Genomic DNA, 55,263 nt, shown 5'->3' with positions numbered 1-55,263 from the left:
CAGCAGCGACTGGCCCTTGGTGCCTTCGGTCGCCGCAGCCACCGCCTGGTCGATGCATTCGAGCATGCGGGAGCGATTGAACAGGCCGGTGACCGGATCGCGCTGCAACTGCTCGATGACGCTGGCGTCGACCTGCTGGCGGCGGAACACCACCTGCAGGCAGGGCTCGCCCTCGAACGTCGCGTGGGCGAATTCCACGCTGGCCTTGAAGCTGGTGGCGTCGGCGCGACGGGCCTGCAGCTCGATCGGCCCGGTGGGCTTCTCGCCGCGTGACAGCCCCTTCAAGGTGTTCTTGAACTCGTCGGCGTCGGTCGGGCCGATCATGTCCAGCACGGGAAGGCCGAGCAGGTCGTCGAATTCGGTGTAGCCGAAGGTGTCCAGGTAGGCCTGGTTCGCGCGCACGTGCATGCCTTCGTGCACATAGGCGATGGCGTCGGTGGAGGAATCGAGCAACGCGTCGCAGCGGCGCTCGGACTCGCGCAGTGCCGTTTCCAGGCGGCGCAGCTGGCGGCGCGTATTCAGCGCATCGAATTCGCGCTGGATCACCGCCATCAGCTGCCGGGGCTGCGAGCGCAGCGCCACGCTGCGGGCGCCATTGACGAACAGCTCGGTCACGACGGTGTTGTCCACTTGGCCGACCAGGGCGACCAGCGACAGGTCGCGGCCGTGGGCGTCGAGCATGCGCGACACCTCGCGCAGCTCCAGCGTGCCCACGGCGGGGTCGAACAGCACGATGTCCGGGCCCAGTTCGTCGAGCGCGGCGGTCACCTGATCGGCGGTGGTCGCCCGTGCCGGGCGAACGGCGATGCCGTTGTTGCGCAGCAGGCTGATGATCTGTTCCGCGTCTTCGACTGACTTTTCGATGAAAAGGATCTTGATGACCTGGTCAGTTTTCATGGGCACGTCGAGCTATCCATTGTTCGCCGCTGCTGTGGAACCTGCCGGGACAGCAGGGCGCGGGCCATTCGTGGTTTTAGCGGATTCCGCGAGTCACGGCTAGCGGAAATATTCCTGAAGTGACCTTGCCCACACTGCGGGTCGCGCACGGGCCGAGCGCATCACAGCGGGCGCTTGGACGCCTCGCCGCCTATTTCGCGCACCAGTTTGGGCACGAGGTAGCCGGGCAGGCGATGGCGGACGGCTTCGACCAGGGCGAGGGCGCGGGCGTCGTCCACTTCGAAATGGGCCGCTCCCTGCACCCGGTCAAGCTGGTGCAGGTAGTAGGGCAGCACGCCAGCGGCGAACAAGCGCTCGGACAGCGCGGCCAGCGCGTCGGCCTCGTCATTGACGCCGCGTAGCAGTACCGACTGGTTGAGCAGCGTGACGCCGGCCTCACGCAAGCGGGCGCAGGCGGCATCGACGGACGCATCGAACTCGTTGGCGTGATTGGCGTGCAGCACGACCACCTTCTGCAGTGGCAGCCTGGCGAGCCAGTCGATCAGGGCATCGTCGATACGCTCGGGGAGCACCACCGGCAGGCGGGTATGGATGCGCAGGCGTGTGACATGGGGAATGGCCTCCAGTCCGCGGCTCAGCTCCTCCAGCTTGGCGGTGGTCAACGACAAGGGATCGCCGCCGGAGAGGATCAGCTCGCTGATCGAGGCGTCCTGTTGCACATGGTCCAGCGCCTTGCGCCACTGGCCCGCGGCGGCCATCTCGTCGCCGTAGGGGAAGTGGCGGCGGAAGCAGTAGCGACAGTTGATGGCGCAGCTGCCGCTGGCGATCAGCAGCGCGCGACCTTCGTACTTGTGCAGCACGCCCTGGGCCGAGCGGGCGGCCATGTCGCCCACCGCGTCGGTGCTGAAGCCCGAGGCGAGCAGGGTTTCGGCCAACTGGGGCAGCACCTGCAGCAACAGGGGGTCATGGGCATCGCCCTGCCGCATGCGGGCCACGAAGCCGCGCGGAACGCGCACGCTGAAGCCGGCGTCGCCCGCGGGCAGCCTATCGGCCAGGTGTTCCAGGCCCACCAGCGTCAGCAGGTCACGGGGATCCGTGACGGCCTCGCGCCATAGCGTGCGCCAGTCGGAACCGGGCGGAGATAGGCGGGCGGCGTGGCTTGCGGTTATCATAGTGGGTCTTGAAGCGGGCCGCTGGCCCCGGAAACCCCCTATTCTAGCCGCCTGTGGGCGGCGCTACATCTGGAGCAGAGCGCATGGCCACCGCCGGTCTTAACGACGTCAAGAAGGGTATGAAGATCCTTCACAACAATGACCCCTGGGTCATTACCGACGCCGACTTCATCAAGCCGGGCAAGGGTCAGGCGTTCACCCGCATCTTCATCCGCAATCTGAAGAACGGCCGCACCACCGAGCAGACCATGAAGTCCAGCGACAGCTTCGAAGTCGCCGACGTCGTGGATACCGACATGCAGTACCTGTATTCGGACGGCGAGTTCTGGCACTTCATGCACCAGGAGAGCTTCGAGCAGCACCAGGCCGGCAAGGCTGGCATGGGCGATGCCGTGAAGTGGCTCAAGGGTGAGGAAGAGTGCGTGGTCACGCTGTTCAACGGCGAGATCATCGCCGTGCAGGCGCCGAACTTCGTCGAGCTGAAGATCACCGAGACCGACCCCGGCCTGCGTGGTGACACCTCCGGCGGCGGCGGCAAGCCGGCCACGCTGGAAACCGGTGCCGTGGTGCGCGTGCCGCTGTTCGTGACCACCGACGAAGTGATCAAGGTCGACACCCGCACGGGCGAATACGTCAGCCGCGTCGGCAAGTGACGCTTTGGCCCGCGCGCTTGCGCGCGGTCTGCCAATGCGTCATCCCGGCGCAGCCGGACGAGCGCGCAGCGCGAAGAACGTCCGTAGGACGGCCCCGAAGGGGCGAGCGTAGCGAGTCATCCAGTGAAATATGTGGTGCGAAGCACGCATTTCTCTCTTCGCACGATCCAACGCAAAGTCACTGGATTCCTGCCTGCGCAGGAATGACGAGCGAAAAGCGTCATGCCGTTAGGCAACCATGGGGCGGCCACCGCAAGGTGATCCGCCCCATGTCGTATCCACCATCGATAAAGCGAGCCTAAGGATGAGCCAGACCACCCCGCAATCCATCGACCTGTTGATCGAGGCCCGCTGGGTCGTGCCCGTGGAACCCCATGGCGTCGTACTGGAGCATCACGCCGTTGCGGTGGACAAGGGTGTCATCGTGGCGTTGCTGCCAATCAACGATGCACGCACCGCCTATGCACCTCGCGAACGTGCCGAACTGGGTGAGCATGTGCTGATTCCCGGCCTGGTCAACACGCACACGCACAACCCGATGACCTTGCTACGCGGCCTGGCGGATGACCTGCCGCTGATGGTGTGGCTGCAGAAGCACATCTGGCCGGTGGAAGGCCAGGTGATCGGCCACGAGTTCGTGCGCGATGGCGTGGAACTGGCAGTGGCCGAGATGATCCGTGGCGGCACCACCTGCGCCAACGAAAACTATTTCTTCCCCGATGTCATCGGTGCCACCTACAAGCGCATGGGTTTTCGCGCGGTGGTCGGTCTGCCGGTGATCGAATTCCCCACCGCGTGGGCGAAGACGCAGGACGAGTATTTCGACCGTGCCATCGAAGTGCACGACAGCTTCCTCGGCGACGCGCTGATCGGCACCTCGTTCGCGCCGCACGCGCCGTACACGGTGTCGGACGAAAGTTTCGAGCGCATCCGCGTGCTTTCCGACCAGCTCGACATCCAGGTGCACCTGCATACGCATGAAACCGCACACGAGGTGGAAGAGGAAAAGGCCAAGAGCGGCCTGCGTCCGTTCCAGCGCCTGCAGAAGCTCGGCATCGTCAACGATCGCCTGATCGCCGTGCACATGACGCAGATGACCGACGCGGAAATTGCGGCCTGCGCGGAAGCGGGCGTGTCGGTCGTGCATTGCCCCGAATCCAACCTCAAGCTTGCTTCCGGTTTCTGTCCGGCGGAAAAGCTGCGCCAGGCCGGCGTGAACGTCGCTATCGGCACCGATGGCTGCGCGTCCAATAATGACCTGGACATGTTTGGCGAGATGCGCACGGCGGCGCTGCTGGCCAAGGCAGTGGCGAACGACGCCGCGGCCTTCGATGCCGCGTATGCCCTGCGTGCAGCGACGCTCAACGGCGCGCGTGCCATGGGCCTGGACGACAGGATCGGTTCCATCGAAGCCGGCAAGCAGGCCGACGTCGCGGCCATCCGGCTTTCCGATCTCGAAACGCAGCCCTTGTTCCACATCGCATCGCAGCTGGCCTATGCGACGGGGCGTCATCAGGTCACCGACGTGTGGATCCATGGCGTGCGCAAGCTCGCGGGGCGGGTGCTCACCGACATCGACACCGACGCCGTGCTGGCGAAGACGCATGCGTGGCGCGAGCGCATCGCGGCAATCGACGCGGGCTGAGGTGGCGACATGAACCGTTACCTCGTGATGGCGATGCGCCGCGCGAACTTCGATCCGGCGATGGTGCAGCCGCATCTGGATTTCCTGCAGGGGCTGCGTACGGGCGGCGTGCTGGAACTGTCGGGCGGCTTCAGCGACAAGTCCGGTGGTGCCTACCTCATGCGTGCGCAAAGCATGGACGAAGCGCTTTCGATCGCCCACCAGGACCCCGCATACACCAGCGGCGGCTGGGAAATCACGGTCTACGAATGGCAGGCGCGCTAAGCTCCGCCACCAGCCTTTGAGGATGCAACCGATGCAAGCAGCTGCGAATGTCAGCCCCGAGGAAATCGCCCGTTTCGGCAAGCTCGCCGCGCGCTGGTGGGATCCGGATGGCGAGTCCCGTCCGTTGCATGATCTCAACCCCGTGCGCGCTGCCTACGTGGCGGCACGCGTGAACTTGCCGGGTGCGCGCGTGGCCGACGTGGGCTGCGGCGGCGGACTGCTCAGCGAAGCGCTGGCGAAGGCGGGCGCGCATGTGACTGGCATCGACATGGGCGAGAAGGTGATCGAGATCGCGCAGCTGCATCTGCACGAAACCCGGCTGGAAACGCCGGACCTCCGCATCGATTATCGCGTGCAATCGTCGGCCGAGCTCGCATCTTCCGAACCGGAGAGCTTCGATGCCGTGTGCTGCATGGAACTCATCGAGCACGTGCCCGATCCCGAGGCGCTGGTCAACGACCTGGCGCGCATGGTGAAACCAGGTGGCGTAGTGGTGATGTCCACGCTCAACCGCACGCCGGCCGCGTTTGGCGCGGCCATCCTTGGTGCCGAATACCTCATGCGCATGCTGCCGCGCGGCACGCATCACTATGCGCAGTTCCTCAAGCCCTCCGAACTGGGGCGCCTGATGCGCCACGCCGGGCTCGAAGTCGAAGACGTTTCCGGTCTGGGCTACAACCCGATCAACCGCAAGGCGTGGATCAGCCGCTTCACGTCGGTGAACTATCTGATCAGCGCCCGTCCCGCAGGGACTCCCTTCGACCGCAAACCCGCATGAAGCCGTTTCCCCAAGACATCCAGGGCGTGCTGTTCGATCTCGATGGCACGTTGCTCGACAGCGCTACTGACCTCTACATCGCACTGAAAATGCAGTGCGAGGAAATGCAGGTGCCGGCGCCGCCCTTTGAAAGGGTGCGTGAAGTCGTGTCCCGTGGCTCGCGCGCCATCCTGCGTTGTGCGTTTCCCGACTTCGACGACGAAGCGCTCCTTCCGCTGCTGCCCCGCTACCTGGAGCTTTACCAGGCGGTGATGGCCGAGCACACGCACCCGTTCGACGGTGTCGATGAACTGCTCACCGTTTTGGAGGCCCAGGGCATCGCATGGGGCATCGTCACCAACAAGCCGGGCTTTCTTACCGACGACCTGGTGACGCGCATCGGGTGGGCCGATCGCGCGGTCGCCGTGGTATCCGGCGATACCTTGCCGGTGAAGAAGCCCGACCCCGCACCGGTGCTGCTCGCCTGCGAGCGTGCTGGCCTCGATCCCGCGCGCTGCCTGTTCGTCGGCGATGATCGCCGCGACGTCTTGGCTGGCGGCGCGGCTGGCGCCTATACCGTTGCGGTGCGTTGGGGTTATCTCGATGGCGGCGACCCGGCACAGTGGGGCGCCGACCTCGTAATCGATCATCCGGCTGACCTGACCGCGCGCTTGCGGGTGACGGCGTGAGCGATACCGCTCTGCAGAGCTACATTGACAAGTGGTTGGCGGTGCAGCCTCAGCAGCGCGTCGCGTTGGCTTTCGTTGATCCGAAAACCTATCCCGGCCACATTGCGTTGGCGGCACTCGAGCAGGAGTGGCTGGCGGCGGCGTATGGCATCCGCGAGCCGCACGTGGCGGCGACCAAGTTGAACTGGTGGGCCGAAGAGCTCTCCGGTGCGGCGGCCAGCGGTGGGCGGCATCCGCTGACCCAGGTGCTGTTCGACGATGATCGTGCCCACGCCCTGCCGAACGAGCGCTGGCTGGCTCCGGTGCTGGCGGCGATGGCGCAGTTGGAAGAGGGCACCGCCGCCGATTTCCAGGCGCAGGTGGCCGCGAGTTCCCTGCTGCATGGTGCGATCGCCGAACTGGAAACCGCGTGGTGGTTCGGTGAGGGTGCATCTTCGGCACGCGCCGCCCGTATCGCCACCTTGTCCCATTTGTTGTTCTCGTTGTTGCGCCTGGAAGAAGACGCCGAGCGCGATCGGCTGGCACTGCCGATGGCACGCCTGGCTAGGCATGGGTTGAGTCGCAACGACCTGCGCACGGCGAGCCCTGCGCGGCACGAGGCCGTTCGCGCCCAGCTCGATGATCTTCACGCCGCGTGGCGCGAGGCCGAGCGCCTGCCAGGGCCGCTGAGTGCCTTTCGCGGGCTGGAATCACGCCATGGGCGCGGCCTCGTCGCCAAGGCGCGCAAGGCCGCCGATCCGCTGGCCGTGCTGCGCCAGGGGCAGGGCCGCCAGGGGCCGGTCGTGGCGTGGCAGGCCTGGCAGGCCGCGCGGGCGTGGCGAAAGCTGGTCGACTGAGACGCTGCGTTTCTCCCGCGCCACTATTGCGAGCGCGCAAGCTTGCCCCAAGATTGATGGGCCACGGCGCCCAGACGCCTGCCGGATCACAGGATTCACCATGTATACCGAGGAAAACACTGCCCGCCTGATGCCCGACGTGGCCGTCCATGCCCAGCCGCACCTGGCGGGCGAGCTGGATTGGGTGGGCATGGATGGCATCGAGGTGCCCGTGCGCTTCGATGCCGGCGACGGCGACGTCCAGCGCGCGAGTGCGCGCGTCGGCGCCTTCGTCAATCTGCGCCGCCCCGACAAGCGCGGCATCCATATGTCCCGTCTGTACCTGCAGGTGGAGCAGGCGCTGAGCACGCAGACGCTGAGTGCTTCGTCATTGCGCGAGCTGCTGCAAGGCTTCCTCGATTCGCACAAGGACCTTTCCGATCGGGCGTGCCTGAGCATCCGCTTCGAGCATCTCGTGCGGCGCCCTGCCTTGCGCAGCGGCAACAGCGGCTGGCGCGCTTACCCGGTCTCCATCGAGGCCAGCTTGGTGGGTGATCAGTTCCTGCTCGAACTGGGCACCGAGGTGGTCTATTCCTCGACCTGTCCCGCATCCGCGGCGCTCTCGCGCCAACTGATCCAGGAACAGTTCTCAAAGGATTTCGACGCGGCCGAGCCGGTCGATCATGCCGCCGTGCTCGCATGGCTGGGCAGCGAAAAGGGCATCGTCGCCACCCCGCATGCGCAACGCAGCGTCGCCCGCCTGCGCGTGCGCCCCACCGAAGGCGCCAAGTTCGATCTCATCAGCCTGATCGATCGCACGGAACACGCACTGGGCACGCCGGTACAGACGGCGGTGAAGCGCGAGGACGAGCAAGCCTTTGCGCTCGCCAATGGCGGCAACCTGATGTTCTGCGAGGACGCTGCGCGTCGCATCCAGAAGGCCCTTGATGTCGATGCAACGCTCAGCGATTTCCACATCCGCGTCGAGCACCAGGAAAGCCTGCACCCGCATGATGCCGTGGCGTATGCCAGCAAGGGCGTCGAAGGTGGTTACGCAGGCAAGGGCTGCGCCTGAGCCGGCATGGATTGCCGCCTGCTAGCATCCGTTGAGCCTCGCCGGGCTGTCCAGGAGATCCGCATGCTGTCCCGCTTTCCATTGCTGGCCATCGCCGTCGTCGCGCTCGCTGGCTGTTCGATGTTCTCCCACCACGGCGAGCACAAGTCGGCGACCCCCGCGGCGGCCGCGCCTGCGCATCAATCGCTGATGAAATCGCTCACGGGCGACATCCGCTACGAGCTGCCGCAACCGTTGCCGGCTGATGCCTATCTCCTGGTGACCCTGGCCGACGTGAGCCGACAGGATGCTCCCGCCCGCACGGTATCCGAAGAACGCATCCAGCCGGTCGGCGCATCGCCGGTGGATTTCCTGATCAGCTATGACCCGTCGGATCTGCGCGATGGCGTGGATTTCGCCATCAACGTGCGCCTGCAGCAGGGCGACAAGCTGCTGGCGATCAACGACACGCGCACGAGCGTGCTGGGTCGATCGGGCGAGAACGGGCCGGTGAGCATCACGCTCAAAGCCGTGCCGTAAGGTTGCCTATCCCTGTAGGAGCGCACCCAGTGCGCGACCCGGCTCAGCCATGCGCTTCGGCACCATGATCGCGCACTGGGTGCGCTCCTACAGAAAAGCTCTTGTGAATCAGCGCGCGAACGCCAGTCGTTGGCCGCGTACGCTCTGGTCCACGTTCTTCCCATCCCACACGCGCTGTCCGTTCACGAAGGTGGCGGCAATGGAACTGTTGAACGTATACCCCTCGAACGGCGACCACGCGCACTTGGACAGCACTTCCTCGCGGCGCACGGTGTGCGGCCTGTTCGGATCGACCAGCACCAGGTCGGCGGCGTAACCCTCGCGCAGGAATCCTCGCTCCTTCACGTCGAACAAGGTGGCTGGCGCGTGCGTCACCGCTTCGACCACGCGTTCCAGCGCCAGCTTGCCCTCGAACACGCGCTGCAACGCTGCCTGCAGCGCGAACTGCACCAACGGCAGGCCGCTGGGCGCCTTGTCGTAAAGCTGCGCCTTCTCGTCCAGCAGATGCGGCGCATGGTCGGTGGCGAGCACGTCCAGGCGACCTTCCGCCAGCGCCTGGATGATCGCCTCGCGATCGGCGGCCGTCTTGATCGCCGGGTTGCACTTGATCAGGAAGCCCAGGCGCTCGTAGTCGTGGTCGTCGAAATGCAGGAAGTGCACGCAGGTTTCGGCGGTGATGCGCTTGCCCTTGAGCGGACCCGGCTCGAACAGCGCCAGTTCGTCGGCGGTGGAAATGTGCAGCACGTGCAGGCGGCTGTTGTGCTTCCTCGCCAGGTCGATCGCCAGGCGGGTGGACTTGATGCAGGCCTCGCGGGAGCGGATCAGCGGGTGCTCGCGGGCGGGGATGTCGTCGCCGTACTTCTCGTGCGCCCTGGCAAGGTTCGCGTCGATCATCGGCGTGTCTTCGCAATGCGTGATGATCGGCGTCGGCGCCTCGCGGAAGATGCCGTCCAGCACCTCGGGGTTGTCCACCAGCATGTTGCCGGTGGAAGCGCCCATGAATACCTTGATGCCGGGTGCCGCCAGCGGGTCGAGGCGGCGGATGGCTTCCAGGTTGTCGTTGCTGGCGCCCATGTAGAAGGCGTAGTTCACCGCCGAGGTTTCCGCCGCGCGGGCGTACTTGGCCTCCAATGTGTCCCGGTCCAGGGCGGGCGGCTTGGTGTTGGGCATCTCCATGAAGCTGGTGATGCCGCCGGCGGCGCAGGCGCGTGATTCGTGGGCGATGTCGGCCTTCTGGGTCAGGCCCGGTTCGCGGAAATGCACCTGGTCGTCGATCATGCCGGGGAACAGCCACAGGCCGCTGGCGTCGATCACCTGTTCGCCGGGACGGGCGTCGAGGTCGCCGCCGATGGCGTCGATGCGGCCCTGCTTCACCCGCACGTCGGCATGGAAACGACGGCCTTCATTGACCAGTTCGGCGTTCTTGATCAGCCACTCAGTGGACATGGTTCGCTCCAGCGGTACGGCAACGGCGGAAGGTGAACTGCTCGGGCACGGGGTCTTCGCCCCCTTCACACAGGGGCTGGCAGCGCAGCAGGCGCCAGCCCGTCAGCACGCCGCCACGTAGCGGTCCGAAGCGTGCAACGGCAATCCGTGCATAATCGGAGCAGCTGGGGTGGAAGCGGCAGCGCTGGCCCAGCAGGGGGCTTAGCCAACGCTTGTAGAAGCCGAGCAGTAGAAGTATTAGTCGGGTCACGACGGTTTGACGCTGCCGAAACAGTTTGCGGCATGTAGTGTCGCAAGTATTCCAGAAGCAAGGTTGCCGGTGTTAGATACATGGGCTATAACACCCGGCCGCCAAGGCCAAAATGGTGAAGGGAAATGGCGAAAACGACGCGTAGTGCGACAGCCACCAAGCCGCAGAAGGGAAAGCCTGCCGGCAAGGTGAAGGACGTCAAGACCGGCAAGAAGGCTGCGACTGCGCGTGCGGCCAAGCCGGCTGCGACAGCCAAGACCGCTGCGGCCAAGAAGCCCGCGGCGAAGAAGGCTGCACCCAAGAAGGTGGTGGCGAAGAAGGTCGTCGCCAAGAAGGTCGCCAAAGCCCCTGCCAAGCCCGTGGCCGCCAAGAAGGCAGCTTCCAAGCCGCCTGCAAAGAAGGCAGCCCCGGCCAAGAAGCCGGCCGCGGTGAAGAGCGTCGCCAAGCCGGCGGCCAAGAAAGCCGCGGCTCCGGCCAAGAAGCCGCCGCCGAAGACGGTCGCCGCTCCCGCCAGGCCCGCCAAGGCTGTGCCTGCCAAGCCCGCTGCCAAGCAGGCTCCGGCCAAGCCAGCCGTCGCAGCCAAGGCTGCACAACCGGCGCCCGTCAAGGCGCCTCCGGCGCCGCCAGCCAAGCCGGCCGTTCCCCCCATTGTCGGTAAGGTGGCCAGTGCCACCGCCCGCCATACTCCCCTCAAGAAGCAGAAAGCCCAGCAGTCCTCGATGAACAAATCCGCAACTCTCGATAACGGCATCACACGGGAAGACGGTCGCTACGCGCTGCCTTCGACCACCACGATCGACCTGCCCAAGGGTTATCGCCCCTCGAACGACGAGGAGTACATGAACCCGAAGCACCTGGCGTATTTCCGCAACAAGCTGCGCGAATGGCGTGAGCAGTTGGTGGAGGAGTCGCGCCAGACCATGGAAAACCTGCGTGACGAAGTGCGCGACGTGGGCGACGAAGCCGAACGCGCCACCCGCGAAACCGAAAATTCGCTTGAGCTGCGCACCCGTGATCGCTACCGCAAGCTGATCTCCAAGATCGACAAGGCCCTGCGCCGCATCGAGGAAGGTCGTTACGGCTACTGCGAAGAGACCGACGAGGAAATCGGCCTGGAGCGTCTCGACGCTCGTCCGATCGCCACGCTGTCGCTCGATGCGCAGGAGCGTCGCGAGCATCTGCAGAAGCAGATGGGCGACTGATCGTTCCACGGACAACCTCCGGATGAACGAAGCCCCGCCATTGGCGGGGCTTTGTTTTTCCACGTCGTGGCAAGCAGACGGTCATACATATGTCGCCGCCGCTGTTGGCGATTGAAGCGGTGGCCTCACTGCCGTGGCCGCTTTCGTGCACAGCGCCGCTGGATAGCCGCTGCGTCGCCGAGCGCGCTCAGGAATTCAGCGTCGCCGCCGCGTATGCCTTGAGCTTGGCCAGCATCGCGGCAAGTCCGTTCGAGCGCGTCGGCGACAGATGCTTGGCCAGGCCGATGGCTTCGATGAAGCGCGGCTCGGTGGCCACGATTTCGCTGGCCGGGCGATCGGAGTAGACCCGCAGCACCAACGCAATGAGGCCGGAGACGATGGCCGAATCGCTGGCGGCCTGGAAGTGCAGGCTGCCCGCGTTCCCGCTGGGCACCAGCCACACGAGCGACTGGCAGCCATGCACGCGGTAATCCTCGGTCTTCAGCTCCTCGGGGAAGGGCGGCAGCTGCTTGCCCAGGTCGATGAGGTATTGGTAGCGCTCGGTCCAATCGCCGAAGAAGGCAAATTCGTCGACGATGTCCTGCTGCGCCAGCTCGGCGCTGGATGTGGCAATGGCGTTCATAAGGCCTATTATCGCGCGTTTGCCGGATCGCCGCTGTCCCGTGCTGGCGTTCGACCACGCGTGGCTGCTCAACCTTTGGCCACGCTCCATCGCGTGCCCTGTGCGCCGTCCTCGATGACGATACCCATGGTCGTCAGTTCGTCGCGGATCTCATCGGCGCGCTTGAAGTCGCGCGAGGCTCGCGCAGCGCGGCGCTCCTCAAGCAATGCTTCGATGCGAGCCTCGTCGATCTCGGTGGCACCGGACGCCTGCTTGAACCACGTTTCCGGATCCTGCTGAAGCAGGCCCAGGATCGCGCCTGCGCCCAGTAGCGCGGCTTTGGCGGCGCGCCGTGCCTCCGCGTCACTGGCCTGGCGAGCCTGGTCGGCCAGTTGGGACAGCTCGGCCAAGGCCTGCGGCGTGTTGAGGTCGTCGCACAGCGCGGCTTCCACCGCTTCGGGTACCGGAAGATCGTTGTCCACCGCGATGTCCGCCAGATCGCGCAGCACGCGATACCAGCCGTCCAGCGTGCTGATCGACTGCGCGACGGCGGCTTCGGACCAGTCCAGCGGCTGACGATAGTGGCCGCGCAGCAGCAGCAGGCGCAGCGCCTCGGGCGGATGCGCCTTCAGCAGCTCATGCACCAGCATCACGTTGCCCAGCGACTTGGACATCTTGCGGCCGCTGAAGGTCAGCATGCCGTTGTGCAGCCAGAAACGCGCGAACACCTTGCCGCCATGGGCGCAGGTGGACTGGGCGATCTCGTTTTCGTGATGGGGGAACTGCAGGTCCACGCCGCCGGCATGGATGTCGATGGTTTCGCCGAGGTGCGCCTCGCTCATGGCCGAGCACTCAATGTGCCAGCCGGGGCGGCCGCGGCCCCAGGGGCTATCCCAGCCGGGCAGTTCGGGCGTGGATGGCTTCCACAGCACGAAGTCGCCCGGGTTCTTCTTGTACGGCGCCACTTCGACGCGCGCGCCCGCCAGCAGTTCGTCCGGATCGCGCCCGGAAAGGGCGCCATAGGCCGAAAACGACTCCACCTCGAACAGCACGTGGCCTTCCGCCGCATAGGCGTGGCCGCTGGCGATGAGTCGTTCGATCATCGCAATGATCTGCGGAATATGCGTGGTCGCATGCGGTTCCACATCCGGAGGGGCGATGCCCAGCGCGGCCATGTCTTCGCGATAGGCCTCGGCATAGCGGCCGGTGATGCTCTCGATGCCCACGCCCAGCTGCTGGGCGGCGGCATTGATCTTGTCGTCCACGTCGGTGATGTTGCGGGCGTACACCACGTGCGGATAGTGGCGACGCAGCAGCCGGACCAGCACGTCGAAGACCACCGGGCCACGCGCATTGCCGATATGCACGTAGTTGTAGACCGTCGGTCCACACAGGTACATCGTCACCCGGTTCGGATCGAGCGGGGCGAACGGTTCGACGCGGCGCGTCAGGCTGTTGTGGAGCGAAATGGGCATCGGTCAGGAGGTCCGGACGGTGGAAGCAGGCGCCAGGCAGCGCAAGCCGGTCGCGCATCTTAACAAGCCGCCGGGCGGCGCGCAGGCCGATGGCCCGGTCGCCCCTTCACGCTGGCGGGTGAATGACGGCAGGCAACGGGCAGACTTGAGGTGAGCTTCTAAGCGTCGATTCAGAGTGAATTTGCTGGAATGGATGGTAAGAAGCGCAAAGATGCGCCCGATTGCCTTAAGCGGAGGCCGCAGTGACCCGATGGTTGTTCCCCGCGCTGGTGTTGTCTTTGATGACCGCCGGCGTGTCCGCACAGGATGCGAGGTACCAGCAGCAATACCAGAACGACGACAACACCCATTACGGGTGGGCCGACGTGCTGCGCGTCGATCCCGTGTATGGCGTGGCCCGCACCGAAGTGCCGCGCCAGGAGTGCTATGACCAGCCGGTGGTGCGTTCGGCGCCGCCGCAAGGCAGTGCCGCCGGCACCATTCTCGGTGCCGTGGTGGGTGGCGTATTGGGCAGCACCGTCGGCAAGGGCGATGGACGCACGGCGGCCACGGTTGCCGGTGCGGTGGCGGGTGGCGCAGTGGGCAACAGCGTGTCCCGCTCGGGCGGTGGCGAATACGAAACCACCGAGACGCATTGCCGGCAGGTGGCTGCCGTCAGCGAGCAGCGTCGTATCATGGGTTACGACGTCGAATACCGCTATCGCGGTGAGGTGTACGTCTCCCGGCTCAACTACGACCCGGGCGAGCGCCTGAGGGTACGGGTCAGCGTTTCTCCCGCTGATTGAGATCACAAAACGCCGCCTCCGGGCGGCGTTTTGGCATCCAGGCCCGATATCTTGTTGCATGGCAGCGAAAATCCCGTCATGATGAACGTTCTACCACCCGGAACACCCATGTCCGCAGCCGTCTATACCGCTACTGTCCTTACCAGCGCCCGCATGGCCGCTGGCATGACGTCGCGTGCTCGCCGACCGCTGGTCCGACACTCGGCCGGGTAGGCTGTCGCACGCGTTTCATGTGTATCGACGACAAAACCCGGCCAGCAGCCGGGTTTTTTTGTTTCCGGAATCCAAGATTCGACAAAGGCATCCACGATCATGACTCTCCGCCATTTCTTGACTACCCAGGACTACAGCCGCGCCGAGATCGATGCGCTGCTTGAACAGGCCGCCGCCTTCAAGCGCTCGCCTCGCGGCCAGCAGCTGGCCGGCAAGTCCGTGGCGCTGATGTTCTTCAACCCGTCGATGCGCACGCGCACCAGTTTCGAGCTGGGTGCGTTCCATATGGGTGGCCACGCCATCGTGCTGGCGCCGGGCAAGGACGCGTGGCCGATCGAGTTCGAGGTCGGCACGGTGATGGACGGCGATACCGAAGAGCACATCGCCGAAGTGGCGCGCGTGCTGTCGCGCTACGTGGACTTGATCGCCGTGCGCGCTTTCCCGAAGTTCCAGGACTGGTCGGTGGATCGGCAGGACAACGTCATCAAGGCATTCGCCAAGTACGCCACGGTGCCGGTGATCAACATGGAGACCATCACCCATCCGTGCCAGGAGCTCGCGCATGCCATGGCGATGAAGGAGCACCTGGGCAGCCTGCAGAACAAGAAGTACGTGCTGACCTGGACCTACCACCCCAAGCCGCTCAACACCGCGGTGGCCAACTCCGCGCTGCTGATCGCCACCAAGATGGGCATGGACGTGACGCTGCTGTGCCCGACGCCGGACTACGTGCTCGATGAGCGCTACATGGAGTTCGGCTATCAGAACGCGAAGGAAAACGGCGGTTCGCTGAAGGTCAGCCACAACATCGAGGAAGCCTACCGTGGCGCCGATGTGGTCTATGCGAAGAGCTGGGGCGCGCTGCCGTTCTTCGGCCGCTGGGACCAGGAAAAGCCGATCCGCGACGCGCACAAGCACTTCATCGTGGACGAGCAGAAGATGGCGCTGACCAACAACGGTCTGTTCAGCCATTGCCTGCCGCTGCGTCGCAACGTGAAGGCTACCGACGCGGTGATGGATTCGCCCGCCTGCATCGCCATCGACGAAGCCGAGAACCGCCTGCATGTGCAGAAGGCGGTGATGGCGTCGCTGATCGGTCAGCGCTGAACATGTACCTGCCCACGCACTTCAAGGAAACGCGCAGCGAGAAGTTGCACGCGCTGATGCGTGAGTACCCGTTCGCCACCGTGGTCGCCCAGGGCGAGGGTGGCGTATGCGCCAACCACCTTCCGCTGGAACTGGTGAGCGACACGCAGCTGCACGGCCACGTGGCACGCGGCAACGAGCTAGCGAAGCTCGACGGCGCCGAGGTGCTGGTGATCTTCCGCGGCCCGGACGGCTATGTGAGTCCGAACTGGTACCCGAGCAAGCGGGAAACCCACCGCGAAGTGCCGACGTGGAACTACGCGGTGGTGCACGTCCATGGCCGCCTGCGTGTCACCCACGATCCCGTGTGGCTGCGCAGCCTGCTGGAAAGGTTGACCGACCGCCACGAGGCCGGGCAGCCGGAACCGTGGCACGTGACCGACGCGCCGGAAGATCACATCGAAAAGATGCTCAAGGCCATTACCGGCCTGGAGATCGACATCGAGCGCATCGAAGGCAAGTTCAAACTGAGCCAGAACCATCCGGCGGCCAATCGTGCCGGTGTCGTTGCGGGTCTGCATGAGCGCGCCCGTCGTGCTGATGCGGAACTCGCCGAGCTCATGTCGCAACAGGACATCCCTCAACAGGAAAAGGGCAGGTCATGAGCAAGTCGCACCAGCACAAGTACCAGGTCGAAACCCTCTGGACCGGCAACCAGGGCAGCGGTACCAAGACCTATCAGGGTTATGGCCGCGACCATGAAATCCACATCGCCGGGAAGCCGGTGCTGATGGGATCGTCCGATCCGCTGTTCCGCGGTGACGCCGGCAAGCACAACCCCGAGGACATGCTCGTCACGGCGTTGTCCACCTGCCACATGCTGTCCTATCTGCACCAGGCGGTGCTGGCGGGCGTGGTGGTGACCGGCTACGTCGATCATGCCGAAGGCACCATGGAAACCGACGCCCATGGCGGTCGTTTCCTCGAGGTGGTGCTGCGGCCCGAAGTAACCATCACGGTTGCCAGCGACCCGGCCAAGGCGGAGGCGGCGCACGAACCTGCGCACCACGCCTGTTTCATCGCCAACTCTGTCAACTTCCCGGTGCGCTGCGAACCGCGCATCATTGTCGAATCGGTTTGACCCTATTTCCGTTTAGCCTTCCATCCAGGATCTGCAAGCCATGAGCAAAGACATCGTCCTCGCCTTCTCCGGCGGCCTCGACACCAGCTTCTGCGTGCCCTACCTCAAGGAGCGCGGTTGGGCTGTGCACACCGTGTTCGCCGACACCGGCGGCGTGGACGCCGAGGAGCGCGCCTACATCGAACAGCGCGCCAAGGAGCTGGGCGTGGCCAGCCATGTCACGGTGGACGGTGGCCCGGCCATCTGGAACGGCTTCGTCAAGCCTTTCGTGCAGGCCGGCGAGGCCTATCAGGGCCAGTACCCGCTGCTGGTGTCCGATCGCTACCTGATCGTGGACGCCGCCATTGCGCGCGCCAAGGAGCTGGGCACCAAGGCCATCGCGCACGGCTGCACCGGCATGGGCAATGACCAGGTCCGTTTTGACCTTGCGGTGAAGGCGCTGGGTGACTACGAGATCGTGGCGCCGATCCGCGAGATCCAGAAGGAGCACACCCAGACGCGTGCCTACGAGCAGGCCTATCTGGAAGAGCGCGGTTTCGACGTGCGTGCCAAGCAGAAGAGCTACACCATCAACGAGAACCTGCTGGGCGTGACGCTGTCCGGTGGCGAGATCGACCATTGGAAGACGCCGGGCGAGGGCGCTCGCGGCTGGTGCAAGCCGCGCGCCGAATGGCCGTCCGAAAAGCTGTCGGTGACGATCGGCTTCGAGAAGGGCGAGGCGGTGTCGCTCAATGGCGAGAAGCTGCCGGGCGCCAAGCTGCTCGCCAAGCTCAACGAGCTGTTCGCGCCATACGGCGTGGGCCGCGGCATGTACACCGGCGACACCACCATCGGCCTCAAGGGCCGCATCGTGTATGAAGCGCCGGGCCTGATTTCACTGCTGGCCGCGCACCGTGCTCTGGAAGAGGCCGTGCTGACCAAGCAGCAGAATCGCTTCAAGCCGGAAGTGGCACGCAAGTGGGTCGAGGTCGTGTATGAAGGTTTCTTCCACGATCCGGTCAAGACCGACCTGGAGGCGTTTCTCGCGTCCAGCCAGGCCTGCGTGAATGGTGAAGTGGTGCTGGAAACCAACGGTGCATTGGTGACTGCGGTCGAAGTGCGCTCGCCGCACATCCTCAACGCCAAGGGCGCGACCTATGCGCAGTCGGCGGACTGGGGTGTGGAAGAGGCCGAGGGCTTCATCAAGCTGTTCGGCATGAGCAGCACGCTGTGGGCCGAGATCAACCGCAGCTGACGCGCTGCACGCCATTCCGGCGCTGGCTGGGATGGCGTGCATGAGCTCTGCCTTGGGCCTTGCTATTCAATACCACCAGACGGATCGCATGAGCGCATTACTGGACGACACCCTTCGACATCTTCGCGCGCTGGTCAGCCATGACACGCGCAATCCGCCGCGCGAGATCGGCACGGGCGGCATTTTCGACTACCTGCGGGACAACCTGCCGGGCTTCGATGTCAGCGTGACCGATTACGGCGCGGGCGCCGTGACTTTGCATGCCGTGCGCGGCAACCCCAAGGTGCTGTTCAACGTGCACCTGGACACCGTGCCCGACTCGCCGCACTGGACGGCCAACCCGCACGAGTTGCGGGTGACGGAAGATCGCGCCATCGGTTTGGGCGCCTGTGACATCAAGGGCGCGGCGGCCGCGTTGCTCGCGGTGGCCAATGCCACGGAGGGCGATATGGCACTGCTGTTGTCCACCGACGAGGAGGCCAACGATCCGCGCTGCATCGCTGGTTTCTTGCGGGCTTTTCCCCCTCTCCCTGCGGGAGAGGGTTCGGGTCATGCCGCGCACTCTGCTTCGGCCGCACCCTCTCCCCAACCCCTCTCCCGAGGGGAGAGGGGCTTTGCGCGTGTGGGCTATGAAGCGGTGATTGTGGCGGAGCCCACCAAGGGCGAGGCGGTGCTGGCGCATCGCGGCATCCATTCGGTGCAGATGCGCTTCAAGGGCAGCGCAGGGCATGCCTCGGGCGAGCAGAAGCCTAGCGATAGCGCCGTGCACCAGGCCATTCGCTGGGGCGGTGCGGCGCTCGATTACGTCGAGAAGCAGGCGCATGAACGCTTCGGTGGACTGACCGGCCTGCGCTTCAACATCGGCCGTGTGGATGGCGGTATCAAGGCCAACATGATCGCGCCCTCGGCGGACGTCCGTTTCGGCTTTCGTCCGCTGCCCACCATGAATCCCGATCAGCTGCTGGAAACGTTCCGCACGCTGGTCGAGCCGCAGCCTATCGAATTCGACGAACTGTTCCGCGGCGATTCGCTGCCGGCTGGCGATACGGCCACGGCCGAGGCGCGCCGCCTCGCCGCGCGCGATCTCGCCGACGAGCTGGATATCCCGATCGGCAACGCCGTGGACTTCTGGACCGAGGCAGCGCTGTTCTCGGCCGCGGGCTACATCTGCTTCGTCTACGGCCCCGGCGACATCGCGCAGGCGCACACCGCCGACGAGTGGGTCGCGCTCGAACAACTGAAGCATTACGCAGAAACCATCTACCGCATCGTTGAAAAGTGTGGCCAGGGAAGGCCACTTTTTGATCCCACGCTCACGGATGAGCGCAAAGGATAACTATGGAAGCCCACAAGCACACCAGGAAAACCATCGTCCGCCTGCTTTCGAGCATGGGCAGCGCGAAGGAGATCCAGCAATACCTCAAGCGTTTCTCGCAGCTCGACGCCAAGCGCTTCGCCGTGGTGAAGGTCGGTGGCGCGGTGCTGCGCGATGACCTGCCGGCGCTGACCTCGTCGCTGACCTTCCTGCAGCAGGTCGGCCTCACGCCGATCGTGCTGCATGGCGCAGGTCCGCAGCTGGACGAGGAGCTGTCCGCCGCCGGCATCGAAAAGCAGACGGTGAACGGCCTGCGCGTGACGACGCCCAAGGCGCTGGCGATCGTGCGCAAGGTGTTCCAGGAACAGAACCTGCGCCTGGTCGAAGCGCTGCAGACCATGGACACCCGCGCCACCTCGGTGCTGTCGGGCGTGTTCACTTCCACGTATCTCGATCGCGATACCTACGGCCTGGTGGGCAAGGTCAGCCGCATCAACCTGGCGCCGATCGAGGCCAGCCTTCGCGCCGGTTCGATCCCGGTGATCGCCAGCATGGGCGAGACGGAGGAGGGCCAGATCCTCAACGTCAACGCCGACTTCGCCGCGAACGAACTGGTGCGCGTGCTGCAGCCGTACAAGATCGTGTTCCTCACCGGCACGGGCGGCCTGCTGGATGACCAGGGACGCATCATCGACTCGATCAACCTCAGCACCGAGTTCGAGCACCTGATGTCGCAGCCGTGGATCAACGGCGGCATGCGCGTGAAGATCGAACAGATCGCCGACCTGCTCAACGACCTGCCGCTCACCTCGTCGGTGTCGATCACGCAGCCGTCGGAGCTCGCCAAGGAGCTGTTCACCCACAAGGGTTCGGGCACGCTGGTGCGCCGTGGCGAGAAGGTAAAGCGCTTCGAGTCGTGGGAAGGCATCGACCTGGCGCGCATGCGCGAGCTGATTGAGTCGAGCTTCGGCCGCACGCTGGTGCCGGATTACTTCGAGCGCACCAAGCCGTTCCGCGTGTACGTGAGCGAGAACTATCGCACCGCGATGATCCTTACGCTGGAAGACGGCCTGCCGTACCTCGACAAGTTCGCGGTGCTGGACGATGCGCAGGGCGAAGGCCTGGGCCGCGCCGTGTGGCAGGTGATGCGCGAGGAGAACCCGCAGTTGTTCTGGCGCTCGCGCCACGGCAACAACGTCAACCATTTCTACTATGCCGAATCCGATGGCTGCCTCAAGCAGCCGCGCTGGAAGGTGTTCTGGTACGGCATCGAAGACTTCGACACGATCGCACGCTGCGTGGCGCACTGCGCCCAACGCTTGCCGACCCTGGTGGACTGAATCATGAGCACGACCAAGCATCGCATCGGCATCGTTGGCGCACGGGGCCATACCGGCGCCGAACTGATCCGCCTGGTGGCAGCGCATCCGGCGCTGGAACTGGCTTTCGTTTCCTCGCGCGAACTGGACGGTCAGCGCGTTGCCGATCACGTCGAAGGCTTCGATGGCGACCTGCGCTACGCCAGTCTCGATCCTGAGGCCGTGGCTGCGCAAGGCGCCGACGTGGTTGTATTGGCCCTGCCGAACGGCAAGGCAGCACCGTATGTGGAGGCGATCGACAAGGCGAAGCCGGAGACGTTGATCGTGGATCTCTCCGCGGACTATCGCTTCAACGAGAAGTGGTACTACGGCCTGCCCGAGCTGACGCGCGAGCGCTGGCGTGGCGAGAAACGCATCAGCAATCCGGGTTGTTATGCGACGGCCGTGCAGCTTTCCATCGCGCCGTTGAAGGATCTGCTGGCGGCGCCGCCGGTGAGCTTCGGCGTGTCGGGCTACTCGGGTGCGGGCACCACGCCATCCGATAAGAACGACCCTGAAAAGCTGCGCGACAACCTGATGCCGTATTCACTCACCGGGCACATGCACGAGAAGGAAGCCAGTCGCCATCTCGGCGTGCCGGTGGAGTTCATGCCGCACGTGGCGCCGCATTTCCGCGGCCTTACCGTGACCACCAACCTGTACCTGTCGCGCCAGGTCAAGCGCGAGGATATCGTCAGCCGCTTCCATGGCGCCTATGACGGCGAGAAGCTGGTGCACGTTGTCGACGAGGCACCGTGGGTGAGCCGGATCGCGCACAAGCACCATGTGGACATCGGCGGTTTCGCCGTGTCCAACGATGGCAAGCGCGTGGTGGTGGTGGCGACACTGGACAATCTGCTCAAGGGCGCCGCGACCCAGGCCATGCAGAACATCAATCGCGCCATCGGCGTGGACGAGTACACGGCCATTCCGTTAGCGTAACCGTCATTCCGGCGCAGGCCGGAATCCAGTGGCGAAATGGATCGGTTTCGTGGAAAGCATCCAGCCACTCTTCTCGCAGAGCCAAGCGCTATCGCTACTGGATTCCGGCCTGCGCCGGAATGACGAGCAAAAGGTCGCGCTTTACATCTTGTCAGGACAATGCAATGACCCAGCCCCTCTGGCAAAAATCCAATATCAAGATCGATGCCCGCATCATGAAGTTCCTCGCGGGCGACGACGTGCTGCTGGATCGCGAATTCTTCCTGCACGACATCACCGCCAGCAAGGCGCATGTCGAAGGCCTCGCCAATATCGGCGTGGTGAGCGCCGACGAAGCGACTGCGCTCAAGCGCGAGCTGGACGTACTGGCTGAAGATTTCCGCGCAGGCAACTTCGTGCTGGACGAACGCTACGAGGATGGCCACTCGGCCATCGAGGCGCGCCTGACCGAACGCCTGGGTGATGCCGGCCGCCGCGTGCACACGGGCCGCAGCCGCAACGACCAGATCCTGGTCGCCACGCGCCTGTGGCTGAAAGAGCAGCTGGCGTCGCTGGAACAGCACTGCAAGGCCATTGCCCAAGTGTGCCTCGACCGTGCAGCGCAGCCGCCGATTCCGCTGCCGGGTTACACGCATCTGCAGCGCGCCGTGGTGTCGTCCACGGCGATGTGGTTCGCCGGCTTTGCCGAAGGCTTCATCGACAACGCCCTGCGTGCGAAGCAGACCGCCGCGTTGATTGATGCCAACCCACTGGGCACCGCGGCCGGCTACGGCGTCAACCTGAAGCTCGATCGCGAACACACTACCCACGCGCTGGGCTTTGCACGCATGCAGGTGTCGCCGATCTATGCGCAGCTCTCGCGCGGCAAGTTCGAGATGGCCGTGCTGGAGGCCATCGCGGGCGCACTGCTGGACGTGCGCCGCCTGGCCTGGGACCTCTCGCTGTTCACGACAGCGGAATTCGACTTCGTGAAGCTGCCGTCCGAATACACCACGGGCAGCTCGATCATGCCGAACAAGCGCAACCCCGACGTGGTTGAGCTGCTGCGCGCAAGCTATGCCAGCGTGGCGGCGGCGCGTACCGAGATCGAGCAGCTGCTGTCGCTGCCCTCGGGCTACCAGCGCGACCTGCAGTTCTCCAAGGGCTCGTTGTTCCACGGCTGCCGTCATGGCCTTGCCGCGCTCGAACTGGTCCCGGATCTTCTTGCCCGTCTCGCCTGGAACGAGCCGGCCATGCGCGCGGCGATCGAGCCGGCGATGTACGCCACCGACGTGGCGATCGAACAGGCGGCAGCGGGCGTGCCTTTCCGCGACGCGTACCGTGCGGCCGCTGATGCCGCAGCATCTGCAGGCGAGGGGCGCACGCCCGAGGGTAGCCTGGCGGCACGCGTCTCGCCCGGTTCGGGCCACGACCTGCGCCTGGGTGAGTTGCGGGATCGACTAAGCCGTCTGGACGGCTAAACGGGAGTTCGGCATGGGGACTGTCAGTACGGGGAATGCCGAACACTACAGCTGGGGACAGGGTTGCGATGGCTGGCATCTGCTGGCCGTCGCTGACCTGAGCGTGATCGAGGAGCGCATGCCCGCGGGGACGGCCGAAGTCCGTCACCGGCATGTTCGCGCGAGACAGTTCTTCTACGTGCTCGAAGGCGAGCTCATGATCGAGCTGGACGGCGTAGCCCACCGGTTGCACGCGGGCGAGGGGTTGCATGTCCCTCCCGGCCTGGCTCATCAAGTGCGCAACGCTGCGGCCGCCGACACGCGAATGCTGGTGGTTTCCTCGCCGCGCAGCCATGGCGACCGGATCGACGTGCAGGAGGAGCCTGCCGCATGAGTCCCACGACTATCGCCAGCCAGGCGCTGTCCCCGTGGCGGCGCGCTGTCCTCAAGGTGGGCAGCAACCTCCTGGCTGCCGACGGCGGCGGCCTCACGACGCGCTACGCCGAAGCGTTGGCAGCGTTCATCACCGCCAGTCGGGCGGTCGGGCGACAGGTAGTGCTGGTTTCTTCGGGCGCCGTGGCGGCGGGTCGTGCGCAACTGCGCGCGCATGCACCCTTTGGAAGCGACCTGGCGGCGCGGCAGGCGCTGGCGGCGCTGGGCCAGGCGCCGATGATCGCGCTGTGGCAGTCGCTCAGTCCACGTCCGGTGGCCCAGGTGCTGCTCACCCACGACGACCTGCGAAACCGCCGTCGTTATCTCAACGCCCGCGCCACCTTGCGCGAGCTGCTCGCGCTCGATGTGCTGCCTGTGGTGAACGAGAACGACACGGTGGCGGTGGACGAGCTGAAGCTCGGCGACAACGACAACCTGGCGGCTATCGTCGCCGCGCTGGTGGACGCCGACCTGCTGCTGATCGCCTCGGACATCGATGCGCTGTACAGCGCCGATCCGCGCCTCGATGCGAGCGCCACGCCGATCACGCGCGTCGACGCACTGACGCCGGAGGTCCTCGCCATGGCTGGTGGCAGCGGAAGCACGGTCGGCACCGGTGGCATGCGTACGAAGCTCGAAGCCGCGGCCAAGGCGTCCGCCGCGGGCATTCCGACCGCCTTGTTCAGCGGCCGCGACCCGACAGCAGCCGGCTTGCTGGGTGAGGGCCAGCTTCGCGGGACGCTGTTCGCCGCGGGACGCAGCCGCATGCAGGCGCGCAAGTACTGGCTTCGACATGCTCCTGCCGCGCCCGGCCGTATCCACGTGGATGCCGGCGCCGTGCGTGCGCTGGCGGGCGGTCGGGCTTCCTTGCTGCCCGGCGGTGTGCTCGAGGTCAGCGGCGAGTTCCATCGCGGCGACCTGGTCGAGATCGTCGACGGCGCCGGGCGGCACGTCGCTCGCGGACTCAGTCAATACGGTGTTGCGGAAGCCCGCCGGCTGGCGGGGAAACACAGCCGCGAGATCGAATCCTTGCTGGGCTACAGCTATGGCGCGGAGATCGTCCATCGTGACGACCTGGCGACCGTGGCCGATATCGAAACGGGGGAAAGCGACACATGAGCGACATTCGTTCGCTGGCACTGGCCTGTCGTGACGCGGCACCGGCGGTGGCCATGCTTGATACCGAGGCCAAGCGCTCGTTGCTGCGCGACATGGCCTCCTCGCTGGGACGCCGCACGGCCACCATTCTCGAAGCGAATGCGCTCGATATGCGCGCGGCGTCCGAGAAGGGCCTTCAAGGTGCCATGCTCGACCGCCTGAAGCTGGATGAAGGGCGCGTTGCCGACATCGCGCAGGCGCTGCGCGAGGTGGCCGAACTTTCCGATCCGGTCGGCATGGTGACGCGTCGGGAGGTTCGGCCCAGCGGCATCGTCGTCGAGCGCGTGCGCATCCCGTTGGGCGTTGTGGCGATGATCTACGAGGCGCGGCCCAACGTGACCGCCGATGCCGCTGCCCTGTGCCTGATGGCGGGCAACGCGGTGATCCTGCGAGGAGGATCGGAGGCCATCCATTCCAACCGTGCGATCGCCGCGGCGCTGCATGAGGCCCTTGAGTCACACGGGCTTCCTCAAGCCGTCGTCACGCTGGTGGAAGACCTCCGGCGCGAAACCATGGTCGAGCTGCTCCAGCTCACCGACATCGTCGACCTCGCCATTCCCCGCGGCGGCGAAGGCCTGATCCGCTTCGTCACCGAGCACGCGCGCGTGCCCGTCATCAAGCACTACAAAGGCGTTTGCCATCTGTACGTCGATCGAGCGGCCGATCCCCTGCTGGCGCTCGACCTGCTGGTGGACGGAAAGACCTCGCGGCCCGGCGTGTGCAATGCGCTGGAGACCTTGCTGGTCCACCGGGACGCGGCCGCCGAGTTCCTGCCGCTGGCCGCTGCCGCGCTGAAGAAACGCCGGGTGGAGATGCGCGGTGACGATGCCACGCGTGCGCTGGTGCCGTGCGCGTCCCAGGCAAGCGATGACGACTACGCCGCCGAGTTCCTCGATCTGATTCTGGCGGTGCGTGTGGTCGACAGCCTCGATGAGGCGATCGCGCATATTCGGCGCTACGGGTCCGACCATACCGAGGTGATAGCGACCCGAGACGAGGCAGCCGCCCGGCGCTTCGTGCAGTCACTGCGCTCGGCCGTGGTGATGGTCAACGCGTCTTCGCGCTTTTCAGACGGTGGCCAGATCGGGCTGGGCGCCGAGATTGGCATCTCGACCACGCGTCTGCACGCTTACGGACCGATGGGAGCCGAGTCGCTCACCATCGAGCGCTTCGTGGTACACGGTGACGGGCAGATTCGTCATCCGGAGAGTCACGTCGGCTGAAGCGGCTTTACATTGCGGCCACAGATGGGCTCTTCCTTGTAGGAGCGCACCCAGTGCGCGACCGCAGCCTGATGCGGAGCGATCGCGCACTGGGTGCGCTCCTACAGGCGATAGGAGACGGCTCTACTTGATTGGATTCTCGATGCTCCGGTGGTCATAGCTCACCACGCGCGTCATCTGCCACTGGCCATCCTTGTAGCGCCAGATGTGGAGGAATTTGCCCTGGCCCTGGCAGGTCTTGCTGCCGATCGCGCAGAAACGGTGCGTGCCGGCCTCGATCGCGCCGAAGTCTTTGATCGGGTACACCTCGAGCTTGCCTACGAGTTCGCGACGCACCTTGTGGCAGATGTTCTTTCGTGTCGCGTCGACCACCGCTTCGCGCGTCGTCATGAGGCCGCCCTTGTCGTGGTAGAACTCCACGTTGGCGTCGAAGTACTTGCCGAACGTATCGAGGTCACACGTGTTGTAGGCGTCGAATACCTTGGTATCGAGGTCGTTCACCGTCTTCACCAGCGCATCGCCCGAAGGAAGGCCGTCAGGCGCACCGGCACGTGCCCCGGGACAGGTCATCAGCGGGATCATGAGCAGGGCTAGGCTGGTCAGGCTCGGCTTGGACATGGCAGTTCCCTCGGTGGGTAGTCCTGGAGATTAGAGCCATCCGAATGTCCATGGCGAAAGGACGGCTAGACGTCTGGTCATTGCAACGCTCCTGTCCGTCGCGATGACGCCGGGAGCTGCTCACGGGCGTTCCCGATGCGTGTTTACCTGGCGCGGTCCACCGTGACCTTGCGTAGCTGCTCCAGCAACACGGCGACCGGTGTTTCCAGGCGGGGCGGCAGGGCCTTGTGGACCAGCCATGCCACGACATCCATATGGAAGTCACTGACCGTGACGATTTTCAGCTGCTTGCGATACGGGCTTGTCGCCAGCAGGTCGGGCGTAATCAGGCCGACTCCGGCACCACGGGCCACCAGCGACAGCTGCAGGTCCGCGCCGAAGGCTTCGACGCCCACATCGCACGGAAGTCCCCGCTCTTCCAGCGAGCGGCGGAGGGTGGAACGCATGCCACAACCGTTCTGGCTGAGCACCCATGGAAAAGCGGAGAGCTGTTCGAGGTTCACCCGGCTGCGTAGTCCCAGCGAGGGGGATACCACCACGCGAATCGGTTGCCGATCGAAGGCGTGCGCCTCCATGCCCACCGGAGGCGGTGTCTGTTCCGGCAGCACGACCGCCGAGACATCGAGTGCACCCTGCACGACCTGGTCGATCAGACCGGGCGACCAGCCCGCCAGGATGCGCAGACCCAGCCCGGGAAAGCGCGAGCGCAATGCATCGACGGGTCCGGTCAGCGCGCGCTCGGCCAGGAACGGCGGCATGCCCAGGCGCAACTCGCCAGTGGGTTCGGCGTCGTTGCGCGACAGCGCCAGCAGGTCGGCTTCCGCATGCAGAAGCTGGCGCCCCTTTTGGTAGATCTCGCGGCCGGCCGCCGTAGGACGCAGCGGCTTGGATTGGCGATCCAGCAGCTCCACGCCCAATAGCGCTTCGAGGCTCTGCACACGACGCGTCACACCAGGCTGGGTGAGATGGAGTTGCGCCGCCGCCTGCACGATGGAACCTGTGTCCACCACTGCGATGAATGCCTTGATGTCCCGGGTGTTCATGCTTGTTCCATGACATGCGAATGGCGCATGTTATATATAAATATTATTCACTGTAATCATGGTGCGGAGGTATTTAGCATCCATGGCCTTCCTGTTGGCAAGGCCCGGTCATGCAATACCTTCCTCGTCGCCACGTCGATGTTGTTCCCCGCGAAGTGTCGGTCGAGCTCACTACGCCGCTGACCCTGCTGTTTGCGTTTGCGGTGGGTGTCATCATCATCAACCTCACCGCGGCGCAGCCGCTGGCTGGCCCGGTTGCACGCGCCATGCGCCTGCCGCCGGCGTGGACAGGGCTGGTCGCCATGCTGCCCCAACTCGGCTATACGGTCGGCATGTGGTTCCTGGTGCCGTTGGCGGACCTGTTTGAAAACCGCAGGCTGACCGTGCTGACGCTCGCGGCCTGCGCCGTGGCGCTCGCTCTCGCTGCCGTCGCGTCGCAGGCGTGGTGGTTGCTGCTGGCGCTCTGCATCGCGGGCGCCACGTCGTGTGCGATCCAGATCCTGGTGCCGCTGGCGGCCGCGATGGCCCATCCTGAGCGCCGTGGCAGTGCGGTGGGGAACGTCATGAGCGGCGTGATGCTGGGCATCCTGCTGTCGCGCCCACTGGCGAGCCTGATCGAAGGCACCTGGGGCTGGCGTGCGTGTTATGGCCTGCTTGGCGCCGCGGATGCCCTGCTTGCGGCGATGCTCTGGTTTGCGCTGCCCCGGCGGCGTCCGCCCGGACACGCGCCGTATTGGGCATTGATGGCGTCCATGTGGGGGCTCTGGCGCGACGAACCGGTCTTGCGTCGCTACGCGATCTCGTCCGCCATCATGATGGCTGCCTTCAGCGCGTTCTGGACGGCCGTCGCGCTGCGACTTGTGCAGGCGCCGTTTGCGCTCGACAGTCACGGCATCGCCTGGTTCGCGCTGGCCGGCGTTGCCGGCACGATCGTGGCGCCGCTGGCGGGCAAAGCGGGCGATCGCGGCTACAGCGCTGTCGGCATGTCGATCGCGCATGCAGTAGTCGTCGCGGGCGTGCTGGTCGCAGGCATGGCTGGCGGCGGATGGCTGGGATTCGACATGGCGGCCCATCCGAGGGTGGCGCTGGGGCTGCTGGTGCTCGCCGCCATCGTCATCGACGCAGGCGCCATTGGAGATCAGACGCTGGGACGGCGCGCGGTCAACATGCTCGATCCTGCTGCCCGCAGCCGATTGAATGGGCTGTTCGTCGGTGTGTTCTTCATCGGTGGGGGTGCTGGCGCGGTGGCCGCGGGCAGCGCGTGGGCCGTCGCCGGATGGAGCGGGGTCTGCGTACTCTGCGTGGCCTTCTGCGTGCTGGCTTTCGCGGGTGACAGCCTCGCAAAGCGCAAGGCGCTCAGCGCCGTCTGATCAGCTGCGCGAGGCCCAGCCGCGCACGGCTTCGGCAAACGCCACGCAGTCGGCGAAGCGGTTGTACAGCGGCGTGGGCGAGATGCGGATGACATCCGGTTCGCGCCAGTCGCCGATGATGCCGTGCTCCATCAGGTACTCGAACAGCGAGCGGCCGTGTTCGCGGCCGCCCAGCACGCGGATGGACAGCTGGGCGCCGCGGCGCTCGGGATCGCCGGGCGTGACCACTTCCAGCACATCGTTCAACTGGCTGTGCACCAGCCATTCGAGGTAGCCGGTCAGCTGCAACGACTTGTCGCGCAGGCGCTGCATGCCGGCACGTCGGAAGATCTCCAGCGAAACGCGCAGGGGCGTGAGTGCGAGGATCGGCGGATTGCTGAGCTGCCAGCCATCCGCGCCATAGGTCGGTACGAATTGCGGACCCATCTGGAAGCGCGTGGTCTTGTCGTGGCCCCACCAGCCGGCGAAACGCGGCAGGGTCGTGCGTGCATGGCGCTCGTGCACGAAGGCGCCGCCGACGGCGCCTGGGCCGCTGTTGAGGTACTTGTAGCTGCACCAGATGGCGAAATCGGCGCCGCTGTCGTGCAGTTGCAAGGGCAGGTTGCCCACGGCATGCGCGAGGTCAAAGCCCACCATGCAGCCGTGGCGATTGGCGAGGCGCGTGATGGCCGCGAGGTCGAACGCCTGGCCGGTGCGGTACTGGATACCCGGCAACATCACCAGCGCGATGCGCGAGCCATGCTCGGCCAGCGCACGCTCGATCGCCTCCATGGAGATCGTGCCGTTGGGCTGGTCGCTCTCCAGTTCGATCAGCGCGGTGGCCGGATCGAAGCCATGGAAGCGAACCTGCGACTCCACTGCGTAGCGATCGGTGGGGAACGAGCCCGCCTCGATCAGGATCGCGTGGCGCTCCGGCGTCGGGCGGTAGAAGCTCACCATCATCAGATGGAGGTTCACGCCCAACGTGTTCATCGCCACCACTTCGTGCGGCTGTGCGCCGACCACTGCGGCGAGATCGTCACGCACGAACTCGTGATAATCCATCCACGGCAGGCGGCCCTTGAAATGGCCTTCCACGCCCAGCTCGCCCCAGTAATCGAGTTCCGCGCTGAGCGCTGGACGCACGGCACGCGGTTGCAGACCCAGCGAGTTGCCACAGAAGTAGTGGCTATCGCGGTCTTCGTGCGGAGGAATCAGGAACTCGTCGCGGAAGCCGCGCAGCGGATCGGCGGCATCCTGGGCCTGGGCCCAGGCGAGGGTGGCTTCGTACGCGATAGGCATAAATAGTCACGTGGCGGTAGAAAGCTAGATTGCCATGTCCCGGCGTCAATACTCCAGTCACGCCTTGGGTGAATCGAGGGCCCACCCACGGATGAAAGCCCTCGATTTACTGCCAAGTGTCAGTAAGCCGTAGCAGCACACACGAGGGTGTTGCCAGTCTGACCGGCTTTCCATGTACAGCGAACTTCCTTGGGTGACGGCGATCCTCCGCTGGAGGACCAATTGGTAGGCGCCCCGATGGTATTCATATGTTGGCCAAAACGGTTCAAATCATCGCCGCCAGCACTTGGACCATACCAAGTGCCTTGATTTTGTGGCTGGTTGGAATCTGGGATAAGTTGATTTCTTGGAGTCGTGGCGCTACCTGGGACAAACTCAAGCTTTGTTGAGTTAGGGCTATTGGCCGTCATGCGATACAGGGCGCTGCTGCCATCGGCAAAGACGATGCGAACTTCAAGGACTATCTCACTCTTCAGGCCGAAGTAGACGAGTCCGGCTTCATTGATCGTATTGTAAAAGGACCGAACCTGATTCCAGCGATCTTTGCTATTGACGATCTCGATGCCGATGCGGTTGCGTAGGTTTGCATCTTCGGTGACGTTGTACGCAGATGTACCTTGATTGAGGCCGGGTATGTTCGATCCCAGGTCGGTGTAAGGGACAGTTATGGCCGCCTGCAATTTGTATCCGGCGAACTGGTAGAAGCTGCTTACGTTGACAAAGGCATTGTAGATGCTGGGGTCAGTCGGTATTTCGCTGACTTCGATGGCTTCCGGTGGCGGCTCAACCTGATCGGTATAGCCCCGCTTCAGGCCAAACACATACGAGTGAATAGTGCCGGTCTTGAGGTTATACAGCGTGACGCCTCCCAGGTCGTAATATTGCTTCGCTGTTTGGCGAAATATTGCATCGGTTGTGCACCATGTGCACTGATCGACAACGCCGTCATAGGCGAAGGCGTTGCTTGCTGTGCACAAGCAAAAGAGGGCGAAAAAAACACTGTGGAAATAGCGCTTCATTAGTGACTCCCCGAACGAAAATTAATGAATGCCGCAAAAAATTGCGACATTCACATCATTCTGCGGCTTGGCGGTGAGAGTCCATGCAATGCTGCTAATGAATTAGTCGGCTAACTATTATCGGGCATGTAGCGTTTTTCTGTTTCAGCTGAGGCCATCAATAAAGAGCCCTGCAGCTTTTGTTACTTCAACTGCCCCGCAATGGCATCGCAGCCCTTGTCGAAGGCGGCCTTCCACTGCGCGCCCGCTTGGCTCTGCGAGGGACGCACGCAACGTAGTTGGATGGCGTGGTTGTCCTTGAACCAGTAGCGCTCGCTATAGCTGTACGGAGCGCCGTTCTCCTGCGCCGTGTACACGAAGTTGTCGGCGCCCTGGCTCGTGGCCGCCTGGTATCCGGTGAGTGACTTGGCCTTGCTCATGGCGCCGCTCACGTACTGCTGGAACGCAGCCACATCGGCTACCTGCTTCACCGTCACCGTCACGCGGGCGAGGCTGTTGCTGCCGGTCGGCGAGGAGTCGGGCACCTGGAACACGCGCACTTCCGGATCGCCTTGGGTTTCCATGATGCCAACCCACTGATCGGGCGTGCTGAAGCTGACGCTGCCGCCCGCCATGCTGACATCGGTGGCCTGCACTGCGCCGGCCAGCACGAAGGCGGCGACGAAAACCGTGTTGCGGAAGAAGCTCATGCCTGCTCCTGTGAGGCGATATGGGGTTCGAATCGGTGTTTTGGCAGACCCAGCCACTCCAGGGCCGTGCCGTGGAAGAGCTGCGCACGGGCAGCATCATCCAGGCCCAAGGCCTCGATGCCACTGCCAGGATGCTGTTCCCCCAAGGGGAAAGGATAATCGGTCCCCAGCATGACGCGCTCGACCCCGGTCACATCCAGGAGATAGCGCAGGGCGTGCGGGTCATGCACGCAGGAGTCGAAATACAGCCTTTGCAGGTATTCGCGGGGGTTGCGCGGGTTGTCGGTGGCCACCAGGTCCGGGCGCATGCGGAAGCCGTGCTCGATGCGGCCGATGCTCCAGGGGAAACTGCCGCCGCCATGGGCCAGCATCACGCGCAGGCGGGGCAGGCGCTCCAGCACGCCCCCGAACACCAGGCAGCAGCCGGCGCGCGACTGCTCGGCCGGCATGCCGACCAGCCAGGGCAGCCAGTACTTGGGCATGCTGGCGGCGCCCATCATGTCCCAGGGATGCACCATCACGGCCGCGCCCAGGTCGGCGGCGGCCTCGAAGAAGGGAAACAGCTCCGGCGCATCCAGGTTCCAGTCGTTGCAGTGCGAGCCGATCTGCACGCCTTGCAGGCCCAGCTCGTCGATGCAGCGTTCCAGTTCGCGGATGGCGAGATCCGGCGACTGCAATGGCACGGTGCCGATCCCCGCATAATGGCGCGGATAGGCGTCGCAGAGCGCCGCCATGCTGTCGTTGAGATGGCGATGCAATTCCAGCGCCTGATAGCCCGGCGCCCAGTACGAGAACAATACCGGCACGGTGGACACCACTTGCACATCCACGCCGAAGCGCGCGTAGTCGTCGATGCGCTGCTGCGGGTCGAAGGCCGAATCCCATACCTCGCGGAAGAACTTTCCGTCCTTGTAGATGCGGTGGCGTCCATCGTTGTGGATCATCACCGGGAAGCGCTCGTCGCCGTACTTGGCCGCCAGGTTGGGCCAGTCACGAGGGAGGATATGGGCGTGGGTATCGATCTTGAGCATGGGTCGAGTGTAGGACCTTGGCATGACCGCGTCGTGCCGCGGTCGCACATCGGCCTGGGACGCGCCTGAACGTGCATCCCCCGCGGGATGACGGCATCATGGGCGGCGCGATCACGCCGCGCTCGCCATGGGAGGCAGCATGAAGTTCCTGGTCATGATCTACAACGACGACACCCTGCTCGACGCACTGCCGCAAGGCGAGTTCGACACTATGATGAAGGGCTGTTTCGAAAAGGCCGATGCCCTGCGCGAAGAGGGCTGCCTGCTCGATTCGATGCAGCTTGAATCGCCGGCGCAGGCCAAGTCGCTGCGCATGCGCGACAACAAGATGAGCGTGATGGATGGCCCATTCGCCGAGGCCAAGGAATACCTCGGCGGTTTCAACCTGATCGAAGCGGAGAACATGGACGACGCCCTGCGCATCGCCAGTTCGTTTCCCTGGGCTCGTACGGGACGCATCGAAGTGCGCCCGGTGCGTGACATGGATGCCGTGAGGCAGCGCGTCGGCGCTTAGTGATTTTCTCTGGCGCTGTCGCCAGGTTGCCCCTCACCCCAGCCCTCTCCCCGGAGGGGAGAGGGGGTCAAGGCGCGCGGCGAATCGCAATGACCGCGTTGAGGCCGCCGAAGGCGAACGAGTTGCTGATGGCAACATCGACCTTGCGCTCGCGTGCTTCGTTCGGCACATAGTCGAGGTCGCAGGCCGGATCGGGGCCGAGGTAATTCAGCGTGGGCGGCACGATGCCGTCGTGGATGGCGCCGATCGCCGCCACCAGTTCCAGCGCACCGCCGGCGCCCAAGGCGTGGCCGTGCATGGGCTTGGTCGAGGAAATCCACAGCTCGCGCGCATGCTCACCAAAGACGCGGTGAATGGCGCGCGTCTCGGTACTGTCGTTCGCCACGGTGCCGGTGCCGTGCGCGTTGATGTAGTCCACCTGGTCGGGTGACACGCCACCATCGCGCAGGGCCATGTTCATGGCAGCGGCTGCACCGATATCCGACGGAGCAGCGATGTCACCGGCATCGGAACTCATGCCCGTACCAACCAGTTCGCAGATGATTTCCGCGCCGCGTGCGCGAGCGGACTCCAGCGTTTCGATCACATACATGGCTGCGCCTTCGCCCAGCACCAGGCCGCGACGACCCTGGCTGAAGGGGCGGCAGGTGTCGGGCGCCAGCACGCGCATGGCTTCCCACGCGCGCAACGTGCCCAGCGTGATGCAGGCTTCGGTGCCGCCCACTACGGCGGCGTCGATCATGCCGCTGCGGATCATCAGCGCGGCCTGCGCGAACGCGTGATTCGACGAGGCGCAGGCGCTGGCCACCACGAAGGAGGGGCCGGTGATGCCGTGCACCATGCTCACCTGGCTGGCCGGCGCGTTCATCATCATGCGTACGATGCCCAGCGGGTGGAAACGCCCCTGGTGTTCGCCGTAAAGACGCTCGTAGAGATCGTCGCGCGTGGTCTCGCCACCGGCACCCGTGCCGATCACCACTGCCGCTCGCGAAGCCGCCTCGCCTTCGAAGCGGATGCCCGATTGCTGGATGGCCTCCCGGGCGGCGATCAGCGCGTATTCGCTGAAGGGATCGAGCAGCGAACGGCGCGCGTCGTCGAAGAAGTTCGCCGGATCGTAATCCGTGACTTCCGCGGCGATGCCGCCGTTGCGCAGTTGCCCCGGCTGGATGTGATGGATGGGACCGATGCCGGAACGGCCTTCGGTCATCGCCTTCCACACGGAAGGCGCATCGTGGCCCAGGGCGCAGATCGCGCCCATGCCGGTGATGACGATACGACGCATGTTCAGCAGGCTCTTTGCTTAGCCCTCGGTGGCCTTCTGGGCGATCTGGCGTTCGATCGCCTCGACAAGCTGGCCGACGGTGCCGTTGTCGAAGTCGGTGTCTTCGTTCGGCAGGTTGATGTTGAAGTGTTCTTCCAGGTCGAACAGCACTTCGATGGCGTCCAGCGAGGCGATGCCAAGGTCCTTGAGGGTGGACTCGGGCTTGATCGTGGCGATGTCGATCTTGGCCTGCTTGGCAATGATGTCGAAGGTTTCCTGCTGAACTGTGCTCATGTTTGCTTTCCTGGTTTCCATGGCGCCGGGGTGGTAGGGCATCGCTAGGAAGCCCCCTGCACAAGCCTGACCAACCGCCACGGCAAAGTCCAGAATGCCGGTGCATACGGAACGGTACGCGATCATCGTGCCGTGGCTGCCTTTCACGAATCTTTGGCAGGCCGCGGGGCCTGCCGCCGGAGCAGGCGGGGCCTTATGCTATGCGGTCTGTATCCCTGGGAAACACCACGTGCGGTATCTGAATCAGCTTGAGCCGGATGCCCTGGTCGCCCGTTTCGCCGAGCATCCCCCCATCGGTTTCAGCGTGCTCGAGGCGGCCGGCACGCCGGCCTTCATCGCGCCGTTCGACCTGCTCACCACGGCCGATGCCGAGGCGCGGGACAAGGTGATGCACGCGCCCGGTTACCGGTGGTGGGGAAAGCTGTTGCGTTGGCGCACGGCGTTCGTGGGCACGACGGTGTCCGAGTACGCGCTGTTTCCGCGCGGTGCCGATCCTTACGCGCTGGCGCGTGCCCTGCGCGACGCACTGGGACGCAGGCAACGCCTGCTGATCGTGAAGGACATACCGCAAGCCTCGCCGTTGTTCGACGCCGATGCGGCCGAATGGTGTCGCCGGTTTGGCGACGCATGTGCCGACAACGGCTTCGTGCTGCTGGAAGGCCAGGCGCTGGCCTACGTGCCGATCGATTTCGCCAGCGAAGACGAGTACCTCGCACGCCTTTCTTCAGGTCGGCGCAAGGACATCCGGCGCAAGTTGCGCAAGCGCGACGACGTAGTGGTGGAACCGGTGCGCTGCGGCGATGCGATGTTCGTCGATGACGCCACGGTCGATGCGTATTACGCGCTTTACGAGAACGTGTACGCGCAGAGCGAAATCCATTTCGACAAGTTGAGTCGCGATTTCTTCGCCGCCGTGCTGCGTGACGCCGCCAACGGTGGTGTGGTGTTCGTCTATCGTCACCAGGATGTGACGATCGGCTGGAACCTGTGCTTCGTGGTGGCAGGCAAGCTGATCGACAAGTACGTCGGTTTTGCCTATCCGCAAGCACGCGAACAGAACCTTTATTTCACCAGCTGGTTCCACAATCTGGCCTTTGCGCGCGAACAGGGCCTCACGCATTACGTGGCGGGCTGGACGGACCCTGAAATCAAGTCCTATCTGGGTGCAAAATTCACCCTGACCCGGCACGCGATCTACCTGCGCAATCCGCTGTTGCGCATGCTGGCGCGAAAGTTGGGCCGGTTCTTCGAAAGCGACAGCCAATGGGCAACGCATGAACAGGCGTGAACCGCTGATTCTGGACTTCGACGGCTCGGTGGGCGACTTGCCGGGTGCGACGACGATCGCCCTGTCGGACTGGCAGGAAGCGATCCGTTTCGGTTGCACGTTGCGGACGTTCAACCGGCTTCGCGCGAAGCTCGATGGCGAGGCGCCGGCCAGCTACGGCACGGTGCTGATGGGTTCGGGCGACTATCACCATCTCACCTGGCCGCTGGTTGAGCGCCAGCGCGCACGTGGGCCGTTCCAGCTGGTGGTGTTCGACAATCATCCGGACAACATGCGTTTCCCGTGGGGCATCCATTGCGGTTCATGGGTGCGTCGCGTGGCCATGCTGCCCTATGTCACGCACGTGCACGTCGTGGGCATCACCTCGGGCGACATCGGCGCGAAGCATGCGTGGGAGAACTACCTGCGTCCGCTGCAGGCCGGCAAGCTCAGCTACTGGTGCATGGACGTGAACGTGGACTGGGCGGCCAGGCTGGGCCTGTCCGATGCGTTCCGGCGTTTCGATGATCCGGACGAGCTCACCGCAGCCTTCGTCCAGCAGCTGCGGCAGGCGCCGCAGGCCACCTATCTCTCGATCGACAAGGATGCATTCAGCGTCGACACCGCACGTACCAACTGGGACCAGGGGCGCATGGAAGAAGACCATGCGTTGGCCATCATCGAGGCGCTGCGCGGACGCATCATCGCAAGCGACATCAACGGCGAAGTCTCCGCGTACCAGTACCGCACGTGGTGGAAACGCTTGCTCAGCGGCATGGATGGGCAGGAGCCGATCCCGCAAAGCGAGCTGGACGCATGGCAGGCGCAGCAGCGCGCCTTCAACAGCCGCCTGCTCGCGGCGATCGCGGAAAGCAGCGTGTAAGGGGATCGGTCGACGCTCCATCGGCAGGGCAGGCATGGCGTAGATATAAGGCGGCAAGCGTGGCGGAGTGCCGGCTCATTCCGGTGGCCCGTTTGGACGGTGCGTTCGCTATGGTCGAGCTCATTTCCTCCCATCGTCGCGTGCGGACGTTTCTCGCGCTCGCCTTTGGCATCAGCTGGTGCGCGTGGGGAGCGCTGATCCTCATGGCGCAGCACCAGGCAACCGCTTACGGCGAATGGCCTTTCATGTCGCTGTACGTACTCGGTGGCCTGGGACCGACCATCGCCGCCTACGGCGCCGTCTACCTGACCCGGACCGACGTGCCGTTGTGCGAATTCAATCAGCGTGTGCTGCGCTGGCGGTTACCGCCAGCGTGGTATGCCGTGGCGATAGGCACGCCGATCGTGCTGGCTTTCGTTGCCGTCGGCATCGCGGGGGCGTTGCATCCTGCCACGTGGGGGCAGTTGGCCATCAAGCCCTGGTATGTGTTCCCGTTGCTGTTCGCCATGACCATCATCGGTGGTGGCCTGGAGGAATTGGGTTGGCGCGGCGTTGCCCAGGAGGCATGGGGACCGATGCTGGGCCAGGCGCGCGCTGCATGGTTGATTGGCCCGATCTGGGCGGTGTGGCACCTGCCGCTGTTCTTCCTGCCCGGGGTCAGCCAATACCACGGCCAGTTCGGTCCGTTTCTGGTGGGCGTCGCGGGCAACGCTTTGCTGTTCGGCTGGCTCTACAGCCGTACGCGCAGCATCCTGCTGTGCGTCTTCATGCATGCCGCCAGCAATGCCATCGTCATGCTCGGCGTGGTGGTGCCCGCCGGGGTTGGAGCATCGTTGATCAGTCCATGCCTCGTGCTGGCCGCGGGAGCGCTGCTCTTTCTTTCCAGCGGCAAGCGTGGCTCGCCAGCCGTTCCCGACGCGCGCTGAGTGATCAGCGCGACGGCTTCACGGTGCGCTCCAGCACGGTACAGATCGACTCGAAGGTGGCGTCGTCCAGCCATGGGCTGTTGGTGATGGTCAGCGAGCGCGCAGCGAAATCGCGGGCGTTCGGCAGCGGCGCGTCGGTAACCACGTCGCGCAGGTAGCCGTAGTCAGGCAGGGCGTGGATGAACAGGCGACTGACGCCGAGGCCGGCGGTCCATAGCGTCTGCAGCGCCTTGTCGCGCTGGGCCTGGTCGGGCAGCGTCAGCAGCAGGAACGGCCACGCGCCGCGCTGGCCGGGCGCGTCATCGAATGCCGTGATGCCGGCGATGTGGCGCAGGCGCGATACGCGCGGCAAAGCCTGTGCCCGCGTGGCTTCCAGGAAGGCCGGCAATCGTCGCAATGCACGCGTGCCGACCGCCTGCCGCCAGCGGCTGACCGTGTGCAGCGGTATGTCCGGACCGAAATCGTCGCCGACGGCCGCCACCGGATCGCCCGCCGCCAGCGCCTTGCGCAGCGGACGCCCGTAGGCCAGCGGCAGCAGGGAAGGGCGATAGGCGAGCGTGTAGCCGATCAGTTCCAGCGCCCGTTGCCAGTCCATGCGCCGGTCGGGTTTGATGGTGGCGTCGTGGCTCGCGCCGAAGGCATCGCGCAGCACCACGTCACGCGTCAGCAGCAGGCCGCCCTCGAACAGGGTGAGACCCTTGCCCACGGCGAGGCTGAAGAAGCCCGCATCGCCCAGCAGGCCGACGCTGCGGCCATCCTGCTGCGCACCCAGCGCCTGTGCCGCGTCTTCCAGCACGTAGGCGCCCGCGCGGTGCGCGATGTCGAGCGAAGCGTTCACGTCGGCCACGCGACCGGCAATATGGGTGGGAACGATGGCGAGCGTCTTCGCATTCGCCAAGGTGGCCAGTTGCACGATGTCCATGTCGAAATGGTTCACCGCGAGATCGCACAGGCGCGGCTTCAGGCCGGCGCGATGGATGGCCAAAGCCACCAGCGGGCAGGTCCACGCGGGCACGATCACTTCATCGCGTTGCGGACGCAGGCGATGCATCGCGCGCAACGCCACCACCATGGCGGCAGTGCCGGAGCATTCGAGCTGCAGGTGCGGCACGCCCAGCCAGGCAGCCACACGTTCGGCGAACGGTGCCTGGCCCGGCCACAGGTCGTTCAGGTGGAGCGGCAGTCCAGCGGTGGGCGGCAGCTCGCGGGTCATTAGAGCCTGCCCCATGCCGTTCCATAGCCCGCGCCGGAAGCTGTTTGCCCGCAGGTCAAGGAAGAGAGAGTGAGTGTATGTCGATACACGATCGAACGATGACGCAGGCCTGTGGGCAAACAGACCCGGCCCAAAGGGTTGCTCCAGTGAGACCCCCATAGCACGGCGTACGGCTTGACCTGGCGGCCAGCCAGGCGCCGCGCCGTCCACCACGCTCTGGGGGTCTCACTGGAGCAACGCGGGCTATGGAACGGCATGGGGCAGGCTCTCTAGTCGCCCGCGGTCACGCCCAGCGCACCCTTCGCTTCGGTCGGTGCGTCGTTCTCGGGGTGTGCGCTGCTTTCGGCGAACGCGAGGCAGATGATGCCCGCGACGATGGTCGCGGCGCCGATCACCCGCGGCCACGTCAGCGGTTCCTGGAACAGCCACACGGAGAACAGCATCACGCTGACTACTTCGAGATGCGTGACGGCGAACGCCGGGCCGATGGGCGCGTGCTTGAGCAGCGTCATCCAGGTGAAGAAGTTGCCGACGTAGCCGATCACCGCGACGTAGATCCACGGATGACCGAACACGCGCACGATCCACGCCCAGTTCGCCTCGGGCGGGAAGGCATGGTTGCCGGCGTACTTGAAGCTCAGCTGCACCAGGGTGTCGAACAGCACCAGGATGGTGAAGCCAATGGCGTAGAAGCGGGTGCGACTCATGCGATCAACCTCCGCCCGCCACGCCGACGATGGCCACGCCCGCGGTTACCAGCAGGATGCCGGTCACGCGCAGCGGGGTCAGCTTTTCTTTGAACAGGATGCGGCCGGCGATCATGATCACCACGATGTTGATCGAGCCCAGCAGCACGCCTTCGGAGAGATCCACCAGCGAGAGGAAGGCGATCCACACCAGGAATTCGACGACGTAGGACACCACGCCGATCCAGATCCACGGGCGCGACGCCATGTACTTCCAGCGCGCGACGCCGTCACCCGCACGCGGATCGCCGGCCGCCGCCTTGAAGGCGAGCTGGCCGACGGTGTCGAGGGTGACGTTCAACAGCCACAGTGCAACGACCAGGGGAGTCATGCGACTTCCTCAGGCTGCAGCGCGGGCGGCGGGTTCGTAGGTGGCGGCGATCTGCTGGAAGAACGCGGCGGAGCGATCGATCAGCACGCGGCGTTCGCGGTCGATGGTGATCATGTGATAGCTGTCTTCCAGCCACAGCGTTTCCACCGGGCCGGACACCGAGCGCTCCACCAGGTAGGCATTCTCGATGCTCGCGATGTCGTCTTCGGTGGCGTGTGCGATCAGGCACGGCGCGTTGACCTTGGGCAGGTCGCGACGCACCACGGCGGCCATCTTGTACATCTCGGCGAGCGACGGCCACGGGTTGCCCGGCAGGCCGGCCGCGGCGCTGTCGCCGCCCAGCATCAGCGAGCTGATCTGCTGGCGCAGGCGCTCATCGCGCAGGCCATAGGGTTCTTCCTCATGCACCATCCAGTTGCGGCCGATGCCGAGCTTGTCTATCAGCGGCAGCAGGAAGGAGAACTTGCCGTACCACGGCGTGGCCCAGCCATCGTACTTGAAGGTGGCGCCGTAGACGCCCACGCCCTTCACCCAGTCGGGATGATCGGCGGCGAGCTTCAGCGCGAGCACCGCGCCCATCGACAGGCCGGCGACGAACAAGTGGTCCACTTCCTGGCGGAACTGCTCGGCGGCCTTCACGACGCTGGCGTACCAGTCGTGCCAGTCGGTGGCGAGCAGGTCCTTGGCGTCACCGCAGTGACCGGCCAGCTGCATGCCGTACACGCTGAAACCGGCACGGTTCAGGCCCTTGCCGACCAGGCGCATCTCGGCCGGCGTGCCGGTGAGGCCGTGGATAAGCAGCACACCGCTGCGGCCGCCCTCGAAGCGGAACTCGACGTTCTGGATCACAGGGAAGCTCCGGTGCAGCAGGACGGGGACGTGAGGCTAAGCGGCTGGCGCTTGGGGAAGTGACAGTAAACCATGCGACCAGTCTGGCGGCGCTGCCTTTCCAAGAACTTTCGACCCCGGAGGCCTGCAAAACAGCGTGTTTTTCTGCGGATCAGGCCATCCACGAGGATGGCGGCCGATCCCGGCATTCAGGGGATGCGGGGCGCGGCGAGGCCTTAGTGGCCGTAATGCGAATTGGTGCCGCTCACCGAAATGCTCACGCCGCCGGTCGGGTGCTCGCAACTGCCGAAGGCCTGGCTGAGCGTGACGCCGCCACCGGTGTAGCTGCCGCTGACGTGCTTGCCGGACATCACGCCCATGCCGACGGCGCCGTGCATCTGGGGCTGGTTGTAGGTGGCGTCGTCGCAGGTAACGGCGGGTTGCTGGCTCAGCGCTGCCTGCGAATCCCCCATACGGCCGCTGGTATCGCCGTAATAGGTGCCCGGCGGGTCCTTCGCGTAGCCGCTGTCGCCGGTGTTGGCCTGGGGCGTCGTGGCCGATGCGGTCGGATGGGGCGCGGAAGGGGAAGCGGTCTGGGTCGTAGCGGCCGTCGCCGGCGTCGCGGTGCTGGCCGACGCGGCCGGCATGTTCGCGGGAATCTTCAGGTTCAACGGTGCGTTGCCGCTCTGCGCCCAGGCGGTCGCGGACAGCAGGCAGGCGGCGAGGAAGGCAGTGGTGCGGGCAGTCTTCATGGAAAAACTCCGGGGACGTATGACATCTAACGCGCAACCGTCGCCGGTGTGTACACGTTTCCGTTGGATTCCCAGGTTGGGTGCGAAGTTCCTGTTCATGCCGCTGTCTTGATCCGTGCGCTGTAGGAGCGCACCCAGTGCGCGAAAAGCCAACGGAGCGGGAATGCGGTAACGGCTGTTCCCGTTGGGCTCTCTTCCAGTAGCGCGACCGCGGTGCATTGGGGCGCCGCGGTCGCGCACTGGGTGCGCTCCTACAGGGGAGTGTCGTCAGCCCGTGGTCTCGATGCGCTCCACGCGACGCAGGCCCTGCGGCAGCAGGCCGCCGCGGGTGGCGCGGTTGCCGCCGTATTCGACCAGGCTCGACCACTTCAGCGTGAGCTTGCGCTGGCCGGCGTAGAGCGTCACTTCGCCCTTGCCCTCGGCGACCACGGCGACGCCGACGACCTTGATGCCGGCGGCGAGCTTGGCCTTGGGCACGTCGATCAGCTTGTTGCCCTTGCCCTTGTCCAGCTCCGGCAGCTCGGCCACCGAGAACATCAGCAAATGGCCTTCGGTGGTGACTACCACGATGCGGTCGCGCGCCGGATCGGCGCTGACCTGCGGCGCCAGCACCTTGGCGCCGTCGCCCAGCGTGATGATCTGCTTGCCGGCCTTGTTGCGGCCGGTGAGCGCCTCGAAGCGGGTCACGAAGCCGTAGCCGTGATCAGTCGCGAGGATCAGTCGCGTGTCGTTGTCGCCAGCGGCCAGCGCGTCGAAGCTGGCGCCCGACGGCGGGCTGAAGCGGCCGGTGAGTGGCTCGCCGTTGCCGCGTGCCGACGGCAGCGTATGCGCGGGCGTGGAGTAGCTTCGGCCGGTGGAATCGATCACCGCGACTTGCTGCGTGGTGCGCGCCTTCACCGCGGCAAGCAGGCTGTCGCCCTCGCGATAGTTGAGGCCGTCGGCGTCGACGTCGTGGCCCTTGGCGGCGCGGATCCAGCCCTTGGCGCTCAGCACCACGGTCACCGGCTCGCTGGCCACCAGCGCGCTTTCGTCCAGCGCCTGCGCGGCTTCGCGCTGTACCAGTGGCGAGCGGCGGTCGTCGCCGAACTTGGTGGCGTCGGCGCGCAGTTCTTCCTTGATCAGGCCCTTGAGCTTGGCCGGCGACTTCAGCAGCACGTTGATGCGCGCGCGCTCCTCTTCCAGCTGGTCGCGCTCGGCATTGATCTTCATCTCCTCGAGGCGGGCCAGCTGGCGCAGCTTGGTCTCGAGGATGTAGTCGGTCTGCTCTTCGCTGAGCTTGAAGCGCGCCATCAGCACCGGCTTGGGCTCGTCCTCGGTACGGACGATGCGGATCACCTCGTCGAGGTTGAGGTAGGCGATACGCAAGCCTTCCAACAGGTGCAGGCGGCGCTCGACCTTGGCCAGGCGATGCTCCAGGCGGCGCGTCACCGTGGTGGTGCGGAACTGCAGCCACTCGGTGAGGATGCGCTTGAGATCCTTCACCTGCGGACGGCCGTCCAGGCCGATCATGTTGAGGTTGATGCGGAAGCTCTTCTCCATGTCCGTGGTGGCGAACAGGTGCTGCATCACCTCGGCCGCGTCGATGCGGTTGGAACGCGGCACCACCACCAGGCGGATCGGATTCTCGTGGTCGGACTCGTCGCGCAGGTCTTCCACCATCGGCAGCTTCTTCGCACGCATCTGCGCGGCGATCTGCTCGAGAATCTTGGACGGGCTGACCTGGTGCGGCAGCGCGGTGATGACGATGTTGCCGTCGTCCATGTGGTAGACGGCGCGGGCGCGCACCGTGCCGGTGCCGCCCTGGTACATCGCCAGCAGCTCGTTGCGCGGCGTGATGATTTCCGCTTCGGTCGGGTAATCCGGACCCTGGATGTGCTCGCAGAGATCCGCGACGGTGGCGTCCGGATCGTCCAGCAGGCGGATGCACGCGCTCACCACTTCGCGCAGGTTGTGCGGCGGGATGTCGGTGGCCATGCCCACGGCGATGCCCATCGAGCCGTTGAGCAGCACGTGCGGCACGCGCGCCGGCAGCCAGCTGGGTTCCTCCAGCGTGCCGTCGAAGTTGGGCACCCAGTCCACCGTGCCCTGGCCGAGCTCGCCCAGCAGGGCCTCGGCGATCGGGCTCAGGCGCGACTCGGTGTAGCGCATCGCCGCGAAGCTCTTGGGGTCGTCCGGCGAACCGAAGTTGCCCTGGCCGTCGACCAGCGGGTAGCGGTACGAGAACGGCTGGGCCATCAGCACCATCGCCTCGTAGCACGAGGTGTCGCCGTGCGGATGGAACTTGCCGATCACGTCGCCGATGGTGCGGGCGGACTTCTTCGGCTTGGCCGTGGCGGCCAGGCCCAGCTCGCTCATGGCGTACACGATGCGCCGCTGCACCGGCTTGAGGCCGTCGCCGACGAAGGGCAGGGCGCGGTCCAGCACCACGTACATCGAGTAGTCGAGATATGCCCGCTCGGCGTATTCCTTGAGCGGGATCTGTTCGAAATTGGCTTGCAGATTCATGGAGTTGCGTCGTTTGGACTGCGCGCGGACGGCGCGCTTAACCGAGGGATGGTGCCAGAAAGGGGGGCGAGAGGCCTAGGGGCAGACCCGCTGGCGCCGCCCCTGTAGGAGCGCACCCAGTGCGCGAAAAGCCAACAGGGCGGAGACGCGGTAATGGCGGTTCCTGATGGGTTTTCGTCCATTCGCGTGACTGCGGTGTATCGAAGCGCTGCGGTCGCGCACTGGGTGCGCTCCTACAGAGGAGCAATTACTCCCGGACGCGCGTGCTCTCGACCCCCAGCTTGCGCAGCTGCGCCTGCACGCTGTCCGGGCCCGCCAGGTGGCCGGCGCCCACGGCGATGAAGCTCACGCCGGGCTGCTTGAGGCGCTCGGCGATGGTGTTGGCCCAGGCCTGATTGCGCTCGACGATCAGCCGTTGGTACAGCGTGGGGCTTTCCTTGCGGAGGTCTTCGTCCTCGACCTTGGCGATGGCGTCGGTGTCGCCGCGGCGCCAGGCGTCGACCAGTTCGCGCAGCTTGGCTGGGCCGTCGGCCACTTCCTTGAACGACTGGCGCAGGAAATCCAGCTGCATCGACTCGGGCAGGTCGGCCAGCATGCGGATCTGCTTTTCGGACGTCTCCAGGCCATCGACTGGCTTGCCAGCCTGCTGCATGCGAGCTTTGAGCTGCTTGTCCACGCCCTGGCCGGGGTCCATGCCGGCCTGCACCAGCGGCGCCACGGTGAGCGTCAGCGCGGCCAGCCACGGGCGCATCGGCTGCAGCGCGGCCACGCCGCCCGGCACCTTGGCCTCTTCGGCGGCCTTTTCGAGGCGGCGCATGTCGCGATCGTCGAGCTTCGTCGACAGCGGATGGCCGAAGTCCACGCCGTGCTGCATCACCAGCGCCTGCATCGCCGGGCTGTCATCGTCGACAATCTCGATGCTCAGCCGCTGGCTTTCCGCCAATGCCTTGTCCAGCGCGGGCGAACGCCAGTTCGTGTCCGATGGCAGCAGGTGCACGGTGCCGAAGAGGTAGATGGTGGCCTCACCGCGCCGCACAACCCACAAGCCCGGCTCGGCGAACGCCGTGGCGACCAGCAGCAGATTGAGGACGAGGGCAGCGGCAAAACGGGCGAGCAAGTTCACTACGACTCCTGTGGCGCGCCTCAGTGCGAGGCGGCCGGCTGGTTCTCCACGGCGAGCAGGAAGCGCGTCAGGCCGCTGAAATAGGTTTGCTGGTCATCGTACATCGCCATGTGGCTGCCCTTGGCGCACAGCAGGAACCGGCCACGCGGCAATTTCGCGGCCATGGCCTTCATGTAGCGCGGGTCCATGGTGTCGTACTGCGCGCCGATCACCAGGGTCGGCACGGTGATCTCGTGCAGGTCCTTGCTGCGGTCCCAGTGTTCCAGGCGGCCGCTCGCACCCAGCTCACTGGGGCCTTGCATCAAGGCGTACACGTGCTCGTTCATGTGCGCAAAGGCGCGATTGACCGGATCGGGCCACTGCGCCTGCGGCATGCGCAGCACGTGCTGTTCGTAATGCATGGGCGTGAGGATGGCCATGTAGCGCGGGTCGTCGGTGTGGCCGCTGGCCTCCATCTGCTTCACTTCGGCCAGCTGCTTTGGATCCATCGCCGGTTCGATCACGTCGCGCGCATAGGCGTTGTACGCGGGAATCGAATCCATCATGTTGGAAATCACCAGGCACTTGAGGTGCTGCGGGTACTTCAGCGCGTACTCGATGGCGAGAACGCCGCCCCATGAATGGCCGAGCAGGCAGAAGTTGTCCTTGTCCAGGTGCAGCGCCTGGCGCACCTGTTCCACCTCGTCGACGAAGCGGTCGGTGGTCCACAGCGAGTCGTCCTTGGGCTGGTCGCTGTAGGCCGAGCCGAGCTGGTCGTAGTAGTAGTACTCGATGCCGGCGGCCGGGAAATAGCTGTCGAAGGCTTCGAAGTATTCATGCGTGGCGCCGGGGCCGCCGTGCAGCAGCAACACCTTGAGCTTCGGGTTGTTGCCCACCCGCTTGGTCCAGACGTGGAACTTGCCCTTGGGCGTGTTGATTTCGATCTGCTTCACGCCGCCGCTGAGCACGTCGTCGTGTCCGTTGCGGTCGAAATAGGAAGCCAGCGTCGGTGTCTGTGAGGCCATGGCCAGGCTGCAGCACAGCCAGCCGGCGACGAGCAGCAAAAGCAGTCGTGCTTTCATGAAAACCTTCCCCCCGGAATGGTCCGCTCACTATCGTGCGCGGTCGCCGGGGGCGCAAGCGGATCAGCGTGGCACGCGATAGCCGCCCAGCACGCCGCGTGGACTCAGCGTGAGCTGCCAGAGCTGGTCGCGGCGGCTGCGGAACACGGCCGCGGACACGGACAGGTAGAAATGCCACATGCGGCGGAAGCGGTTGTCGTAACGTTTGGATAGCTCGGGCCATGCGGCATCGAAGTTGGCTCGCCACGCGGTGAGCGTGCGGTCGTAGTCGGCGCCGAAGTTGTGCCAGTCTTCCACCACGAACAGATCCTGCAGCGCGGCGGTGACCTGTGCCGCGGAGGGAATCATCGAATTGGGGAAGATGTACTTCTCGATCCACGGGTCAGGCCGGCTGGGCGCGCTGTTGCTGCCGATCGAATGCAGCAGGAACAGGCCATCCTCGCGCAGGCAGCGACGCGCCACTTCGAAATAGGTGCGGTAGTTGAGTGCGCCGACGTGCTCGAACATGCCGATGGAGAAGATCGCATCGAAGGGCTCGTCCAGTTCGCGGTAGTCCTGCAGGCGGATCTCCACCGGCAGGCCGGCGCACAGCTCGCGGGCGAACTCGGCCTGCTCCTGTGACACGGTCACGCCCACGCCTTCCACGCCGTAGTTCTCGGCGGCGTACTTGAGTGCTTCGCCCCAGCCGCAGCCGATGTCCAGCACCCGCTGGCCAGGCTGCAGGTTCAGCTTGCGGCAGATCAGGTCGAGCTTGGCGAACTGGGCCTCGTCGAGGTTGCCAGCCTTCGCCCAGTAGCCGCAGGAATACACCAGGCGCTTGCCGAGCATGGCCTGAAACAGGTCGTTGCCGCGGTCGTAGTGGGCCTTGCCGATCTCGAACGCATGTTCGCCGCGCTGCAGGTTGATGAAGCGTGCCTTGAAGTGGGCAAGCAGCGTATCCAGCGTCTTCAGTTCGGCATCGATGTGGGCGCGCAGCATGCGGGTGAACATGCCAGGCAGGTCGTCCGCGTCCCACCAGCCGTCCATGTAGCTTTCGCCGAAACCCAGCGAACCATGGGCAAACACGCGCGCGTAGAGGCGTTCATCATGCACGCGCAGGTCGGTCGGCGCGGAACCATCGAGATGGATGCCGGCATGCTCAAGCAGAGCGGCGGCGCGTGACTTCAGTGAATCCTGGCTCATGCGTTCCTCGTGTGGCGTGACGAAGACCTGGCTGGCGAATGCAGGATGCCTCCACGGCCATCGCCGGGAGGCGAGCACAGCCGTCAGTCCACGGCGTTCTTGCCCAACGTACCGAAGCTTGCGGGACTCATTGCATACACTGCGTCGACGCCGATGGTTCTCACGGTATCCAGCAGCGTTTTGGCCTGCTGTGGATTCAGCAGGAATTCCACCTTCACGGCGAGATCGTCGGCCAGTTCGAAGAACTGCTCTTCGTGCAGCACGCCATGACGGCCATAGCCGCAGATCGCGCGAAAGGCGGAGCCGCCGCCGATGCCATGCTTCTTCGCATGTTCCAGCAACCATTCGTAGACGAGTTTGCCGTCGTGCCGCGCACGCGTGTGGCAGTAGAAACTGATCAAAACGCCCTGGGTTTCCATGTCGTCTTCTCCTAGCTGCGTAGCACGGCGCGGGTGAGGACGATGCCCGAGACGGTCATCGCGATGGATCCGGCCAGATGCAGGGCCAGGTGCCCGCCGAACCAAAGATACTGCTGGCGCAGCAGCAGGGTGGTGGATTCGGCCGAGAAGGTGGAGAACGTGGTGAGCCCGCCAAGGAAGCCGGTCGCCGCGAACAGGCGCACTTCCGGCGGCAGGGTCTGGAAGTGGTCGAACACGCCCAGCACGATGCCCATCAGCAGGCCGCCCAGCAGGTTGGCGGCCAGCGTGCCCAGCGGCACGGTGGGAAAGACGGGGTTGAACAGCACGCCCAGGGTCCAGCGCAGCCAGCAGCCCAGCGCGCCCCCGATGCCAACAGCCACAAAACCGGTAAAGCCCACGTTCGTCTCCTTGAGTCTTGGGGACTTCATACGTATCGAGGACTTCGCGGAAACAGGCACGCGCCTGCGCCCCGGAAGTCCCGGCGGTGCAGGCATCATCAACCCGAGGGTGGTTTGCCCCGTGCGCGAGGCCGGAGCGGGAGGCATGCCATCTCCCTGCCGGCCATGCTAGCGGATGATCGGCCGAACGTCATGGCTCGGTAGGCTATGAGGCGCCGCTATACTTTGCGCTCCTCGCCCGCCTGCACCCTGCCATGACTTTTACCCCGCGCCCCGTCCGGCGCAGCCTGCCGTGGCTGCTGGCGGGTCTGTCGATGATCGGTCCGTTCTCGATCGACGCCGTGTTCCCGGCGTTCCCGCTGATCGGCAGCCACTTCGGGGTGGACAGCACGCAGCTGCAGCAGATGATCAGCATGTACCTGATCACCTATGCGGTGATGAGCCTGTTCCACGGCGCCATCGCCGATGCGATCGGTCGCAAGCCGGTGATCGTGGCGGGCATGGTGGTCTACTCGCTCGCCTCGGCCGGCGCGGCGATGTCCACCTCCTACACCATGCTGCTGACCTGTCGCGCCTTGCAGGGCGTGTGCGCCGGTGCAGGCCTAGTGGTCGGACGCGCCATCGTGCGCGACAGCCTGGAAGGCGCGGCTGCGCAGCAGCTGATGTCGCGCGTGATGATGATCTTCAGCGTGGCGCCGGTGATCGCACCGATCGTCGGTGCGCAGCTGCTGTTCCTCAACGGATGGCACGGCATCTTCTGGGTGCTGATGGGTTTCACGCTGATGCTGTCGGTGGCGCTGATGCTGTTTCTCGAGGAGACCCATCCGCCGGCGGCGCGTACGTCGTTCCACCTGGGCGACCTGGTGCGTGGCTACCTGAGTTTCGGGCAGGACCGCGTGTTCTGGCCGTTGCTGATCTCGCTGTCGGTGAATTTCGCCGGGCTGTTCCTCTACATCTCCTCGGCGCCGCACATCGTGCGCGACCTGCTGCACCTGTCGGCACAAGGGTTCCCGTGGTTGTTCCTGCCGGTGGTCGGCGGTCTGGTGATGGGCGCCTGGTTGTCCGGTCGCCTGGCCAGCCGGCGCAGCGTGGTGTTCACCGTCAACCTCGGCTACGGGGCGCTGCTGGCAGCCTGCGCGCTGCACGTGTTGATTGCGCTGGTGACCACGGACCCGGTGTTGCCATGGTCAGTGCTGCCGCTGGTGCTGCACGGCGTCGGCGTGCAGCTCGCGTTCCCGACACTGACGCTGCTCTTGCTGGATCGCTTTCCGCACCGGCGCGGTGGCGCATCTTCGGTGCAGGCGTTCTGCAGCCTGCTGCTGTGCGCGTTCATTGCGGGCGTGATGTCGCCGATGCTGTCCGGCCGCATGCTCTACCTCGCGCTGGGTGCGAGCACGCTGACCCTGGTCGGCTGGTGGTCATGGCGCTGGTACCAGCGCCTGACCCCGCGATCGCCACCGGCGCCGCGGGTGCCTGCGGTGGAAGTGGAGCTGCAGGAAGAGGCGTCGTGAAAGCGGAGCACTCCGGGCCCCAGGCGGCCGTCATTCCGGCGCAGGCCGGAATCCAGTAGCCGCACGGCCTGGCTGTCGCAGCGCGTCAAGACGCTTTTGCCAGAAAGCCGAGCGGCGATGACGGAGAGAATCGAACCGCTACCGTTACTGGATTCCGGCCTGCGCCGGAATGACGGATCGGGGTCGCAGCCGCGCCTCTCAATGCTCGCTGATCTGCACGTCCTTCATCAGCAGGTTGAGCTTGCCCTTCATGGTGTCTTCCGGTCGCGGCCCGTCCACGCCGTAGAACGCCGTGTACAGCACGCCCGGCTGGGCCTGTGCCGATACCGGCGTGCCGCCGACGGTGCCGATGTAGGTCATGTCGTTTTCGCTGTAGGGCACGCCGTCGTCAGGATGGCTGCGCTGCACGATCTTGCCCCAGGAGTTGCGATAGCTGTCGTCCAGCTCGTCGCTCGGCGCGATGTGGCGGTTGAAGCTGATGCGCTCGGCGTTGTCGACGTTGGACTTCACCACCACGTTGCTGACGTCCCACACCACTTTGCCGCGGTCCTCGAAATAGGACATGCCGAGCACCAGCTGGCTGTTCTGGTCGATCTTCTGCAGCTCCGGCGTATAGGCAAAACCCAGGCGCCGCGAGCGGTAGCGGAAGTCGGTGCCATAGTCGAAGCGGATGGCGATGTCCGTGAGCACCGAGGGCAGCAGCTCGGTGTTCGCAAGGAAGTCCTTCCACTGCGCCAGCGTGCCGCTGTAGGCGAGATAGACGAAGTCGGTGAGCGCCTTGAGGTCGCCCATCTCCTCGTGTTCGTTCTTGGCGGGTGCGATGCGCATCATCGCTGCATAACCATCCGGCACGGGCAGCAGGAAGGCGATCAACACGGAATTGTCGTAGGCCATCGGCCATTCGCGCACCTGCCAGCGACGCTGGTAGGCATCGGTGTACACGTGCTCGACCGATGGCTTGCCCAGCGAGGTCACCTTCACCTGCTCGGCGCCCACGTGGCGCTGCAGCGGCGCGGCCTTCAGCAGCAGGTCCATGAACAGCTTCGAATCGCCGTAAAGCTGCTTGCTGCTGATGTCATCGGGCTTGCGCATGTGGAACATCAACTGGCTGCCGACGGCCGCCTTGGCCACAAAGCCGTTGTGCGCGAGCGTGCTCTTGGTTTCATTGGTGCCGGCGATGACCCAGGTGCCGTTGCTGCTGCGATGGAGCAGGGTGGGGAAGGCATCGAGGTTGGAGCCCGTATGCAACAGGCGCGCGGAGCCTGCGCCCTTGGGGAACATCGTGCTGGCGTTCTCCGCCAGCAGATCGTGCAGCTGCCGGTCGGCGCTCGCGTTGTAGGCCTTCTGGAAGGCCGCGCTGAAATCCGCAAAGCTCTTGGGCAGCGGAAATTCCGTCTTGAACCGGCCGGACTGCTTGCTGTCGATCACGTCCAGTTGATAGAGCCCGCGCGTGTCCGCCACCGCGAGGTTGGCTGGGGCCTTGAGCACGAAGTCGATGGGCAGGGCGTAGTTGAGGTTTTCGTCGGGCGACTTCATCAACACCACGCCGACGACCTTGCCGTCCTTGTCCAGCAATGGACCACCGCTGTTGCCCGGCGATGCGGCGGCGGAGAAGCGCATCCACTGCCAGCGTCCGTCTTCCTCCTCGGGCGTCTGCGAGGTGTACAGGCCATCGCGGATCACGATGCCGGTACCGAGCGCGTTGCCCACGGCATAGACCACGTCGTTCATGGTCGCGTGGGTATTGGGTTCCAGCGGGGTGACCTTCGGCGGGTCCTTCAGCGTGAATTCGACGAAATCCTGTTGCAGCGAGAAGCGCGTGACCTTGTCGATGGCGAACACATGGCCGCTCGCATCGCGCAACGCCGGTTCGCCCATCAGGCTGTCGATGCCCAGCGAGAGGACGTGGCCGGCGGTGACGAAATGGTTGTCGCCCAGCGCGAAGGCCGTGCCGACCGAGTAATACTTGTCGTTGCGCTGCTGGAACGGCAGCTGGTCCAGCGGCAGCGGCCGTTCGTAGGTGAGCGGATCGTTCACCGGTTTGGGAATCACCACCTCGAACGTCGCGGCCTGCACATGCGGCAGTTCGGCGGGATCGAGCGTGGCGGCGCGCAGTGCCGGTGCAAGGGCCAGGCAGGCGAGCAAGACGGCGGTACGCCGAATCCGCCGGAGCTTCGTTGTGGTCACGTGCCGAACGCGAACTGCCCGCTGATCCATGGACTCCCCTCGATGTCGCTGGCGCCACGGCGGCGCCGATCCCGCGCCGAGTGTAGCGAAGGTTTCTTGCAACGAAACGGGGCGGGGCGCCGGCCATGACGCTGCCACGCCCGCGGCTTCGCAAGGCCATGCGGATGTCCCTTTATGGCGCGCCTGGCACTAAGCTGCGCCCATCGCACCGGAGCGATACATGCCCGATCCCATCGCCGCCAGCACCCTGCAACTGCCACCCGGGCCATGGGCGACGGTGCTGGATGCCTTGTGCGCCCGCTTTCCGCAGATCGGCCGCGAGCAGTGGCTGGACCGCTTCGCCCGCGGCAGGGTGCAGGACGAAGCCGGTGCGCCGCTGGCGGCGGACATGCCGCACCGGGCTGGCTTGTGCGTGCGCTATTTCCGCGAGGTGGATGACGAGGCGGTCATTCCCTTCCAGGAAACGCTGCTGCACGTCGATGCGCATCTGGTGGTGGTCGACAAGCCCCATTTCCTGCCGGTGACGCCGGCGGGCGGCTTCGTGGAGGAAACGCTGCTGAACCGGTTGGTGCGCAAGCTGGGCAATCATGACCTCGTGCCGCTGCACCGCATCGATCGCCACACGGCAGGCCTGGTGATGTTTTCCGCGCATCCCTCCAGTCGCGCTGCCTATCAGTCGCTCTTTCCCCGGCGCCGCATCGACAAGCATTACGAGGCGTGGGCGCCGCCATTGTCCGGGCTGGCGTTTCCGCATGCGCATCGGTCGCGGATCGAACATGGCGAGCCGTTCTTTCGCATGCGTGAAGTCGAAGGTGAACCCAACAGCGAGACGCGGATCGACGTGATCGAGCGCGCGGGCCTTCACTGGCGCTATGCGCTGCAACCGGTTACGGGCAGGAAGCACCAGTTGAGGGTGCACATGGCCAGCCTCGGCGCACCGATTCTGCATGATCCGTTTTATCCGGAGCTGGCCGAGCCGGCGCCGGACGATCATGCAAGGCCGCTGCAGCTGCTGGCGAAGAGGCTGTCTTTCGTCGACCCATTGAACGGCAGGCAGCGCGAATTCGTCAGCGAGCTGGAATTGGTGCGACCGGAGTAGGGCGGTCCGGCAACCTCATATCGCGTTGAGCTGCCCAGCCGCGCCGGTGGCGAAAGCGCAAAGCCTTCGCCGCCTCGCTAAAATGCGTCGCTGGCCCTTTGGAAATCTTCACGCGTGACGTCCGCCGTCTTCTCCACTGCTCCCGATGCGGCACTGGAAGCCTTGTTCGTGCCCTTCGAAACCGGCGCGCTGGCTTGGCCGGCGGACGGGCGCGTGCTTTTCCTGCGGGCGCGCGACGGTTTCCGGCTGCGCGAAATGGCGCGGCCCGGCTGGGTCTGCGAGCAGAGTTTCAAGCCGTTCGCCGAGGCCCTGCAGCGCAGCGGGTTGCGCCTGGCCGAGCATGGCGATGCCGGGCGGTTTTCGCTGGTGATGTTGCTGCCGCCCCGGCAACGCGATGAAGCACGCGCCTTGTTCGCACAGGCCCTGGAGCGCGTCGCTCCCGGTGGCGTGGTGCTGGCCGCGGTGCCGAACGCGGAAGGCGCCAAGTCGGCCGAAGGCGATCTGATGCGCCTGGCCGGCGCGGTGCAGCAGCTTTCCAAGCACAAATGCCGGGTGTTCTGGACGTCGCCACTGCATGAGCGCGTCGATGGCGAATTGCTGGCTTCCTGGCGGGCATTCGATGCACCGCAACGCAACGACGCCGGCTATGTGAGCCGGCCCGGCCTGTTCGCCTGGGATCGCGTCGATGCCGCGTCTGCCTTGCTGGCCGATCATCTGCCGGCGGACCTCGCCGGCCACGTTGCCGATCTCGGCGCAGGCTACGGTTATCTCTCCACGCAGCTGATCCGGCGGTGCCCGGCCGTGACTGCCATCGACCTGTACGAAGCGGAAGCACGCGCGCTGGAGCCGGCTCGGCTCAACCTGGAAGACGCGCAGCGCGAATCCGACAGGCACGTGGAGGTGGCGTTGCATTGGCACGACGTCACCCAGGGCCTGGGCCATCGGTACGACGTCATCGTCAGCAATCCGCCGTTCCATCAAGGGCGCGAAGACCTGCCTGCGCTGGGACGCGCCTTCATCCAGACTGCCGCCGAAGCGCTGCGTCCGCACGGACGCCTCTGGCTGGTGGCGAACCGGCATCTCCCTTATGAGGCAACGCTCGCGTCACGTTTCGCCGATGTGCGCACCGTGACGGTGCAGGAAGGATTCAAGGTGATCGAAGCTCGCGGAGTGCACGCATGAAACTGGTGAAGCTGATTGCCAATCTTGGCTACGGCAGCCGCAAGGACGTGGCCATGATGTTCCGCGAAGGCCGTGTCACCGATCCGGACGGCGAAGTGCTCTACGCCGACGACAAGGTGCCCCACGAGCACATCCGCATCGACGACGAACCGCTCGATCCGCCGGCGGGCCTCGTGCTGATGATGAACAAGCCGCTGGGCGCCACCTGTTCGCGCAAGGATCAGGGACGCGTGGTGTATGACTTGTTGCCGCCACGCTACCGCGTGCGTGATCCGGCGCTGTCGACGGTGGGCCGGCTCGATCGCGATACGTCCGGGCTGTTGCTGTTCACCGATGACGGCGGCCTGCTGCATCGGATCATTTCGCCACGCGCGCAGGTGGCGAAGGTCTACGAAGCAACCCTGGCCAACGATCTCCGCGGCGACGAAGGCGCCGTGTTCGCCAGCGGCATGCTGATGCTCGAATCGGAAAAGGAACCGCTGGAGCCGGCCACGCTCGAAGTGCTGGAGCCGCGGCGCGCGCGATTGACCTTGACGGAGGGGCGCTACCACCAGGTGCGACGCATGTTCGCCGCCGTGGGCAATCACGTGGAGACGCTGGCGCGTGTCTCGGTGGGAGCGCTGACGCTGGGAGATCTTGCGGCGGGGCAATGGCGCGCGCTCGACCAGGACGATGTGGCGAAAATCTTTGCGCCGCCGTCGCGAGATTGAACGCGACGGTGTTCGCGATCGATCAACCGAACGG

General features: G+C 65.3%; 57 protein-coding genes and 1 riboswitch (2 of these 58 cut by a window edge). Of the genes, 30 read left to right on the top strand and 27 right to left on the bottom strand.

Annotation, left to right across the window (positions count from 1 at the left end):
- Positions 1–897, bottom strand: partial view of an EAL domain-containing response regulator gene (locus CA260_RS14950; protein ID WP_111983847.1) — the 5' end (the start) only. 1,146 nt of this gene lie to the left of the window's left edge; only the first 897 of its 2,043 coding nucleotides appear in the window; it begins with the start codon at positions 895–897; its stop codon lies off the left edge, out of view.
- A 161-nt stretch (positions 898–1,058) separates the two neighbouring features.
- Positions 1,059–2,069 carry an EF-P beta-lysylation protein EpmB gene (gene epmB / locus CA260_RS14945; protein WP_111983846.1) on the bottom strand — a complete coding sequence of 337 codons (1,011 nt, stop codon included), beginning with the start codon at positions 2,067–2,069 and terminating at the stop codon, positions 1,059–1,061.
- Positions 2,070–2,152: 83 nt separating this feature from the next.
- On the opposite strand from epmB, the gene efp reads away from it, so the two are divergent.
- From efp to CA260_RS14905, 8 genes are all read left to right on the top strand, one after another.
- A complete protein-coding gene (gene efp, locus CA260_RS14940; RefSeq protein ID WP_111983845.1) occupies positions 2,153–2,722 on the top strand; it encodes an elongation factor P in 570 nt (189 codons plus the stop codon).
- 304 nt (positions 2,723–3,026) lie between these two features.
- Positions 3,027–4,367, top strand: coding sequence for a TRZ/ATZ family hydrolase (locus CA260_RS14935; protein WP_111983844.1), 1,341 nt, complete (start codon positions 3,027–3,029; stop codon positions 4,365–4,367).
- 9 nt (positions 4,368–4,376) lie between these two features.
- On the top strand, positions 4,377–4,631 hold the full coding sequence (locus CA260_RS14930; RefSeq protein ID WP_111983843.1) for a YciI family protein: 255 nt from the start codon (positions 4,377–4,379) through the stop codon (positions 4,629–4,631).
- Positions 4,632–4,662: 31 nt separating this feature from the next.
- Positions 4,663–5,409 (top strand): bifunctional 2-polyprenyl-6-hydroxyphenol methylase/3-demethylubiquinol 3-O-methyltransferase UbiG, encoded by a 747-nt coding sequence (gene ubiG / locus CA260_RS14925; protein WP_111983842.1) that lies wholly within the window; start codon positions 4,663–4,665, stop codon positions 5,407–5,409.
- Positions 5,406–6,077, top strand: coding sequence for an HAD-IA family hydrolase (locus CA260_RS14920; protein WP_111983841.1), 672 nt, complete (start codon positions 5,406–5,408; stop codon positions 6,075–6,077). The genes ubiG and CA260_RS14920 overlap by 4 nt, the downstream gene beginning before the upstream one ends.
- On the top strand, positions 6,074–6,913 hold the full coding sequence (locus tag CA260_RS14915) for a squalene/phytoene synthase family protein (RefSeq protein WP_111983840.1): 840 nt from the start codon (positions 6,074–6,076) through the stop codon (positions 6,911–6,913). Before CA260_RS14920 ends, CA260_RS14915 begins: the two co-directional genes overlap by 4 nt.
- A gap of 100 nt (positions 6,914–7,013) precedes the next feature.
- Positions 7,014–7,967, top strand: a complete 954-nt coding sequence (gene folE2 / locus CA260_RS14910; RefSeq protein WP_111983839.1) for a GTP cyclohydrolase FolE2 — start codon at positions 7,014–7,016, stop codon at positions 7,965–7,967.
- A 63-nt stretch (positions 7,968–8,030) separates the two neighbouring features.
- On the top strand, positions 8,031–8,486 hold the full coding sequence (locus CA260_RS14905) for a YbaY family lipoprotein (RefSeq protein ID WP_172461865.1): 456 nt from the start codon (positions 8,031–8,033) through the stop codon (positions 8,484–8,486).
- 108 nt (positions 8,487–8,594) lie between these two features.
- On the opposite strand, the gene CA260_RS14900 is transcribed toward CA260_RS14905, so the two are convergent.
- The gene (locus CA260_RS14900) at positions 8,595–9,932 is read right to left on the bottom strand and encodes a dihydroorotase (protein WP_111983837.1); all 1,338 of its coding nucleotides are present in this window, start codon (positions 9,930–9,932) and stop codon (positions 8,595–8,597) included.
- Complete coding sequence (gene yidD / locus CA260_RS14895; RefSeq protein WP_111983836.1) at positions 9,922–10,182, bottom strand: membrane protein insertion efficiency factor YidD; 261 nt, start codon at positions 10,180–10,182, stop codon at positions 9,922–9,924. Before yidD ends, CA260_RS14900 begins: the two co-directional genes overlap by 11 nt.
- Positions 10,183–10,307: 125 nt before the next feature.
- On the opposite strand from yidD, the gene dksA reads away from it, so the two are divergent.
- Entirely contained in the window at positions 10,308–11,384 is a 1,077-nt protein-coding gene (gene dksA / locus CA260_RS21200; protein ID WP_172461864.1) for an RNA polymerase-binding protein DksA, read from the top strand.
- 187 nt (positions 11,385–11,571) lie between these two features.
- On the opposite strand, the gene CA260_RS14880 is transcribed toward dksA, so the two are convergent.
- Both CA260_RS14880 and cysS read right to left on the bottom strand, forming a co-directional pair.
- Positions 11,572–12,006: a SufE family protein gene (locus tag CA260_RS14880; RefSeq protein WP_111983834.1), complete on the bottom strand. Its 435-nt coding sequence runs from the start codon at positions 12,004–12,006 to the stop codon at positions 11,572–11,574.
- A 68-nt stretch (positions 12,007–12,074) separates the two neighbouring features.
- A complete protein-coding gene (cysS, locus tag CA260_RS14875; protein WP_111983833.1) occupies positions 12,075–13,460 on the bottom strand; it encodes a cysteine--tRNA ligase in 1,386 nt (461 codons plus the stop codon).
- Between the two features lie 242 nt (positions 13,461–13,702).
- Here cysS and CA260_RS14870 point away from each other — a divergent pair, with 242 nt between their 5' ends.
- From CA260_RS14870 to CA260_RS14815, 12 genes are all read left to right on the top strand, one after another.
- Positions 13,703–14,245, top strand: coding sequence for a glycine zipper 2TM domain-containing protein (locus CA260_RS14870; protein ID WP_172461863.1), 543 nt, complete (start codon positions 13,703–13,705; stop codon positions 14,243–14,245).
- A 312-nt stretch (positions 14,246–14,557) separates the two neighbouring features.
- Entirely contained in the window at positions 14,558–15,565 is a 1,008-nt protein-coding gene (locus CA260_RS14865) for an N-acetylornithine carbamoyltransferase (protein ID WP_111983831.1), read from the top strand.
- Positions 15,566–15,567: 2 nt separating this feature from the next.
- Complete coding sequence (locus CA260_RS14860; RefSeq protein ID WP_111983830.1) at positions 15,568–16,209, top strand: FMN-binding negative transcriptional regulator; 642 nt, start codon at positions 15,568–15,570, stop codon at positions 16,207–16,209.
- Entirely contained in the window at positions 16,206–16,685 is a 480-nt protein-coding gene (locus CA260_RS14855; protein WP_111983829.1) for an OsmC family protein, read from the top strand. The genes CA260_RS14860 and CA260_RS14855 overlap by 4 nt, the downstream gene beginning before the upstream one ends.
- Before the next feature lie 40 nt (positions 16,686–16,725).
- Entirely contained in the window at positions 16,726–17,919 is a 1,194-nt protein-coding gene (locus CA260_RS14850) for an argininosuccinate synthase (RefSeq protein ID WP_111983828.1), read from the top strand.
- Positions 17,920–18,007: 88 nt separating this feature from the next.
- Positions 18,008–19,255: an acetylornithine deacetylase gene (locus CA260_RS14845; protein WP_111983827.1), complete on the top strand. Its 1,248-nt coding sequence runs from the start codon at positions 18,008–18,010 to the stop codon at positions 19,253–19,255.
- A 2-nt stretch (positions 19,256–19,257) separates the two neighbouring features.
- Positions 19,258–20,574: an acetylglutamate kinase gene (locus tag CA260_RS14840; protein WP_111983826.1), complete on the top strand. Its 1,317-nt coding sequence runs from the start codon at positions 19,258–19,260 to the stop codon at positions 20,572–20,574.
- Between the two features lie 3 nt (positions 20,575–20,577).
- On the top strand, positions 20,578–21,534 hold the full coding sequence (gene argC / locus CA260_RS14835) for an N-acetyl-gamma-glutamyl-phosphate reductase (RefSeq protein ID WP_111983825.1): 957 nt from the start codon (positions 20,578–20,580) through the stop codon (positions 21,532–21,534).
- Between the two features lie 164 nt (positions 21,535–21,698).
- A complete protein-coding gene (gene argH / locus CA260_RS14830; protein WP_111983824.1) occupies positions 21,699–22,994 on the top strand; it encodes an argininosuccinate lyase in 1,296 nt (431 codons plus the stop codon).
- A gap of 13 nt (positions 22,995–23,007) precedes the next feature.
- Positions 23,008–23,367 carry a cupin domain-containing protein gene (locus CA260_RS14825; protein ID WP_111983823.1) on the top strand — a complete coding sequence of 120 codons (360 nt, stop codon included), beginning with the start codon at positions 23,008–23,010 and terminating at the stop codon, positions 23,365–23,367.
- Entirely contained in the window at positions 23,364–24,524 is a 1,161-nt protein-coding gene (gene proB / locus CA260_RS14820) for a glutamate 5-kinase (protein ID WP_111983822.1), read from the top strand. Before CA260_RS14825 ends, proB begins: the two co-directional genes overlap by 4 nt.
- A complete protein-coding gene (locus CA260_RS14815) occupies positions 24,521–25,786 on the top strand; it encodes a glutamate-5-semialdehyde dehydrogenase (protein WP_111983821.1) in 1,266 nt (421 codons plus the stop codon). The genes proB and CA260_RS14815 overlap by 4 nt, the downstream gene beginning before the upstream one ends.
- 123 nt (positions 25,787–25,909) lie before the next feature.
- Here the strand turns inward: CA260_RS14815 and CA260_RS14810 are convergent, their stop codons facing one another.
- Together CA260_RS14810 and CA260_RS14805 are read right to left on the bottom strand one after the other, a co-directional pair.
- Positions 25,910–26,404 (bottom strand): nuclear transport factor 2 family protein, encoded by a 495-nt coding sequence (locus CA260_RS14810; protein ID WP_238149776.1) that lies wholly within the window; start codon positions 26,402–26,404, stop codon positions 25,910–25,912.
- Between the two features lie 143 nt (positions 26,405–26,547).
- The gene (locus CA260_RS14805) at positions 26,548–27,447 is read right to left on the bottom strand and encodes a LysR family transcriptional regulator (protein WP_111983820.1); all 900 of its coding nucleotides are present in this window, start codon (positions 27,445–27,447) and stop codon (positions 26,548–26,550) included.
- A gap of 110 nt (positions 27,448–27,557) precedes the next feature.
- Between CA260_RS14805 and CA260_RS14800 the strand changes: the two genes are divergently transcribed.
- On the top strand, positions 27,558–28,817 hold the full coding sequence (locus CA260_RS14800; RefSeq protein ID WP_111983819.1) for an MFS transporter: 1,260 nt from the start codon (positions 27,558–27,560) through the stop codon (positions 28,815–28,817).
- Here the strand turns inward: CA260_RS14800 and kynU are convergent, their stop codons facing one another.
- The 4 genes from kynU to CA260_RS14780 form a co-directional block, all read right to left on the bottom strand.
- Entirely contained in the window at positions 28,818–30,098 is a 1,281-nt protein-coding gene (gene kynU / locus CA260_RS14795; RefSeq protein WP_111983818.1) for a kynureninase, read from the bottom strand.
- A 119-nt stretch (positions 30,099–30,217) separates the two neighbouring features.
- The gene (locus CA260_RS14790; RefSeq protein WP_111983817.1) at positions 30,218–31,117 is read right to left on the bottom strand and encodes a hypothetical protein; all 900 of its coding nucleotides are present in this window, start codon (positions 31,115–31,117) and stop codon (positions 30,218–30,220) included.
- A gap of 182 nt (positions 31,118–31,299) precedes the next feature.
- Entirely contained in the window at positions 31,300–31,806 is a 507-nt protein-coding gene (locus tag CA260_RS14785) for a hypothetical protein (protein WP_111983816.1), read from the bottom strand.
- Complete coding sequence (locus tag CA260_RS14780; RefSeq protein WP_111983815.1) at positions 31,803–32,837, bottom strand: amidohydrolase family protein; 1,035 nt, start codon at positions 32,835–32,837, stop codon at positions 31,803–31,805. The genes CA260_RS14785 and CA260_RS14780 overlap by 4 nt, the downstream gene beginning before the upstream one ends.
- Positions 32,838–32,976: 139 nt before the next feature.
- On the opposite strand from CA260_RS14780, the gene CA260_RS14775 reads away from it, so the two are divergent.
- Positions 32,977–33,351: a YciI family protein gene (locus tag CA260_RS14775; RefSeq protein ID WP_111984403.1), complete on the top strand. Its 375-nt coding sequence runs from the start codon at positions 32,977–32,979 to the stop codon at positions 33,349–33,351.
- A 67-nt stretch (positions 33,352–33,418) separates the two neighbouring features.
- On the opposite strand, the gene CA260_RS14770 is transcribed toward CA260_RS14775, so the two are convergent.
- Both CA260_RS14770 and CA260_RS14765 read right to left on the bottom strand, forming a co-directional pair.
- Complete coding sequence (locus CA260_RS14770; protein ID WP_111983814.1) at positions 33,419–34,633, bottom strand: beta-ketoacyl-[acyl-carrier-protein] synthase family protein; 1,215 nt, start codon at positions 34,631–34,633, stop codon at positions 33,419–33,421.
- An 18-nt stretch (positions 34,634–34,651) separates the two neighbouring features.
- The gene (locus CA260_RS14765) at positions 34,652–34,906 is read right to left on the bottom strand and encodes an acyl carrier protein (protein ID WP_111983813.1); all 255 of its coding nucleotides are present in this window, start codon (positions 34,904–34,906) and stop codon (positions 34,652–34,654) included.
- A 229-nt stretch (positions 34,907–35,135) separates the two neighbouring features.
- On the opposite strand from CA260_RS14765, the gene CA260_RS14760 reads away from it, so the two are divergent.
- The 3 genes from CA260_RS14760 (at position 35,136) to CA260_RS14750 (ending at position 37,982) form a co-directional block, all read left to right on the top strand.
- A complete protein-coding gene (locus CA260_RS14760; protein ID WP_111983812.1) occupies positions 35,136–36,194 on the top strand; it encodes a peptidogalycan biosysnthesis protein in 1,059 nt (352 codons plus the stop codon).
- The gene (locus CA260_RS14755; RefSeq protein WP_111983811.1) at positions 36,181–37,056 is read left to right on the top strand and encodes a hypothetical protein; all 876 of its coding nucleotides are present in this window, start codon (positions 36,181–36,183) and stop codon (positions 37,054–37,056) included. The genes CA260_RS14760 and CA260_RS14755 overlap by 14 nt, the downstream gene beginning before the upstream one ends.
- Positions 37,057–37,166: 110 nt before the next feature.
- Entirely contained in the window at positions 37,167–37,982 is an 816-nt protein-coding gene (locus CA260_RS14750; protein WP_172461862.1) for a CPBP family intramembrane glutamic endopeptidase, read from the top strand.
- Between the two features lie 4 nt (positions 37,983–37,986).
- Here CA260_RS14750 and CA260_RS14745 read toward each other — a convergent pair whose 3' ends face one another.
- From CA260_RS14745 to crcB, 11 genes are all read right to left on the bottom strand, one after another.
- A complete protein-coding gene (locus CA260_RS14745; RefSeq protein ID WP_238149775.1) occupies positions 37,987–39,210 on the bottom strand; it encodes a DegT/DnrJ/EryC1/StrS family aminotransferase in 1,224 nt (407 codons plus the stop codon).
- 254 nt (positions 39,211–39,464) lie between these two features.
- Positions 39,465–39,902, bottom strand: coding sequence for a DMT family transporter (locus CA260_RS14740; RefSeq protein WP_111983808.1), 438 nt, complete (start codon positions 39,900–39,902; stop codon positions 39,465–39,467).
- Positions 39,903–39,906: 4 nt separating this feature from the next.
- Complete coding sequence (locus CA260_RS14735) at positions 39,907–40,272, bottom strand: EamA family transporter (protein ID WP_038616166.1); 366 nt, start codon at positions 40,270–40,272, stop codon at positions 39,907–39,909.
- Between the two features lie 9 nt (positions 40,273–40,281).
- Positions 40,282–41,121 carry an alpha/beta hydrolase gene (locus tag CA260_RS14730; RefSeq protein ID WP_111983807.1) on the bottom strand — a complete coding sequence of 280 codons (840 nt, stop codon included), beginning with the start codon at positions 41,119–41,121 and terminating at the stop codon, positions 40,282–40,284.
- A 215-nt stretch (positions 41,122–41,336) separates the two neighbouring features.
- Entirely contained in the window at positions 41,337–41,852 is a 516-nt protein-coding gene (locus CA260_RS14725) for a hypothetical protein (RefSeq protein WP_111983806.1), read from the bottom strand.
- Between the two features lie 267 nt (positions 41,853–42,119).
- Positions 42,120–44,357 carry a DNA topoisomerase IV subunit A gene (gene parC, locus CA260_RS14720; RefSeq protein WP_111983805.1) on the bottom strand — a complete coding sequence of 746 codons (2,238 nt, stop codon included), beginning with the start codon at positions 44,355–44,357 and terminating at the stop codon, positions 42,120–42,122.
- A gap of 247 nt (positions 44,358–44,604) precedes the next feature.
- Positions 44,605–45,480: a TraB/GumN family protein gene (locus CA260_RS14715; RefSeq protein WP_111983804.1), complete on the bottom strand. Its 876-nt coding sequence runs from the start codon at positions 45,478–45,480 to the stop codon at positions 44,605–44,607.
- Positions 45,481–45,500: 20 nt separating this feature from the next.
- Positions 45,501–46,541, bottom strand: coding sequence for a proline iminopeptidase-family hydrolase (locus tag CA260_RS14710; RefSeq protein ID WP_202864098.1), 1,041 nt, complete (start codon positions 46,539–46,541; stop codon positions 45,501–45,503).
- Positions 46,542–46,604: 63 nt separating this feature from the next.
- Complete coding sequence (gene cfa, locus CA260_RS14705) at positions 46,605–47,723, bottom strand: cyclopropane fatty acyl phospholipid synthase (RefSeq protein WP_111983803.1); 1,119 nt, start codon at positions 47,721–47,723, stop codon at positions 46,605–46,607.
- 83 nt (positions 47,724–47,806) lie between these two features.
- Complete coding sequence (locus tag CA260_RS14700; protein WP_111983802.1) at positions 47,807–48,142, bottom strand: DUF190 domain-containing protein; 336 nt, start codon at positions 48,140–48,142, stop codon at positions 47,807–47,809.
- 11 nt (positions 48,143–48,153) lie between these two features.
- Positions 48,154–48,540, bottom strand: coding sequence for a fluoride efflux transporter CrcB (gene crcB / locus CA260_RS14695; RefSeq protein ID WP_111983801.1), 387 nt, complete (start codon positions 48,538–48,540; stop codon positions 48,154–48,156).
- Positions 48,541–48,622: 82 nt separating this feature from the next.
- A riboswitch (Fluoride riboswitch) is annotated at positions 48,623–48,705 on the bottom strand.
- An 89-nt stretch (positions 48,706–48,794) separates the two neighbouring features.
- On the opposite strand from crcB, the gene CA260_RS14690 reads away from it, so the two are divergent.
- The gene (locus CA260_RS14690; RefSeq protein WP_111983800.1) at positions 48,795–50,051 is read left to right on the top strand and encodes a multidrug effflux MFS transporter; all 1,257 of its coding nucleotides are present in this window, start codon (positions 48,795–48,797) and stop codon (positions 50,049–50,051) included.
- Positions 50,052–50,249: 198 nt separating this feature from the next.
- Here CA260_RS14690 and CA260_RS14685 read toward each other — a convergent pair whose 3' ends face one another.
- Positions 50,250–52,238: a S1 family peptidase gene (locus tag CA260_RS14685; RefSeq protein ID WP_238149774.1), complete on the bottom strand. Its 1,989-nt coding sequence runs from the start codon at positions 52,236–52,238 to the stop codon at positions 50,250–50,252.
- Positions 52,239–52,458: 220 nt separating this feature from the next.
- Here CA260_RS14685 and CA260_RS14680 point away from each other — a divergent pair, with 220 nt between their 5' ends.
- From CA260_RS14680 to CA260_RS14670, 3 genes are all read left to right on the top strand, one after another.
- Positions 52,459–53,337, top strand: coding sequence for a pseudouridine synthase (locus tag CA260_RS14680; RefSeq protein WP_111983798.1), 879 nt, complete (start codon positions 52,459–52,461; stop codon positions 53,335–53,337).
- A 114-nt stretch (positions 53,338–53,451) separates the two neighbouring features.
- Entirely contained in the window at positions 53,452–54,519 is a 1,068-nt protein-coding gene (locus CA260_RS14675) for a class I SAM-dependent methyltransferase (RefSeq protein ID WP_111983797.1), read from the top strand.
- The gene (locus CA260_RS14670; RefSeq protein ID WP_111983796.1) at positions 54,516–55,229 is read left to right on the top strand and encodes a pseudouridine synthase; all 714 of its coding nucleotides are present in this window, start codon (positions 54,516–54,518) and stop codon (positions 55,227–55,229) included. The genes CA260_RS14675 and CA260_RS14670 overlap by 4 nt, the downstream gene beginning before the upstream one ends.
- A 22-nt stretch (positions 55,230–55,251) precedes the next feature.
- Here the strand turns inward: CA260_RS14670 and CA260_RS14665 are convergent, their stop codons facing one another.
- Positions 55,252–55,263, bottom strand: partial view of a hypothetical protein gene (locus CA260_RS14665; RefSeq protein ID WP_111983795.1) — the 3' end only. It continues 186 nt past the right edge of the window; 12 of the gene's 198 nt are visible here — the last part of the coding sequence; its start codon lies beyond the right edge, outside the window; it ends in the stop codon at positions 55,252–55,254.

This window comes from Dyella jiangningensis (assembly GCF_003264855.1).
Lineage (GTDB): Bacteria > Pseudomonadota > Gammaproteobacteria > Xanthomonadales > Rhodanobacteraceae > Dyella > Dyella jiangningensis_C.
This window is presented reverse-complemented; position numbering and strand designations above follow the sequence as displayed.

What these genes read in the sequence shown, in the direction of transcription:
- epmB (WP_111983846.1), bottom strand. Translation starts at nt 2,069, where the DNA reads ATGATAACCGCAAGCCACGCCGCCCGCCTATCTCCGCCCGGTTCCGAC.
- efp (WP_111983845.1), top strand. Translation starts at nt 2,153, where the DNA reads ATGGCCACCGCCGGTCTTAACGACGTCAAGAAGGGTATGAAGATCCTT.
- CA260_RS14935 (WP_111983844.1), top strand. Translation starts at nt 3,027, where the DNA reads ATGAGCCAGACCACCCCGCAATCCATCGACCTGTTGATCGAGGCCCGC.
- CA260_RS14930 (WP_111983843.1), top strand. Translation starts at nt 4,377, where the DNA reads ATGAACCGTTACCTCGTGATGGCGATGCGCCGCGCGAACTTCGATCCG.
- ubiG (WP_111983842.1), top strand. Translation starts at nt 4,663, where the DNA reads ATGCAAGCAGCTGCGAATGTCAGCCCCGAGGAAATCGCCCGTTTCGGC.
- CA260_RS14920 (WP_111983841.1), top strand. Translation starts at nt 5,406, where the DNA reads ATGAAGCCGTTTCCCCAAGACATCCAGGGCGTGCTGTTCGATCTCGAT.
- folE2 (WP_111983839.1), top strand. Translation starts at nt 7,014, where the DNA reads ATGTATACCGAGGAAAACACTGCCCGCCTGATGCCCGACGTGGCCGTC.
- CA260_RS14905 (WP_172461865.1), top strand. Translation starts at nt 8,031, where the DNA reads ATGCTGTCCCGCTTTCCATTGCTGGCCATCGCCGTCGTCGCGCTCGCT.
- CA260_RS14900 (WP_111983837.1), bottom strand. Translation starts at nt 9,932, where the DNA reads ATGTCCACTGAGTGGCTGATCAAGAACGCCGAACTGGTCAATGAAGGC.
- dksA (WP_172461864.1), top strand. Translation starts at nt 10,308, where the DNA reads ATGGCGAAAACGACGCGTAGTGCGACAGCCACCAAGCCGCAGAAGGGA.
- CA260_RS14880 (WP_111983834.1), bottom strand. Translation starts at nt 12,006, where the DNA reads ATGAACGCCATTGCCACATCCAGCGCCGAGCTGGCGCAGCAGGACATC.
- cysS (WP_111983833.1), bottom strand. Translation starts at nt 13,460, where the DNA reads ATGCCCATTTCGCTCCACAACAGCCTGACGCGCCGCGTCGAACCGTTC.
- CA260_RS14865 (WP_111983831.1), top strand. Translation starts at nt 14,558, where the DNA reads ATGACTCTCCGCCATTTCTTGACTACCCAGGACTACAGCCGCGCCGAG.
- CA260_RS14860 (WP_111983830.1), top strand. Translation starts at nt 15,568, where the DNA reads ATGTACCTGCCCACGCACTTCAAGGAAACGCGCAGCGAGAAGTTGCAC.
- CA260_RS14855 (WP_111983829.1), top strand. Translation starts at nt 16,206, where the DNA reads ATGAGCAAGTCGCACCAGCACAAGTACCAGGTCGAAACCCTCTGGACC.
- CA260_RS14850 (WP_111983828.1), top strand. Translation starts at nt 16,726, where the DNA reads ATGAGCAAAGACATCGTCCTCGCCTTCTCCGGCGGCCTCGACACCAGC.
- CA260_RS14845 (WP_111983827.1), top strand. Translation starts at nt 18,008, where the DNA reads ATGAGCGCATTACTGGACGACACCCTTCGACATCTTCGCGCGCTGGTC.
- CA260_RS14840 (WP_111983826.1), top strand. Translation starts at nt 19,258, where the DNA reads ATGGAAGCCCACAAGCACACCAGGAAAACCATCGTCCGCCTGCTTTCG.
- argC (WP_111983825.1), top strand. Translation starts at nt 20,578, where the DNA reads ATGAGCACGACCAAGCATCGCATCGGCATCGTTGGCGCACGGGGCCAT.
- argH (WP_111983824.1), top strand. Translation starts at nt 21,699, where the DNA reads ATGACCCAGCCCCTCTGGCAAAAATCCAATATCAAGATCGATGCCCGC.
- CA260_RS14825 (WP_111983823.1), top strand. Translation starts at nt 23,008, where the DNA reads ATGGGGACTGTCAGTACGGGGAATGCCGAACACTACAGCTGGGGACAG.
- proB (WP_111983822.1), top strand. Translation starts at nt 23,364, where the DNA reads ATGAGTCCCACGACTATCGCCAGCCAGGCGCTGTCCCCGTGGCGGCGC.
- CA260_RS14815 (WP_111983821.1), top strand. Translation starts at nt 24,521, where the DNA reads ATGAGCGACATTCGTTCGCTGGCACTGGCCTGTCGTGACGCGGCACCG.
- CA260_RS14810 (WP_238149776.1), bottom strand. Translation starts at nt 26,404, where the DNA reads ATGTCCAAGCCGAGCCTGACCAGCCTAGCCCTGCTCATGATCCCGCTG.
- CA260_RS14805 (WP_111983820.1), bottom strand. Translation starts at nt 27,447, where the DNA reads ATGAACACCCGGGACATCAAGGCATTCATCGCAGTGGTGGACACAGGT.
- CA260_RS14800 (WP_111983819.1), top strand. Translation starts at nt 27,558, where the DNA reads ATGCAATACCTTCCTCGTCGCCACGTCGATGTTGTTCCCCGCGAAGTG.
- kynU (WP_111983818.1), bottom strand. Translation starts at nt 30,098, where the DNA reads ATGCCTATCGCGTACGAAGCCACCCTCGCCTGGGCCCAGGCCCAGGAT.
- CA260_RS14790 (WP_111983817.1), bottom strand. Translation starts at nt 31,117, where the DNA reads ATGAAGCGCTATTTCCACAGTGTTTTTTTCGCCCTCTTTTGCTTGTGC.
- CA260_RS14785 (WP_111983816.1), bottom strand. Translation starts at nt 31,806, where the DNA reads ATGAGCTTCTTCCGCAACACGGTTTTCGTCGCCGCCTTCGTGCTGGCC.
- CA260_RS14780 (WP_111983815.1), bottom strand. Translation starts at nt 32,837, where the DNA reads ATGCTCAAGATCGATACCCACGCCCATATCCTCCCTCGTGACTGGCCC.
- CA260_RS14775 (WP_111984403.1), top strand. Translation starts at nt 32,977, where the DNA reads ATGAAGTTCCTGGTCATGATCTACAACGACGACACCCTGCTCGACGCA.
- CA260_RS14770 (WP_111983814.1), bottom strand. Translation starts at nt 34,633, where the DNA reads ATGCGTCGTATCGTCATCACCGGCATGGGCGCGATCTGCGCCCTGGGC.
- CA260_RS14765 (WP_111983813.1), bottom strand. Translation starts at nt 34,906, where the DNA reads ATGAGCACAGTTCAGCAGGAAACCTTCGACATCATTGCCAAGCAGGCC.
- CA260_RS14755 (WP_111983811.1), top strand. Translation starts at nt 36,181, where the DNA reads ATGAACAGGCGTGAACCGCTGATTCTGGACTTCGACGGCTCGGTGGGC.
- CA260_RS14750 (WP_172461862.1), top strand. Translation starts at nt 37,167, where the DNA reads ATGGTCGAGCTCATTTCCTCCCATCGTCGCGTGCGGACGTTTCTCGCG.
- CA260_RS14745 (WP_238149775.1), bottom strand. Translation starts at nt 39,210, where the DNA reads ATGGGGCAGGCTCTAATGACCCGCGAGCTGCCGCCCACCGCTGGACTG.
- CA260_RS14740 (WP_111983808.1), bottom strand. Translation starts at nt 39,902, where the DNA reads ATGAGTCGCACCCGCTTCTACGCCATTGGCTTCACCATCCTGGTGCTG.
- CA260_RS14735 (WP_038616166.1), bottom strand. Translation starts at nt 40,272, where the DNA reads ATGACTCCCCTGGTCGTTGCACTGTGGCTGTTGAACGTCACCCTCGAC.
- CA260_RS14725 (WP_111983806.1), bottom strand. Translation starts at nt 41,852, where the DNA reads ATGAAGACTGCCCGCACCACTGCCTTCCTCGCCGCCTGCCTGCTGTCC.
- parC (WP_111983805.1), bottom strand. Translation starts at nt 44,357, where the DNA reads ATGAATCTGCAAGCCAATTTCGAACAGATCCCGCTCAAGGAATACGCC.
- CA260_RS14710 (WP_202864098.1), bottom strand. Translation starts at nt 46,541, where the DNA reads ATGAAAGCACGACTGCTTTTGCTGCTCGTCGCCGGCTGGCTGTGCTGC.
- cfa (WP_111983803.1), bottom strand. Translation starts at nt 47,723, where the DNA reads ATGAGCCAGGATTCACTGAAGTCACGCGCCGCCGCTCTGCTTGAGCAT.
- CA260_RS14700 (WP_111983802.1), bottom strand. Translation starts at nt 48,142, where the DNA reads ATGGAAACCCAGGGCGTTTTGATCAGTTTCTACTGCCACACGCGTGCG.
- CA260_RS14690 (WP_111983800.1), top strand. Translation starts at nt 48,795, where the DNA reads ATGACTTTTACCCCGCGCCCCGTCCGGCGCAGCCTGCCGTGGCTGCTG.
- CA260_RS14680 (WP_111983798.1), top strand. Translation starts at nt 52,459, where the DNA reads ATGCCCGATCCCATCGCCGCCAGCACCCTGCAACTGCCACCCGGGCCA.
- CA260_RS14670 (WP_111983796.1), top strand. Translation starts at nt 54,516, where the DNA reads ATGAAACTGGTGAAGCTGATTGCCAATCTTGGCTACGGCAGCCGCAAG.